Source organism: Streptomyces sp. NPDC104309 (assembly GCF_055584025.1).
On sequence record NZ_JBVJMV010000004.1, the window covers coordinates 396255 to 453925 of the forward strand.

Sequence of the window (57671 nt, forward strand, 5' to 3'; positions counted from 1 at the left end):
GAACCTGCCGGCCGAGGCGCTGGCGCAGATCGTGTGCACGTACGCGGAGAGCGAGACGCTCGCCCCGAAGGGCACGGTGGTGCTGGCCGGGCCCGGCACCTACGCGCCACGCGGATATCTGTGCACCGCGGAGACGAGGGCGAGGCCGAAGGCCGTGCCGACGCTGGGGGCGCGTCCGGAGGCCTGAGCGCGGGGATGCCGGGGGCGCGGGAGACGTCCGGCGGCCGGTCCTCCGTTCTCGCGCGCCGGGTGGGCGGGGTCAGCCCGCGCCGGTCGAGGCGCCAGGTGGGCCGGGAATCGGCCCACGCCTGTCCGGGCGACAAGTAGGCGGGCTCAGCCCGCGCCGGTCGAGGCGCCGGGTGGGCCGGGAATCGGCCCACGCCTGTCCGGGCGCCGGGTGGGCCGCTGCCCGGCCCGCCCACGCTCGTCGTTCGCCCCGGCCCGGACCCTGCCGGGCGCGGCGCCGGTCACGGACCGTCGGGGACCAGTGGGTGCCGTTTCGTCCTCGAACGCCGTAAGGCCGGGTTCGACGTCGTTCCTGCCGAAATCCGGGTTCGTCGGACCCGGCGGAACCGATCCTGCCGCCCGGCGCGTCTTGGGGGGCGTGCGTCTAGGTTCGGGCAGTCGAGCTGCCATCCGCTTCCGCGCGGCCGGGGTCTCTCTCCTCCTCGCGCATCTGCTGCTTGTCGGCTGGCTGACGCTGCGCCCCCTCGACGTGCCGTGGACGACCGCCTCGAACTTCCACCCGCTCGCCGGCATCAGAGCGGATCTGTCGCTCGGCCCGGTCGAGGCCACTCGCCAGATCGGCGCGGGGCTGCTGCTGCTGGCCCCGCTCGGCGTACTGCTGCCGATGGCCGGAGGGCGGCTGTTCGTCTCCCCGTGGGCTTCGATGGCCCGTACCGTCGCGGCCGGGGCACTGATCTCGCTCACCATCGAGCTGCTGCAGACCGGAGTGCCGGGACAGGTCGTCGACGTCGACTCGCTGCTGCTGAACACGATCGGCGTGGCGCTCGCCCACCTGCTGGTCGTACCCCTGGGCCGGGCGCGGCTGCGCCGCAGGAAGCAGCGGCGGATCAAGGTGATGCTTCGCCCCAGGGACGAGTCGGCTCAGGGGCCGACCCCGACGATTCCCAGGGTCGGTATCGCACCGTAGAGCGACGCTTTGCCCCTGTTGGTCGGGCGACCATGGATGGCATCGGGAGCACGACGGAGCTGCTCCCTCAGCAACGGTTCACGAAGGAGCCCACCATGGCCGCACTTGTCCGCCCCCGTGACGGACGCATGATCGGCGGGGTGTGCGCGGCGCTGGCACGGCGCTTCGGCACCTCCGCGGGAACCATGCGCGTCATCTTCCTGCTCTCCTGCCTGCTGCCGGGGCCGCAGTTCCTGCTCTACCTGGCGCTGTGGGTGCTCTTCCCGGCCGAGAAGACGTCGTCCACCGCCTGGTGACGCACGACATGCCTGTGGGGCGGACACCCGGACCGGGTGTCCGCCCCACAGGCGTGTGTACGGGGATCAGCCGCCGAGCGGGAGACCGTTGGCCGACAGGCCGCCGGTCTTCATGCCACCCGCGGGCAGACCGCCGAGCAGACCCTTGACCGGGGCGGTGGCGTCGCCGACGAGCTTCTGCTGGCCGGTGCCGAGGAGCTTGGTGGTCGTGTCCTGGACCGGCAGGGTCCGGGTGGCGGTCTCCAGCGCCGAGCCGGCGACCGGCACGGCGGTGGCCGCGGCGCCGGCCGGCAACACGGCGGCGGAGGCGGTGCCCGCGGCGGCAGCGGCGAAAGCGGCACCGAGCGCGGCGACGCCGAGAGTCCTGGCGGCAGACTGCTTCATGTGAAATTCATCCTTGGGGAGGGGGGATGTGAGCGGCTCTGAAACGTAGTCAGCCCACTACCCGTCCCGCAAACATGCCCCGCCCGGGGAACGGCCGGGAATTCGCCCTCCCGGCCGTTCTCCGCGCATGTGTGGATCAGTCCCCGGAAGTGGAAGAGACGCTGGTCGTGGCGGTCTGCTCGAAGAGCCACTCGGACTTCAGCTCGGCATATCCGGGCTTGATCACATCATTGATCATCGCGAGACGTTCATCGAAAGGGATGAACGCTGACTTCATCGCGTTGACGGTGAACCATTGGATGTCGTCGAGCGTGTATCCGAAAGTCTCGGTCAGTTTCTCGAATTCATGGCTCATGGTCGTACCGCTCATCAGCCGGTTGTCCGTGTTCACGGTGACCCGGAAATGCAGTTTCCGCAGCAGCCCGATGGGGTGCTCGGCGTACGAGACGGCGGCACCGGTCTGGAGGTTGGAGGTGGGGCACAGCTCCAGCGGGATGCGCTTGTCCCGTACGTAGGAGGCGAGACGGCCGAGCTTCACACCGCCGTCCTCGGCGACCTCGATGTCGTCGATGATGCGGACGCCGTGGCCCAGCCGGTCGGCGCCGCACCACTGGAGGGCCTGCCAGATCGACGGCAGACCGAAGGCCTCGCCCGCATGGATGGTGAAGTGGTTGTTCTCGCGCTTGAGGTACTCGAACGCGTCGAGGTGCCGGGTGGGCGGGAAGCCCGCCTCCGCGCCCGCGATGTCGAAGCCGACGACACCCTGGTCGCGGTAGCGGTTGGCGAGTTCGGCGATCTCCAGGGAGCGGGCGGCGTGCCGCATCGCAGTGAGGAGAGCCCCCATACGGATGCGGCGCCCGTCCCGGCGGGCCCGCCGCTCGCCCTCGCGGAAGCCCTCGTTGACCGCCTCGACAACCTCTTCGAGGGTCAGCCCGGCTTCCAGGTGCTGCTCGGGGGCGTACCGCACCTCGGCGTAGACGACACCGTCCGCGGCCAGGTCCTCGGCGCACTCGGCGGCCACCCGGAACAGCGCCTCACGGGTCTGCATGACGGCGCAGGTGTGGGCGAACGTCTCCAGATAGCGCTCCAGCGATCCGGAGTCGGCCGCCTCACGGAACCAGCTGCCGAGCTTGTCGGGCTCGGTCTCGGGAAGTCCGTCGTATCCGCTCGCGAGAGCGAGGTCGACGATCGTTCCCGGGCGCAGGCCGCCGTCGAGGTGGTCGTGGAGAAGGACCTTGGGGGCCCGTCGGATCTGATCCTGGCCGGGCACATGGAGGGTCGGGCTCATCATTTGGGCACTCTAGCGCCTACGCGCGTAGATTGTCGCTTGCCGATACGTAACAGTGACCGCGAATACGGGTGGAGTACACCCGCCCTTCTGACACTGTTCTGTCATGGCACAGCGCGCACTCCCCCTGCCTGCTGCGAGGCTGGGACGGGCCGTCAGGACGGCCGGAGCACCAACTGCGGTCAGCGGCGTGGTTCTGCTGCTCCCGGACGGCGAGGCCGACTCGCACCGCCGCCCTTCCCCTCTCTCGTACGCCCTCCAGCTGCCGCTGGCCCGGACCCTGGCCCGCGCGGGCCAGGAGGACGGGCTCGTCGCGCACGTCGTGCGCTACAGCTGCCGGGGCTGGAACGCGACCGACGCGCGGCTCGCGGCGGACGCCCGGTGGGCGGTGGACGAGGTCGTACGGCGCTACGGCGACGTCCCCGTCTGTCTCGCCGGCCACGGCATGGGCGGCCGGGCCGCGCTCCGGGCGGGCGGCCACGCGGCGGTCGGCTCCGTCCTGGCGATGGCTCCCTGGCTGCCCGAGAACGCGCGGGACGAGCCGGAGCCGGTGAAGCATCTGCTGGGCCGGCAGGTCCTGCTCGTCCACGGCACGAACGACGCCCGCACCGACCCCGAACTCTCCTTCCGGCTGGCCGAACGGGCCAAGAAGACCAACCGCGACACCTGCCGCTTCGAGGTCCACTCGGACGGCCACGGCCTGCGCCAGCACCGGGCCGAAGTGGTGGCCCTGGCAACGGACTTCGTCCGCGGCTCGCTCTTCGGCCGGGCATACGCGCGCCCGGTCGCCGACGCCCTGGCGGCACCGCCACCACTGGGGTTGCGGATGCCGCTGGCCGCGGGGTTCGGAAGGTCGCTGCGGGACTGAGAGGAACGGAGTGACCGGGGGCCGAGCGGCACGCGGTGCGGCCGCACCCGGTCGGCCGCGCAACCGGTGGCACCGCGAACGGAGTTGAGTACGGGCACTCATGCCGCTCACCACCACGACCCATATGTTGATCACACGATGAGCAGCCATGAACAGCGACGGCATGAGGGGGGCTCATGAGTGCCGGGGTCCACAGCGCGCGTACCGGCGCCTTTGGGAGGTGGCCGACGGTCCACCTGGTGACGCCGACGGTCCGCCTGGTGACGGGGGCCAGCCGACTCCTGCCCGCCGGGGACTCGGCGGGCGCGGCGTCACCGGGCGGGACGGGACCGGTGACGCGGTCGTGACCGCGGTGAGGGTACGCGTGCTGGAGGGGCCGCCGCTGGTGCGGTGGCTGTGCGCCGAAACGGCGCTCACCTGGATTTCCGTCACCGTCGTGGGTGTCCTCGGCCCGTGGGGGGACCATCCGACGAGGTGGTTCATTCCCACCTGCCTGCTGCTGCCGGTCGTGCTGCACTACGCGCTGCGGGGCCGGTTCGCCGTACGCCTGGACGACGCCGGGATCACGGTCGTGCGGCCCTGGAGCCGTCGGCACGTGCCCTGGGCGGAGGTGGGCGGGATCCGGTTCACTGCGCTCCCGGTCGAGGAGGACGACCTCGCCTGGTGGGCGGTGACGACGACCGTGGGGGCCGCACGCACGCTGCCCCTGGCCACCGTCCTCGACACCGACGACCCGGCGTTCGACACCCTGCGTCGGCACGGGCTGCTGTTCCGGCCGTTCGCCGACCGCGGTCTCGGTGTGCTCGGCACGCCGGAGGACTCGCGCGCACACGCGTACTTCGAGCGGGCCGTACGCGCGGCCGGGGGCGGGTCATCGGGCGGACGGTGACGCCGGGCCCGCCTCCCGCGCCGCCCCGCCCGCCTCAGTCCGGCAGCAGATGCCCCCGCCTCGACAGCAGGAAGCGTTTGAAGGCGGCCACCGGCGGCGTGTCCGGGTGGCCGTCCAGCCAGGCGACACCGATCTCGCGGGCCGCCCTCGGGGCCGTCACGGTGAGCTCGACGACGCCGGGGCGGGCCACCGCGGGCGGTGGCAGCAGGGCCACGCCGAGACCCGCCGCGACCAGACCGCGCAGGGTCTCCGCCTCCTCGCCCTCGAAGGCGACGCGTGGCGTGAACCCCGCCTCCGCGCACAGGTCGTCGGTGATCCGCCGCAGGCCGTAACCCGGTTCGAGGGTGACGAACTTCTCGTCGGCGGCCTCCGCCAGGCGGATGCGACGACGCGAGGCGAGCCGGTGGTCCTCGGGGACGACGAGACGCAGCCGCTGTTCGTCGAGGCGGCGGGCTACCAGATCCGGGGCGTCCGGGACGGGTGAGGTGAGGCAGAGGTCGAGCCCGCCGGACCGGAGGCGTTCGATCATCGCCTCGCCGTAGTTCTGCACCAGCTGGAAGCGGACCCGGGGGTGGTCGGCGCGGAAGGCGCGGAGCAGGGCGGGCACGGTCTCGGAGCCCATGGTGTGCAGAAAGCCGAAGGCGACCTTGCCGGTGGCCGGGTCCGCGTCGGCCCGCACCGATTCGGCGGCCTTCTCGACCTCGGCGAGGGCCCGCTCGGCGGAGCCCAGGAAGGTGCGGCCCGCGGGGGTCAGGGAGACGGTACGGCCCTTGCGGGCGAACAGGGCGACTCCCAGGTCCTGTTCGAGCCTGACCATCGACCGCGAGAGCGTCGACTGCGGGACGCCGAGCTCGTGCGCGGCGCGGGTGACGTGCTCGTGCCGGGCCACCGCCTCGAAGTGGGCCAGCCTCGGCGCGAGGACCGCGCGAATGTCTTCTTCGTAACTGCTCGGTGACAGCCGTGGCCGTGAGCTGCGTTCATGCACCATGGGATTGATTATCGCGAATTCGTGCATTGGACGCATGAAACCCGGGAGGCCTACTTTCGAACCATGCCTCCTGCCAGTACCGGGGCGTCCACCCTCACCGTGGCCGCCTCGCCCCAGCCGTCCCCCGTCGCCCCTGCCGCCACCGCCGGCCCCGCCGAACCGGACCGTCTCGAACCCGGCCGCCCCGGCTACCGCCGGATGAGCTTCGCGCTCTTCGCCGCCGGTGTCGCGACCTTCGCACTCCTCTACTCCACCCAGGCCCTGCTGCCCGCCGTCTCCGCCTCCCTCGGCGCCACGGCCGGACAGGCCAGCTGGACGGTCTCCGCCGCGACGGGCGCTCTGGCGCTGTGTGTGCTGCCGATGAGCGCACTCTCCGAGCGCTTCGGACGACGGCAGATGATGACCGCCTCGCTGACGGTCGCCGTGCTGGTCGGGCTGCTCGTACCCTTCGCGCCCTCGCTGGGCTGGCTGATCGCGCTGCGCGCCGTCCAGGGCGCGGCGCTGGCCGGACTGCCCGCCTCCGCGATGGCCTACCTGGCGGAGGAGGTACGGCCGAAGGCGCTGGTCGCGGCGATCGGGCTGTTCGTGGCGGGGAACAGCATCGGCGGGATGAGCGGCCGGATCCTGACCGGCTGGATCGCCCAGCTGTGGGGCTGGCGGGCGGCGCTCGGGGCGGTCGGGCTGCTGGCCGTGGTCTGCGCGGTGGTCTTCCACTTCATGATCCCCAGGGCCCGGCACTTCACCCCGGGCTCGCTGAACCCGAAGGCCCTGGCGAAGACGGTGGGCGGACACCTCGCCGATCCCCTGCTGCGCCGGCTGTACGCGATCGGCGCACTGTTCATGACGGTGTTCGGCGCGGTCTACACGGTGATCGGCTACCGCCTGGTGGAGGCGCCGTTCAACCTCCCGCAGGGGATCGTCGGCTCGATCTTCCTGGTCTATCTCGTCGGTACGGTCTCCTCCGCGGCGGCGGGCAAGCTGGTCGCCCGGCTCGGCCGCCGGGGCGCGCTGTACCTCGCCGTCTCCACCACGGCCGCCGGTCTGCTGCTCTCGCTCGCCGACCAGCTGGCCGCCGTGCTCCTCGGCCTGGTCCTGATCACGGCGGGTTTCTTCGCCGGACACGCGGTCGCCTCCTCGTCCGTGAGCCGTACGGCGACGAAGGGCCGGGCGCAGGCGTCCGCGCTCTACCAGTCCGCGTACTACCTGGGCTCCAGCGCGGGCGGCACGCTCGGCGCGGTCGCCTTCCACGCCGGGGGCTGGGCCGGGACCGTGTCGCTGGGACTGCTCGCCGTCCTCGGCGTCGTCTCGATCACGCTGTACGGCTCGCGGGCCGCGCGCGCCGAGCGCCGCCGGCTCCTGCCGGTGGCGTCCGTACAGAACTGAGACATACGACGCACAACCATCCACTCCCCGACGCGCGTCTAGCAGGCGGAAGCACCTTACGGCGCGCGAAGGGGAGTTGGCGTACATGCGAGTCGCAGGAATCATTCGGGGGGTCCGGATACGGCGCGCGGTCGCGCTGTCCGTCGCCGGTCTGACGGCGGCGCCCGCCCTCGTGCTGGGTGCCGGCGGATCCGCGCAGGCGGCGTCCTGCACGACGTCCACCGGGCCGTACCAGAAGCAGGTCGAGAAGTACCTGCACCGGCCGGTCGACGGCAAGCAGTCGGCGGCCGACTGCAAGGCGATCCAGTCGTTCCAACGCACTTACGGGGTCACCCCGGACATCGGTTACGCGGGGCCGGTCACCTGGCGCACGATGAAGACGCTCACGGCCCAGAAAGCGGCCGGCAAGACCCCGAACAAGGACAAGAAGTGCCCCACCAACAAGGGGCGGATCGCGTGTGTGGACCTGACCCGGCAGCTGAGCTGGATCCAGGACGGCAGCAAGCTGAAGTTCGGTCCCGTCCCGGTACGGACCGGGCGGAACGGGTACGAGACCCGCACCGGGTCGAAGAAGATATACCTGCGGCACATCAACCACGTCTCGTCGATCTACCACGTGTCGATGCCGTACTCCCAGTTCTTCGACGGCGGGCAGGCGTTCCACTCGGTGGGCGTCAGCATGTGGAACCCGCCGGGGTCGCACGGTTGCGTCAACATGCGGGACGCCGACGCGAAGTCCTACTGGAATCTGCTGAAGAACGGCGACGACGTGTACGTGTACGGACGCAAGCCCGGAACGTGACCTGTTGGTGGGCCGCTTCGGCACTTCCCGCCTCCGTTGTCAGTGGCCTGCGGTAGCTTCCACAGTGCTGAAGTGGGCGGCGTCACAGCACAACAGGGGTGGAGCGATGAGTGATCTGACAGCGGCGGCGGACATCGACAGCCGTCTGGAGGGACACCGGGTCGAGCTGACCGGCTACTGCTACCGGATGCTCGGCTCGGCCTTCGAGGCGGAGGACGCGGTACAGGACACGCTGGTGCGTGCCTGGCGCAACTTCGACAAGTTCGAGGGGCGTTCCTCGCTGCGGTCCTGGTTGTACCGCATCGCCACCAACGTCTGCCTGGACATGCTGAACGCGGGCAACAAGCGGGCCCGTCCGGTCGATCTGACGGGCCCGACGCCGCTCGCCCAGGCGGCGCTCAACCCGCGGCCGGAGAACACCTGGCTGGAGCCGATGCCGGACGGGCGGATCCTGCCCACGGTGGCCGACCCGGCGGAGGCCGCCGTGGCCCGGGAGTCGGTGCGGCTCGCGTTCGTGGCCGCGTTGCAGCATCTGCCCCCCAAGCAGCGGGTGGTCCTGATCCTGCGCGAGGTGCTGGCCTGGAAGGCGAGCGAGGTCGCCGAGCTGCTCGACACCTCGGTCGCCTCGGTCAACAGCGCCCTCCAGCGGGCGCGCGCGACCCTCTCGGAACGCGAGGGCCTGGTCCCCGACAGCGCGAATCCGCTCGACGAGGAGCAGCGCAAGCTCCTTGAGCGCTACGTCGCGGCCTTCGAGGGGTACGACATGGCGGCGCTGACCGCGCTGCTCCATGAGGACGCCGTGATGACCATGCCGCCGTTCGACCTCTGGCTCCAGGGGCACGACGACATCACCGGCTTCATGGTCTCCATGGGTGCCGGCTGCGCGGGCTCGCGGCTGGTGGCGACGCAGGCGAACGGCACTCCGGCGTTCGCGCACTACAAGCCGAATCCGGACGGACCGGGGTTCGTGCCGTGGGCGGTGCAGGTCATCGACATCTCCGAGGGCGCCATCACCGGGATGCACTGCTTCCTGGACACACCGCGCTGGTTCCCGTTGTTCGGTCTGCCCGATCACCTCGACGCCGACGCGACGTGAGGCGCGGCGTACGCAACGGACTGGTGGCGGGCTGGGTGGTACTGGCGGTCGGCGGGTGGGGGCTCACCCGGTGGATCGGTGAGCCCGCCGCCGCCACCGACGGACCTACGCCCGGGGCCGCCCGGACCCCGAATCCCACCTCCGGCGACGGACCGGGTCCGCAGCCGGAGCACGGGTACGACAGGGCCTGCGCGGACGGCACACCGGCGCCGCTCCCCACGGCGACGTCCCCGGACAGCACCGGGAACGGCCGCGTCGTGATGATGTTCTGCGCACGGGTCGAGGAGCGGGAATGAGGGGCGGACGGGGCGCGTCGGGCCGGTGAGGTGAGCGCCTGCCTGGCCCGACGAGCAGAAGGCCGGGGCCCGGTGAGCGGGGGCCGGCGAGCGCGGGCCGGTGGGCACGGGCCGGTGAGCGGGGGCCGGGCGGCCGTCGGCGCCGGGCCGCGCATCCCCTCAGGCTCCGCCGTCCCCGGCCGCGCACCGTACGTCCACCACGTCCGCCAGCCCCACCAGGTCGAGCAGGCTCCGCAGTTCGGGAGGTGCGTTGCGCAGCCGGAGCCGTCTGCCGCCCGCCCGGCGGGCGACGAGCCCCAGTCGCGCTATCGCCTCGACCAGGGTCAGATCCACCTGCACGACCCCGCCCACATCGCAGTCCACCGCGGCGTCCGGGTCGCGGACGGTGCCGTCGGGACCGTCGGGGCCGTCCAGCAGCGACTCCAGCTCGGCGCAGAGTCCCGGCACGGAGTCCCGTGTGACGCGGCCGGTGACGACAAGAACGATCGGGCTCATGGCTTCCACATCAGGGTGACCGGTCCGGCGGCCGAAACTCATCGCTGCCCCGCTCCGCACTTTCCCGCCGCCACGGACCGGCCCATACCGCCCGAATCCGCCCGTCACCTGCTCCCCCACGCCTCGCACACGCCCCTCGGCGCCCCCTCGCCCCCTCGGCCGGTTCGCCCGCGTACCGATGAACTTCCGTCAACTCCGGTGATGTGTGCGGTTTCTGTGAACCCTTTCGATCAATTCCCCCTCTAGGTAACTGAACCGGCCGACACCGGCTTCTCAGCGGTGCCGACTGACCAGTGGCCCCTCAGGGGGCTGCCTGATTCTCCAGGGGGAGAGTTGCGCAAACACGTGAGAAACGCGTGTGTTTCGACCATCGCCACGGCGGCCGCCGTGGCGCTCGCAGCCGGGATGACCACGCCGGCCGTGGCACAGCCCGATGCCGCCCGGTCCACGGGCACCAAGTCCGTGGCCCGGCACCAGCTGACGCTGATCACCGGTGACCGCGTCTCGGTGGACGCCAAGGGCCGGATCACGGGCTTCCGGCCCGCCAAGGGGCGTGAACACATACCCGTGCAGCGTCAGATACGTGACGGGCACACCCTGCTGGTCCCGGCCGACGCACACCGGCTGATCAGCTCCGGCAAGCTGGACCGCCGGCTGTTCGACGTCACCGAGCTGAACCGCGCGGAGAACCGCCGGGCGCAGAAGGCCGGCCTGAAGCTGATCGTCGCCTACCGGGGCGACCGGGCCGCGACGGCGAAGGCGGAGGTCCGTGACGCGGGCGCCACCCGGGTCGAGCGGACCCTGAAGACCCTGAACGCCGAGTCGGTGACCACCCCGACCCGCGACGCGAAGGACATCTGGCAGGCCCTCACCAGCAAGCCCTCGAACGGCGCCCAGCGCACCACGGCCGCCGGGGTCGACCGGGTCTGGCTGAACGGCGTGCGCAAGGCGAGTCTCGACAAGAGCGTGCCGCAGATCGGCGCGCCGACCGCCTGGAAGGCCGGTTACACCGGGAAGGGCGTCAAGATCGCCGTCCTGGACACCGGGGTGGACGCCACCCACCCGGACCTCAAGGGCCAGGTCCTGGCGACGAAGAACTTCACCTCCTCGCCCGACACCAAGGACCGGGTCGGGCACGGCACGCACGTGTCCTCGATCGCGGCCGGCACCGGCGCCAAGTCGGGCGGCAAGTTCAAGGGTGTGGCCCCGGACGCCAAGCTCATCGAGGGCAAGGTGCTCGACGACGACGGCTTCGGCGACGACGACGGCATCCTGGCCGGCATGGAGTGGGCGGTCGCGCAGGGCGCCGACATCATCAACCTGAGCCTCGGCGGCGGCGACACCCCCGAGATCGACCCGCTCGAAGCGGCGGTCAACAAGCTGTCGGCCGACAAGGGCGTCCTGTTCGCCATCGCGGCGGGCAATGAGGGCGACGGCGCCGGTACGGTCGGCTCCCCGGGCAGCGCGGACGCCGCCCTGACCGTCGGCGCGGTCGACGACAACGACAAGCTGGCCGAGTTCTCCAGCCGCGGCCCGCGCATCGGCGACGGCGCGATCAAGCCTGATGTCACCGCCCCCGGCGTCGACATCACGGCCGCGGCCGCACCCGGCTCCGCCATCGACCAGGAGGTCGGGCAGAACCCGCCGGGCTACCTGTCGATCTCCGGTACGTCGATGGCGACCCCGCATGTCGCGGGCGCCGCGGCGCTCCTCAAGCAGCAGCACCCCGAGTGGAAGTACGCCGAGCTCAAGGGCGCGCTCACGGCCTCGACGAAGCCGGGCGCGTACACCCCGTTCGAGCAGGGCTCGGGCCGGATCGCCGTCGACCGGGCCATCGCCCAGACCGTCGTTGCGGACCCGGTCTCGGTGAGCTTCGGCGTGCACCAGTGGCCGCACACCGATGACGCCCCGGTCACCAAGAACGTGACGTACCGCAACCTCGGTACGACGGACGTCACCCTCGACGTCGCGGTCACGGCCACCGGCCCGAAGGGCAAGCCCGCCCCGGCCGGCTTCTTCACCCTCGGCGCCGACAAGGTGACCGTCCCCGCGGGCGGCACCGCCGACGTACCGCTGACCGTGAACACCAAGCTCGGCGGCACGGCCGACGGCTCCTACTCCGCGTACGTCGTCGGGACCGGTGGCGGCCAGACCGTGCGGACCGCGGCCGCGGTCGAGCGCGAGAGCGAGTCCTACGACCTCACGGTCAAGTTCATCGGACGTGACGGCAAGCCCGCCAAGTACTACGAGTCCGACCTCTTCGGCTTGTCCGGCTCGGCACGCGATGCGTGGGTGTCCCCGACGGGCGAGGGCGGCACGGCGAAGGCCCGCGTTCCCAAGGGCGGTTACGCGATGAACTCGGCCGTCTACGTCGACCCGGAGAACAGCACCAAGGGCACCGACTGGTTCGCCCAGCCGAACCTGAACGTCACCAAGAACACCACCGTGACGCTCGACGCGCGCAAGACGAAGCCGGTGAACTTCACCCTGCCCGCCACGGGCACGAAGGCCCGGATGGCGGCGCCCGACCTCCAGTTCGCCACCAAGAACAGCAGCTACGGCTACGGCTGGATCCTCGACTCGTACCAGGGGTTCCGCACCGCGCACGTCGGCCCGAAGGTGACCGACGGCTCGCTCTCCCAGCACTGGCTCGGCAGCTGGACCAAGGGGGCCTCGACCCGGTACGACATCGCGGTCGGCGGCCCGGTGACCCAGGCGGCGACCGGATACAACCGGAAGTTCACCACCAGTCAGCTGGCCAAGGTCCAGACCTCTCTCGGCTCGTCCGTCAAGGGCAAGACCGGTGGGTTCGGGGCCTGGGGCGAGCTCCCCGGTTCGTTCTCCGGCTGGTCGGCCTGGTCCAGCCAGAAGCTGCCCGGTACCAACACCGCCTATGTCTCCACCGCCGACAAGGTGCGGTGGAGCTTCGACTTCAGCCAGGAAGGCGGAATCGACAAGGACGGCTACCCGGTGACCGAGGCGATGTACACCCTCGGTGACCCGCAGACCCTCAAGGCGGGGAAGACCTACACGAAGAAGGTCAACACCGCGGTGTTCGGCCCCGCGCTCGGCGCCGGTTACGGGATCATCCGCGACGGCAACGACATCGTCGGCTCGCTGGCTCTGGCTGCCGACGGTCGCGGCAACATCGGCTCCTCCATGTACAGTTCGGTCAAGACCGTCCTGTACCGCAATGGCACCAAGATCGCCCAGAACGCGGACCCGCTGGAGGGCTACACCCCCATCGCCGTGCCGTCGGCTGCCGCGGACTACCGGCTGACGACCTCGGTCCAGCGCAGCACCAAGGTCTCGGCCGTCTCCACCCGGATCGACGCGAGCTGGACCTTCCGGTCCAAGAAGAGCGCCTACCCGACCCTGCTGCCGGTCTCCACGGTCCGCTTCACGCCCAACGTGACGCTGGACGGCAAGGTGACGGCGGGCAGGACCGCTTCGGTACCGGTGACGGTGCAGGGCGCGGCCGCCGGCAAGAACCTGAAGTCGCTGACGGTGTACGTCAGTTACGACGCCGGCAAGACCTGGAAGAAGTCCACGGTCAAGTCGGGCAAGATCTCCGTGAAGAACCCGGCCAAGGGGAAGTCCATCTCCTACAAGGCCGATGTCACGGACAAGAAGGGCAACAAGTCCTCGGTGTCGATCTACAACGCGTACTTCGGCAAGTAGGCGAGCACCGGTGAGCCGCTGATCCAGCAGGTGCACCGGTCGCAAGAGAAGGGCCCGCCGGGACGGATTCCTCCGCCCCGGCGGGCCGTTCGCGTTCTGCGCGGCGCGCGGCTACGCCGTCACGCGATGCGCTCGCGCACGACCGGCGTCGGCGTGAACTCCGTGCCCTCCGGGGCGATCTCGTACGAGGAGGGCAGCGCCTTCAGCGCGTAGTCGAACTTCTCGGGGGTGTCGGTGTGCAGCGTCAGCAGCGGCTGTCCGGCCGTGACCGTGTCACCGGGCTTGGCGTGCAGTTCGATGCCCGCGCCCGCCTGCACCGGGTCCTCCTTGCGGGCCCGGCCCGCGCCGAGGCGCCAGGCGGCGACGCCGATGTCGTACGCGTCCAGGCGGGTCAGCACTCCGGTGGACGGGGCCGTCACGACGTGCTGCTCACGGGCGACCGGGAGCGCGGCGTCCGGGTCGCCGCCCTGGGCGGAGATCATCCGGCGCCAGACGTCCATCGCGGAGCCGTCGGCCAGGGCCTTCTCCGGGTCGGCGTCCTTGAGTCCGGCCGCGTCCAGCATCTCGCGGGCGAGGGCCAGGGTGAGGTCGACGACGTCCTTCGGACCGCCGCCGGCCAGCACCTCGACGGACTCGCGCACCTCCAGGGCGTTGCCCGCGGTCAGGCCGAGCGGGGTGGCCATGTCGGTGAGCAGGGCGACCGTCCGCACTCCGCTGTCGGTGCCCAGCGCGACCATGGTGGAGGCCAGTTCGCGGGCGTCGTCGATGGTCTTCATGAAGGCGCCCGAGCCGACCTTGACGTCCAGGACGAGCGCGCCGGTGCCCTCGGCGATCTTCTTGGACATGATCGAGCTGGCGATCAGCGGGATGGCCTCGACGGTGCCGGTGACATCGCGGAGCGCGTACAGCTTCTTGTCGGCGGGGGCGAGCCCGTCACCGGCGGCGCAGATCACGGCGCCGGTGGTGTCCAGGACGCTCAGCATCTCCTCGTTGGTGAGGTGGGCGCGCCAGCCGGGGATGGACTCCAGCTTGTCGAGCGTGCCGCCGGTGTGGCCCAGGCCCCGTCCGCTGAGCTGCGGCACGGCGGCGCCGCACGCGGCGACCAGCGGGGCGAGCGGCAGGGTGATCTTGTCGCCGACGCCGCCGGTGGAGTGCTTGTCGGTGGTGGGCCGGGAGAGGGACGCGAAGTCCATGCGCTCGCCGGAGGCGATCATCGCGGCGGTCCAGCGGGCGATCTCGGTGCGGTTCATGCCGTTCAGCAGGATCGCCATGGCCAGCGCGGACATCTGCTCATCGGCGACCTCACCGCGGGTGTACGCGTCGATGACCCAGTCGATCTGCTCGGGGGTCAGCTCGCCTCGGTCTCGCTTGGTGCGGATGACGGAGATGGCGTCCATGTCCTGGGAGTCCTTCCGGCCGGTACGTACGCAAGAGTCCTGGATGACTCTACGCGCATAGAGGGTGGAGAGAGGAGTGGCCCTCCCAACGGACGGGAGGGCCACGGTGGTTCGGCTGCGGCTGTCCGCCGGTTCGGCCGGCCCGGTCACTCCGGACGGGCCGGCCGGCCCGACTACTTCAGATGGCCCGGCCCGAACGCCTGCGGCAGCATCTCGTCGAGCGTGCGCAGTCCGTCCGGCGTCTCCAGGATCAGCTCCGGCCCGCCGAACTCGTACAGCAGCTGCCTGCACCTGCCGCACGGCACGAGGATCTCGCCCGCCCCGTCCACGCAGGTGAAGTGGGTCAGCCGCCCGCCGCCCGTGGCGTGCAGCTGGGAGACCAGACCGCACTCGGCGCACAGCCCGATGCCGTACGAGGCGTTCTCGACGTTGCAGCCGGACACCGTACGCCCGTCGTCGACGCGCGCCGCCGCACCGACCGGGTAGTGCGAGTACGGGACGTACGCACGCGTCATGACCGACCGCGCGGCGCTCCGCAGCGCCGCCCAGTCGACCTCCGCGCCGGCCGTCACTTGCCCTGGCCCTTGCGGTAGCGCATGCCGTCCGCCTTCGGCATCCGCAGCCGTTGCGCAGAGAGCGAGAGGACGAGCAGCGTGACGATGTACGGGGTCGCGCTCACGAACTCGGTGGGCACCGTGTCCGTACCGAGGTACCAGACCAGCACCGCGGCGGCGACGACCGCGCTGACCACGCCCTGGACGAAGCTCTTGCGGTAGAGCTTCCAGGCGGCGAGCACGGCCAGCATGACCACGAGCAGCAGGAGCAGCGCGTGGACGGACTGGCCGCCGTTGCGCAGCTGGAGCGCGTCGGCGAAGCCGAACAGGCCGGCGCCCATGGCGAGTCCGCCGGGCCGCCAGTTGCCGAAGATCATCGCGGCGAGACCGATGTACCCGCGTCCGCCGGTCTGGCCCTCGTTGTAGATGTGCGAGGTGACGAGCGAGAGGAAGGCACCGCCGAGGCCGGCCATGCCGCCGGAGACGATCACCGCGATGTACTTGTAGCGGTAGACGTTGACGCCGAGCGACTCGGCGGCGATCGGGTTCTCGCCGCAGGAGCGCAGCCGCAGCCCGAACGAGGTCTTCCACAGCACGAAGAACGTGAGGACGAAGAGGACGATGGCCAGGATCGTCAGCAGCGACACGTTGGTGACCAGGCCGCCGATGACGCCGGCGAGGTCGGAGACGAAGAACCAGTGGTGTTTCTCGATGGAGTGCAGCCAGTCGGAGAGGCCCGGGATCGTCACCGAGGTGATGTCGTCGGCCGGCGGGGACTGCTTCGGGCTGCCGCCCTTGGCCGCCGCCTCGCCCGAGTTGAACCAGAGCTTGGCGAAGTAGGTGGTGAAGCCGAGCGCCAGGATGTTGATGGCGATACCGGAGATGATGTGGTCGACGCCGAAGGTGACGGTCGCGACGGCGTGCAGCAGCCCGCCGAGCATGCCGCCGATGACGCCGGCCAGCACGCCGAGCCACGGGTTGGTCTGCCAGCCGGCCCAGGCGCCGAAGAACGTGCCCAGGATCATCATGCCTTCGAGCCCGATGTTGACCACACCGGCCCGCTCGGCCCAGAGGCCGCCGAGACCGGCGAGCCCGATCGGCACGGCCATCGCGAGCGCCGCGCTGATCTGTCCGGCCGAGGTGACGTCCGCGGCGCCGGTGATGGCGCGTACGGCGGACAGCGCGAGCAGCACGCCCGCGACGATCAGCAGGACGACGGGGAAGGAGAGGCGGGTACGGCCGCCCTTGCCGCCGGAGACCTTGGGGGCCGCGGCGGGCGGAGTGGAAGTCGCCGTGACGGTCACGCCGACACCTCCTGCTGGTCGGAGTTACGGGCGGCCTGCTGGTCGGAGCTTCGGGAGGCGGCCTGTGCGGCGAGTTCCGCGCCGACCTTGCTCTGCTGCCGCTTGAGACCGTAGCGGCGGACGACTTCGTAGGCGATGACGACGCACAGGACGATGACGCCCTGGATCACGCCGACGATCTCCTTGTCGTACCCCTCGAATTCGAGCTTGCCGGTGCCGCGCTCCAGGAAGCCCCAGAGCAGTGCGCCGAGCGCGATGCCGATGGGGTGGTTGCGGCCGAGGAGGGCGATGGCGATACCGGTGAAGCCGATGCCGACCGGGAAGTCGCCGCTGTACTCGAAGCTGTCGTTGAGGAGGGTCGGCATACCGATCAGACCGGCCACGGCACCGGAGATCAGCATCGAGGTGATGACCATCTTCTTGACATTGACACCGCTGGCCTCGGCCGCGGAGCCGGACTGGCCGACGGTGCGCAGGTCGAAGCCGAACCGGGTGCGCGAGAGCGCGAACCAGTAGGCGATGCCCGCGACGACCGCGACCACGATGAAGCCCCAGACGGGCGACGGGGTGGTCGGGAACTCGAAGAAGTGCGAGGACTCCGGGAGCGGCTTGGTGGAGATCTTCGTGCCGGCCTTGTCGAGGTGGCCGAGGCGGCCCTGCTGGAGCAGATAGCCGATGACCGCCGTCGCGATGGCGTTCAGCATGATCGTCGAGACGACCTCGCTGACGCCCCGGGTGACCTTGAGGACACCGGCGATGCCGGCCCACATCGCGCCGACGATCACCGCGGTGAGGATGATCAGCGGGATCTGCAGGGCGCCGGGCAGGGTCAGCGCGCCGCCCACCGCCGCGGCGAAGAAGGCCGCGAGGCGGTACTGGCCGTCCACGCCGATGTTGAAGAGGTTCATCCGGAAGCCGACGGCCACCGCGAGACCCGCGAGGTAGTAGGTCGTCGCCTTGTTCAGGATGTAGACCTGGCTGTCCGACTTCAGTCCATAGTCGAACATGATGCCGAAGGCGCTGAACGGCTCCTTGCCTGTGGCGGCCAGCACGAGTGCGGTCACCAGGAAGGCGACCACGATCGCGAGTACGGGGGCCGCGATCCCCAGGAGCAGCCGCTCCTTGTCGATCTTCTTCATCGGTCCTCTCCCCCGTCCCGGGGGTCGGTGTCGGTGCTTTCGGCAGCCGGGGCTTCCGCACCGCCCGGTGCGGGCGTCTCGTCCGGGGCTTCGAGGCGGCCGGTGGCCGCGCCCGTCATCGCCGAGCCGAGCTCCTCCGGGGTGATGGTCGCCGGGTCGGCGTCCGCGACCAGCCGGCCGCGGTACATGACGCGCAGGGTGTCGGAGAGCCCGATCAGCTCGTCCAGGTCGGCGGAGATCAGCAGCACCGCCAGCCCCTCGCGGCGCGCCTCGCGGATCTGGTCCCAGATCTGCGCCTGGGCGCCGACGTCCACGCCCCGGGTGGGGTGCGCGGCGATCAGGAGCTTCGGAGCGTGGCTCATCTCGCGGCCGACGATCAGCTTCTGCTGGTTGCCTCCGGAGAGGGAGGCCGCGGTGACCTCGATGCCGGGGGTGCGGACGTCGTACTCGCGCACGATCCGCTCGGTGTCGGCGCGGGCACTCTTGAGGTCGAGGAACACGCCCTTGCTGTTGGGGCGTTCGGTGACATGGCCGAGGATGCGGTTCTCCCAGAGCGGGGCCTCCAGCAGCAGCCCGTGCCGGTGGCGGTCCTCGGGGATGACGGCCATGCCGTCCTCGCGGCGCTTGCGGGTCGGCGTGCGGGAGATGTCGGCGCCGTCCAGGGTGAGCACACCGCCGTCGAGCTGCCGCATGCCCATGATGGCGTCGACCAGCTCGGACTGGCCGTTGCCCTCGACGCCCGCGATGCCCAGGACCTCGCCCTTGTGGATGGTGAAACCGATGCCGTCCAGCACCGAACGCACCACACCGTCCGGGTCCGTGGCGCTCAGCCGCAGTCCCTCGACGGTCAGCATCGGGGTGTCGGTGACGGTCGACTCGCGGGTCTCCGGCGACGGGAGTTCGCTGCCGACCATCAGCTCGGCGAGCTGCTTGGTCGTGGTGTGCTTCGGGTCGGCGGTGCCCACCGTCGTACCGCGCCGGATGACGGTGATCTCGTCGGCGACCGACAGCACCTCGCCCAGCTTGTGCGAGATGAAGATGACGGTCAGGCCCTCGGCCTTGAGCTCGCGCAGGTTGTCGAAGAGCGCGTCGACCTCCTGCGGTACGAGGACGGCGGTGGGCTCGTCGAGGATCAGGGTGCGGGCGCCGCGGTAGAGGACCTTGAGGATCTCCACGCGCTGCTGGTCGGCGACCCCGAGGTCCTCGACCATGGCGTCCGGGCGGACACCGAGACCGTAGGCGTCGGAGATCTCCTTGATCTTGGCGCGGGCCCGGTCACCGATCCCGTACAGCTTCTCGGAGCCGAGGACGACGTTCTCCAGGACGGTGAGGTAGTCGGCGAGCATGAAGTGCTGGTGCACCATGCCGATACCGCGGTCGATGGCGTCGCCGGGGTTGTGGAACGAGACCTGTTCGCCGTCCACCGCGATGGTGCCCTCGTCCGGCTTCTGCATGCCGTACAGGATCTTCATCAGAGTGGACTTGCCGGCGCCGTTCTCGCCGACGAGAGCGTGGACGGTGCCACGGCGCACGGTGATGTCGATGTCGTGGTTGGCCACGACTCCGGGGAACCGCTTGGTGATGCCGCGGAGTTCCACGGCATGGGGACTGCTGGACGCGTTGATGGCGCACTCTCCTTGGCAGGAGCGGAGGGCGGAGGCGATGGGACGGAGGCGGTGGAAGCGTGGTGAAAGGTACCGCGCCCGGCAGGCGCTACGCGCGTAGCGCCGCTGAATCGTTGGCCACCTGATGACAGGTGGCGGACCGTGTCCGTACGGCTACGGCGAATGAGGGGGAAGCCGTACGCGAATCGGGGCCCGCGCGAGGCCGAAGCGACCAGGGGGTGCCTTCAAAATCCCGCCTGACGGCGGGACTTCAAAGGCACCCCCTGCCCGGGACCCGATCGACGGGCCGGATCAGGTCGTGGTCTTGACCTCGATGGTGCCGTCGGCGATCTTCTTCTTCGCCTCGTCGAGCTTGGCCTGGATGTCCTTGAGGTGGTCACCCGTGGTGGTCAGGCTGACGCCGCCCTTGCCCAGGGTGTACGTCTGCGTGCCGACCACCGGCTTGCCGTCCTTGACGGACTTGATCAGGTCGTAGACACCGCCGTCGACGTTCTTGACGACGGACGTCATGATCGTGTCCTTGTACTTCGCCAGCGCCGGGTCGAGGGCCTGGTCGGAGTCGACGCCGATGGACCAGGCGCCCTTCTTGCCCGCGACGGCCTCGATCGAACCGGCACCCGAGCCGCCCGCGGCGGCGAAGATGACGTCGGCGCCCTTGTCGAGCATGCCCTTGGCGGCGTACGAGCCCTTGTCGGGGCTGCCGAAGCCGGACAGGTCCGAACCGGTGGACAGGTACTGGATCTGCACCTTGGCCTTCGGGTTGGTGTCCAGGACACCCTGCTGGAAGCCCGCGGCGAACTTCTTGATCAGCGGCAGGTCCACACCGCCGATGAAGCCGACCTGGCCGTCCTTCGACTTCAGCGCGGCGGCGACACCCGCGAGGTACGAGCCCTGCTCCTCGGTGAAGACGATGCTGTCGACGTTCTTCGCGTCGGAGACCGAGTCGACCAGACCGAAGTTGACCTTCGGGTACTTGGCGGCGATCTTGTCGACCGCGTCCTTGTACGCGAAGCCGATCGCGACGACCGGGTTGTAGCCGCCCTCGGCGAGCGATTCGAGGCGCTGCTCGCGGTCGGCCGGGGTCTCACCGGTCTTGGCGGTGAGCTCCTTCGTCGTGGCACCGAACTCGGACTTGGCCTTGTCCAGACCACGCGCGGCGGAGTCGTTGAACGAGTTGTCGCCACGGCCGCCCACGTCGTAGGCCATGCCGATCTTCATCTTGCCCTTGTCGGAGCCGGAGCTCTCGGTGGACGACTCGCCACACGCGGTGGCGGTGAGCGCGAGGGCCGCGGTGACAGCACACGCAGCGGTGATCTTGGATACCCGGCGCAAGGGAAGGCTCCTTCAAACCTGACCGAAGCGCCTCTTCCGGCGCTGGTTTCGCGGCGATCGTAACGCGCGTAGATGTCAGATAAAGCCCTGTACGGAAGCCGTTATCGGATCGTCGCGAACCAGAGGTGACGCGTCCGGTTACGGATGGTTGCCGTCGAGCAACGCGCAGGCAGTGAAGAGCTCCACCGCAACCGTGATCGCCTCCTCGTCCGCGTCGAAATCGCCACGATGCAGGTCAAGACGGGCGGTGTCGCCGGGCGTGCGGACCCCGAGCCGGGCCATGGCCCCCGGGACGTGTTCCAGGTACCAGGAGAAGTCCTCGCCGCCGAGACTCTGCTCGGTGTCCTCGATCGCAAACGATCCGCGCCGCGCGGTCATCGCCCCCGCGAGCAGATCGATCACGGCGGCGTCGTTCACGACGGGCGGGACGCCACGGACGTAGTCGATCACCGTCTTGGCCCCGTGCATCCCGGCCACCTCGTCGATCGCCGCGTGCACGAGGTCCGGCGCCTCGCGCCAGGCCGCCAGGTCCAGGCAGCGCACGGTGCCGGAGAGTTCGGCGTGCTGCGGGATCACATTGCAGGCGTGCCCGGCCTCCAGCCGCCCCCAGGTGACGGCGAGCCCGGCACGGGCGTCGACCCGGCGGGCCAGCAGTGCGGGCACCTCGGTGGCGACCTTGGCGGCGGCGGTGACCAGGTCGGTGGTCAGATGCGGCCGGGCGGTGTGCCCGCCGGGGCCGTCGAGGCTGACCTCCAGCCGGTCGCAGGCCGAGGTGATCGCCCCGACCCGCAGCCCGATCCGCCCCACGTCCACCTTCGGATCGCAGTGCACCCCGATGATCCGCCCGACGCCCTCCAGCGCCCCGGACTCGATCGTGTCGGGCGCACCGCCGGGCAGCACTTCCTCGGCCGGCTGGAAGATCAGCCGCACCGGGTTCGGCAGCAGCCCCTGCCGGTCGAGCCCGGCGAGCACGAGCCCGGCACCGAGGACCGCGGTGGTGTGGATGTCGTGCCCGCAGGCGTGCGCCCGGTCGGGGACGGTGGACCGGTACGGGACCCCCGCCTTGGTGTCCGGGATGGGCAGGGCGTCGATGTCCGCGCGCAGGGCGAGCATGGGCCGTGTGTCACCCTCCCGGCCGCCCACGTCGCACAGGAGCCCGGTCCCGGTGTCCAGTACCCGCGGTTCCAGTCCCGCCTTCTCCAGCCGGGCCTTGATGGCCGCGGTGGTACGGAATTCCTGGTTGCCCAGCTCGGGGTGCATGTGCAGGTCGCGCCGGAAGGCGATCAGTTCGGCACGCAAGGACTCGGGCAGGGCGCCGGGCAGCGCCTCGCCCCCGGGCAGCTGGGCATCGGAATCACGGGACATCAACTGGTTCACCTGGTGAAGGGTAAGCCCCTTCCCTCGTCAACTGACCATGAAACAAGAAAAGTTCAGCCACATAGACGAATAAATGACTGCGTCGTGACGTGTGGCGCGAGGTCCAGCTGGGTAAACTCACCCATTTTTGCCATCACCTCCTACTTCACGGCGGTGGTACGGACCCGCACCGGACCGCGCGCCACGCCTTCCGTCCCCCGCAGCCCACGCCGCACCGGAAGCATCGCCAGCCCGATGCACAGGGCTCCGGCCGTCAGCAGGTCCAGACTCAGGGCCATCAGCACGGTCCCCGCCAGCACCAGCACCGGCGCCCACGCCCGGACCAGGTCCCGGCGGAAGAACGCGAGCAGGGTGACGAAGCCCAGCAGCCCGAACCAGAACAGCATCGGCACCACCGTGTAGACCAACGGCATCATCCCGGGTACGTCCTGCACCCGCCCGAACAGGTCGCTCATGGCCTGCTCGTCCGCCGCGACGAACCCGACCACCAGGTCGATCACCGCCTGGACGGCCACCGCCGCCGTCCCGAGCAGCCCGGTCCAGGCGGCCGCCTCTACGGCGACCCGCTTGCCCCCGCGCTCCCCGGCGAGTCTCCGCAACCCCAGGAACACCGGCACGAACGCGAGCACCCCGGCCAGGAACAGCAGATGCGCCATCGTCCACCACACACCGGGCCCGTAGTCACTGACCGCCCGCCCGGTCAGCCGCACCACTCCGTACCCGGCCATCAACGCGGGCCCGGCAAGAAGCGCCGTCCTGAACCTCTTGACCTGTCGTTCCGTCAACTCGCTTGATTTCATGGGTAGATGCTCGCGTCGACGCGTCCCTACCCGCTATCGGGATCGTCCCCCAAGGAACCCTGAGAGCCGGAGGCTTCCCGCTCAGGGGTCGCGTTCCTCGACATGCGCTTCGCCCGGACCTGACGGCACGGCAACGGAGAGCGCCTGCCGACGAGTTCCACGCGGCTCACCGTCCCCCGCACCGCATCCCTCGACTCTTCGTGAGCCGCGCGGCAGGCGGCAGTTCGAGGTCACGGCCTAGGCTCGTCGAGTGAAGACGATCGTGTTCGACATCGGTGAGACGCTCGTGCGAGACGACCGGTACTGGGCGTCCTGGGCCGACTGGCTTTCGGTGCCCAGGCATACCCTCTCCGCGCTCGTGGGAGCCGTCACCGCACAGGGGCTGGACAATGCGGAAGCCCTCCGCCTCCTGAAGCCGGACATCGACGTCCCGGCCGAGTACGCCGCCCGTGAGGCCGCGGGCCGCGGCGAGTACCTCGACGAGACCGATGTGTACGAGGACGCGCGCCCCGCGCTCTCCGCGTTGCGGAAGCTCGGTATGCGAGTCGTCATCGCAGGGAACCAGACAACGCGCGCAGGAGAGCTGATCCGGGCACTGGCTCTGCCCGCCGACCTCATCGCCACCTCTGAGGAGTGGGGGTGCGCCAAGCCGTCCCCGGAATTCTTCGCACGGGTACTCGACGCATCCCGGGCCCGGGCATGGGAAACCGTCTACGTCGGCGACCACCCCAAGAACGATGTCTTCGCGGCGCATGCGGCCGGGCTACGCACGGTGCACCTTCGCCGCGGACCGTGGGGTCATCTGTGGGCGGGCGACCCGAAGGTGCGGAGAGTTGCGGACTGGTTGTTCGACTCCCTCATGGACCTGACCACGATCGTCAACGAGTAGCCGACGTTCCGTACCCTCGCCGTGATGGTGTGGGTACGGTCGGATCATGTCCGCCGAAGACTCGTGTGAGGTCGGCAGGCGTGTCGCCGCTCGCGCCGCCCGACCCAAGCCGGTCTTGCCACTGCTTCCCATGTCTCCTACGCCGTGATCCGCTCCGTGGGGCGTGGCGCGCGACGGCCGAGCGACGAAGTACTCGAAGCGATCGCCGCCGCCCTCGAAGTGGATGCCACACAGTTGCGCACGGGGTACGTAGGCACAGAGCGACGCGTCCACCGCGCTCTGCCCGCGTTGTCGGACGCTCTCTCCCACTCCGCCGGATGACGCGTCACCCGAATCGGTGCCGGCCCAAGCCGAACTGCCTCTGCTCACCGCCACACCCGGCTGCAGCCGGTGGACCCATGGCCACAGGCAGGAGATGAAGGACACGCCCTCTTTCTGTGAGGGAGGCATGCGGAGTCTTGTGTCCGCTTCATGACCGAGGCGTGCACTCGAAGGCCAGGGGCGTCGGCGACGGTCACCGGCAAGGCTGGGGATCACTCGGGCGCAGGCCGCTCAGTCCCCCTCAACCGTTCGCCACGGCTCACCGCCACCCGGACCGCGTCACGCAGGGCCTCGGTCAGACGCACGGCCACGTACCGAACCTGAGCCGCGTCGGTCCCGGGGTCCGCAATCAGATCCTCCGCATGCCCGATCAGCTCCACCCCCATGCCGAGTTGGACGGCTTCGACCTGGTCGGCGACGCGAGAGACGGGACCATGCCCACGCCCGTCGGTGATCAGCAGGCAGATCCGGTCGTCGGCGCCGGTCCAGGGGAGCAGGCGGGTTACGGGGGTCGGCATGGCAGGCCCTGCTCTCGTAGATACATCCTCGTTCAGCGGTGACGTCACGCTAGGGCGCCTTCCCGCGCTCCGACAGGGACGCTCCGTGCGAATCCGCCCCGGCGGTAGGACCGGGTGTCCTAGTCGTCCAGTCCCAGCCGCTCCGCGAGGGCTGCCACGGGAGAGGTGCGGCGCCGCTGCCTGCCGCGCAGGTCGGACACCAGGCGGCGGCTGGTCGAGTGGTAGCGCATCCACTCCGGCGCGATGCTCTCGGCCGTCAGCAGCGCCTGCGCAGCGCCGTCCTCCTTGTTCAACTCCGCGTAGGCGAGGGCGCGGTCGACATGAAAGCGGGCGAGCCATGTGGGCGGCAGCGACTGCAGGTCCGGGACTGCGCGGGCGGCGCGGAGGGCCCCCGCCCCGTCCTCCATCTCCACCAGGAAGTTGACCTCGGCCACACCCACGTTCGTAGGGCCGAAGGGCGTCGCGTAGTCCAGCCGGTCCGCGCCGATCCGGGCGGCGGCGGCACTCGTCAGTGTGAGCAGTTCGCGTACGGTGCCGTGCCGCCCGGCGCGCACGGCAGCCGTCGCCGCACGGAGCAGCAGGATTCCCCAGAGCGACAGCTGGACAGGGTGCGAGCGAAAGGTGGGCTCGATGCGTTCGGCAGTGGTGGTGGCGACCCGCTCCGCGTCGACCAGTCGCCCCTGCCTGGTGAAGACCCAGGCCAGACTGGCGACACCCATCGTCTCCAGATGCGGGTCGTCCCCTTTCCGGGCTGCCTCGGCCGCCCGTTCCAGGGCGGTGAACGCCGCGTCCTCCTTGCCTAAGGCGGTCAGCGTGGTCGCGGCGACCTGGTAGGACTCCGCCAGCACGGAATGGGCCGACGCGGCCTCGGCGCCGCTGAGAGCTCGTGCCGAGGCTCGTGCGTCGACGATCAACCGCGGTAGCAACAGGCCGATTTCGCCCATGCGGCCCTCGCGCCGGATGCGCTCGGTGGAGCGGAGCGCCGCCCGTAACTGGGCGAGTGTGGGCGGGTCCTCGGAATCAGGCTCCTCGCCCAGGACGCCCTCGACGGGCGAGACCGCCTGCCGGAGAGCCAGCACGGAAGGCTGTTCCTGCTCGGTCCGCACCTCGAACGTGGCCGGCTGCCCGACGAGCACGGACGTCTCCACGTCCAGCGCCCGGGCGAGGGAGTTGAGGGTGGTGAGCCGTGCGGTGCTTCGAACGCCCTGCTCCAACTTGCGCACGACATCGACCGAGACTCCCGCCCGCTCGGCCAGCCCCTCCTGTGTGAACTTCCGCCGCCGGCGCAGCCGGGCCATGCGGTCGCCGATGCCGGATTCCTCGTGGAACCGCATGGTCAGTCACCCCCAGATCAGGTCCGACTGACCACGCTACGCCCGCTTTTGGGGTGCGGCGCAACCCTCATTGTGCGCGCTGCTCGGCAACTTCAGGCGCCGGGCGGAACCTCGGTCGGGAGACCGAACAAGGCGCCGGCGATAGAAGCGACCTGACTACTGTTCAACGCTCCTTGAAAGACCCAGACATCGTCGATCGTTCCGACGAAGTATTCACCCGCGGTGTCCGACATCGCACGTCCCACCTGCAGGGGCCCGTCAGCCTTGAACATCTGAACGTCATCCGCCCAGGAAACCTCGTCCTGGCACGTGCTGTCGTCCGGCCGGCCGTCTCCGTCGTCGTCGGCACACCTGAATTCCTGGAGTATGCCGTTGACGTAGAGCCGGGCCTGCTTGGCGAGGCTGTCGTAAACCACCGCCAGGTGGTTCCAGTCACGGACATCGGAGAATTCCGTACTGGATACCTGCTTGGTCACAGCCCCTGGGCTGTCCGCGTCGGGCAGTGTCAACTCCCAGCGTCCAAACCCTTCGGAATCACCGGGCGCGGACTTGAAACGCAGCTCGAAGGCGCTGCGCGTGCTTCCCGCAGCATTGATCACGGTCATGGGATGGTCCGACAGCGCGGACGCCTGAGCCCATGCGGTCACCGTGAAACTCGAACTCGTGTCGACCGGCACGGCCGGGACCTCGGCATAGGAATCGACGCCGTTCAGCTGGAGACCGCTGTCATCGATCCACCCCGGCCCGAGCTGCGCTCTCCCGTACAGGTTCATCGGCGGGGACTGCTCCGCGGCGTCCGGAGTGCTCGCGGGTGTGCCGGAAGTCGTCTCCTCGAACTGCCAGCGCCCCTTGACCGCCTGGTCCTGCTGGGCCATCCGCAGCAGGTCGGCCGTGGGGCTCGAACCGGAGGGCTTCGACGGAGCCCGCGCCGGACTCCACGGAACAACGGCCCCTTTGGCGCCCCCGGTGTCACTGCCGACCGGTCCCGCCGCTGTCGCCTGCGGCGTCAGCACTCCCACCGCGATGAAGCCCAACGCGGCGGCGGCCACCGCCCCGGCCCTTCTTCGACCGCACGAACGTCTCCACACAATCCCCACCCCAGCCACGAGAAGATGAAGATTCCCCGAAGAAAGGAATCCCACAGGACTCTATGCAGAGGTCATGCGTCCAGCCAGTGGGATTTTCTTCACCTATTACGCCTCCGTCACCGCCGTCGCCCGCCAGGGCGCCAGCCGTTGTACGTCTCGGGCCGTCTCCGTCACGCCGGACAGGAAGCCCTGGGCGCGCGGCGACGCCGTGTCGCGGAGCCATTCCGGGGCGATGTCGCAGACCGCGACCTTGACGTCCGTGCCGGACAGGGCGAGGGGCAGGGTGTGGACGACCGTGGAGGGGAAGCTCAGGACCGTGCGGCCGATGGGGCCGCGGCGGGCGATGAGTTCCAGGGGGAGGTCGGGCCGGACGATCTCCAGGCCGGTGGCGGCCTCCAGGGCGTGGAGCTTGTCGGTGGACTCGCGGCGGTGGGCGAAGTAGCGGGTGGCCCCATGGGTGCGGGCCAGGGCCGCGACGGCCTCCAGGTACTGGGCCCGGTCGACCACGCCCGTCTCGACCAGCGAGGTGCCGACCAGGTCCGCGCCCTTGGTGAGCAGCGGCGGGCCGAAGCGGGCGCGGGTCCAGGCGAAGGTGTTGGGGGTGACGGTGACGCCGGGCGGAGCCTCGACCGGCATGGCCGTGAAGACCTCGACCGTACGGGTGGCGGACGGGGTGAAGCGGCTGCGGGCGCGGGCCGTGACCGGGGCCAGGACCAGCTCGCGCGGGCCCGAACTGCCCTTGCGGTGCCAGCGCACCAGCCTTTCACCGCGCGCCAGTTGGGCGACGAACTCCATGGTGGCCGTGCCGTCGTCGACCACGGTGAGGCGCCGGGCGCGCACCATGGTGAGCAGGAGCTGGACGTAGCGGGAGAACGGGTCGCCGATCACGATCCGCTCCGCCCCGCGCAGCAGTCCGGCCAGGGAGCGCAGGGTCTTCAGGGGCGCGCCGGCCCCGCCGCGCGCCTCCTGCCAGCGGACGTTGACGCCCTCGTCGCGGGCCAGCTCCGCCATCCGGCGCAGCTGACCGCGCGACATCGGGTCGACCGGGGGGAGGACGACGACCGTGATGTCCGCAAGGACGTGGTCATCGCCTCCCTCTGTGTAGGCCCACTCCAGGACGTTCAGGAGCTGGACCGGGCTCTCGACGAAGGCGAGGTTCACCGGTCGGCCCGTCAGACCGCGACCGGCTCGGCGGCCGGGGCCGCCTCGGCGCTCTCGGCGCTCTCGGCGACGACGCCCGCGACGCGGCGGAGCTTCTTCATCGGGCCGAGCTCGGACTCGTACACCTTCTTGACGCCGTCGCCGAGCGAGGCCTCGATGGTGCGGATGTCGCGGACGAGGCGGGTGAGGCCCTGCGGCTCGACGGAGGCGGCCTGGTCGGAGCCCCACATGGCGCGGTCCAGGGTGATGTGGCGCTCGACGAACGCGGCGCCGAGGGCGACGGCCGCGAGGGTCGTCTGGAGGCCGGTCTCGTGGCCGCTGTAGCCGATCGGGACGTTGGGGTACTCCTGCTGGAGGGTGTTGATGACCCGCAGGTTCAGCTCCTCGGCCTTGGCCGGGTACGTCGAAGTGGCGTGGCAGAGCAGGATGTTGTCGCTGCCGAGGACCTCGACCGCGTGGCGGATCTGACGCGGGGTCGACATGCCGGTGGAGAGGATGACGGTGCGGCCGGTCGCCCTCAGGGCGCGCAGGAGCTCGTCGTCGGTGAGGGAGGCCGAGGCCACCTTGTGCGCGGGGACGTCGAACTTCTCCAGGAAGGCGACGGCCTCGGTGTCCCACGGGGAGGCGAACCAGTCGATGCCGCGCTTGGCGCAGTGCTCGGAGATGGCCTGGTACTCGGCCTCGCCGAACTCGACGCGGTGACGGTAGTCGATGTACGTCATCCGGCCCCACGGGGTGTCGCGCTCGATGTCCCACTGGTCGCGCGGGGTGCAGATCTCCGGGGTGCGCTTCTGGAACTTGACGGCGTCGCAGCCGGCCTCGGCGGCCACGTCGATCAGCGCGAGGGCGTTGTCGAGGTCGCCGTTGTGGTTGATGCCGATCTCGCCGGTGACGTAGACGGGCCGACCCGGGCCCGCGGTACGGGTGCCGAGGGTGCGCAGACGGGAGGTGTTCATGAGGTGCGTTCCTTACTTGGGGGAAGTGCTCGGGGGGACTCGGGGGTTACTTGGGGGACTCGGGGGTTACTCGGGGGACTTCGTGAGGGTGGGGCCCAGCAGCCAGGCCGCGATCTCGCGGATGGCGCCGAAGCCGCCGGAGGTGGTCGTGACGGCGCGTGCCGCGGCCCGTACCGAGTCATGGGCGCTCGCGACCGCGACCGGCCAGCCGGCGAGTGCGAAGCACGGCAGGTCGTTGACGTCGTTGCCCACGTAGAGGACACGTTCCGGAGCGATGGACTGTTCGTCGCACCACTGCTTGAGTGCCAGGTCCTTGCGGTCGATGCCGTGCAGGACCGGGATGCGGAGCTTGTGGGCGCGGGCGGCGACGACCGGGTTCTGTTCCGTGGAGAGGATCAGCAGCGGCATTCCGGCCTTGCGCAGGGCCGCGATGCCCAGGCCGTCGCCGCGGTGGACGGCGACGATCTCGTGTCCGTCGGCGTCGATGAGGACCCGGTCGTCGGTCTGGGTGCCGTCGAAGTCGAGGACGACCGCGTCGACGTCGTCGAAGGTGGGCAGCGGTGAGGGGTCCAGGAGCGGGGCGAGGGCGCGGGCGCGGGCCAGGTCGTGCGGGTCGTCGATCTCCAGGACCCGCGCCGCGTCGGTGCGCACCAGGGCGGTGTGGCCGAAGAAGCGGTGGCGGTGGGTACGGAAGCCCGCGGCGTTCATGGCGTACGCGGTGCCGGTCTCCAGCAGGTCCTCCGGGCGGTCCTGGCGCATCTGCCGGACGGACTTGTCGTGGTTGACGCCGTGGTTGTCCTCTTCGAGCGCACTGCCGTCGCGCCAGAGGAAGCCGTGGAAGGGGGCGACCGTGACCGCCGTGTCGGCGCCGTCGTGGGCGACCGCCGCGGCGACGCCGTCGATGTCCTCCCGTACGACGAAGGGGCTGGTGCACTGGACCAGCAGCACCACGTCGGCCGTGCGCTCGCGCATCGCCTCGTACGCGTCCAGGGCGTGCAGCACCGCGTCCTCGCTGCTCGACCTGTCCCCGGCGATGGCCGCGGGACGCTGCACGATGTGCACCCGCTCCGGGGCGCCCAGCGTGTCGGCGGCGGCGCGGGCCGCGTCGGCGATGGCCGCGTCGTCGGTCGTCACGACGACGTCCGTGACCTCGCGGGAGGCCAGGCAGGCGCGGACGGCGCGGGCGACCAGCGGCACGCCGCCGACCTGGGCGAGGTTCTTGGCCGGTACGCCCTTGGATCCGCCGCGGGCGGGGATCACGGCGAGCACGGTCGGGGTCGGGGTCATCTCTGCTCCTGAAGTGGTGTTCACAGCTCGCCCATCCGTCGGATCACCGGGGCGACCCGCTGGACGCCCTGCCGGTACGCGCCGCGCGCCGCTTCCCGTACCGCGTCGCGGACCGCGCCGCGCATCCCGCCGGTCTCGCGCGGCCGGTCGGTGCCGGGCAGCGGGTGGCCGTCGGGCGCCAGGTGGTGGCGGGCGAGGATGCCGGGCAGGTAGCCGGGCGCGGTGGCGGGCGTGTAGTACGGGGCGAGATCGGGCAGCCGGCCGGCGGCGAGCAGGGCGTCGACGCGGGCGCGGGCGTGGTTGTAGGCCGTGGCGTACGAGCCGTCGGCGGCGACGCCCTGGCCGGCCAGCCACGCGGCGTCGGGCTCCGGGCCGTGGCCGCCGTCCAGGTGGTCCCAGGAGGTGAGCAGGCCGGAGCCGATGAAGTGGTGGTTGCCGAGGGTCTCGCGGACGCCGAGGTCGGTGAGGACCGCGGTCGGGATGCGCCGGTGCAGGGCCTCCAGCGCGGCGGTCGAGGAGACCGTGACCAGTAGATCGGTGCGGTCCAGGACCTCGCCCATGTGCCCGTACACCAGGCGGAGGTTGGGCGGCAGTCCGCCGGGCAGCTTCTCCGCGAGCCGCTGGTAGGGGAGTTCCTCGATGTGAGTGGTGTGCTCGCCGGGCTTGGAGCGCAGCTTCAGCAGCACCTCGCGGTCCGGGTGCAGCCTGGCGTGCTCGACGAGCCTGCGCAGCAGATACGTGCGGTCGGCGCGGGAGGCCGGTACGGACGGCTGGGCGGCGAAGACGACCGTGTCGCGGCCCTCGGTCGGGCGGTACGGCTCGCCGCCGAGGAACGGCAGTGCGGCCTCCGTGACGGCCGAGGCGTCGGCGCCCACTCCCTCGTACACCGCGCGGAAGCGCTCCGCGTCGTGGCGGGAGTTGGCGAGGACGACGTCCGCGCCGTGCCGCAGCAGCAGTCCGTCGGCGAGCTTCTCGTAGACGACGCCGACATAGCCGGTGACGACGACGGGCCTGGCGGGCAGCCGCAGCGCGGCGAGGCCGTGCAGCATCGCCTGGACGGCTCCGCCGACGAGGGCGAGGACGACGATGTCGTATCCCTCGTCGCGCACGGTGTGCAGGAACTCGACGGCCGTCACCTCACGCACCCGCTCGGCGCCGATTCCGACGTCGCCGACCTCGGCGAGCTGGCGCGGGGTCGGGGTGGCCCGGCCGCGCAGCAGGAGCCCGGTGATCTCGACGTGCTGCGCCGACCTCTCGGACCCACCGGTGGTGAGACGGCGCGCGGTGAGCGCGCCCCATTTCCACCGGGTGTCGGAGTCGGCGAGTACGGCTACCCGGAGGGCGGTCGTCTTATCGGTACGTGGGGGCACGTCCCAGAACTTAGGAAGCCATTTCGATTCGCGGCCCAACGTGACGGCAACAGCTGGTTAACAGCCCGCCGACGCTTGGCGAATCGCCTTCACAAAGGGGACGCAATCGCCCACGAATCAGTCAGGTTCATCATTCTGACATTCGCCGTTCACCCGGTGTCCCTCCTGGGGCCAGGGCAAATGACGGGCTCCCGCCTAGCGTGAGACGGGTGGTTAAGCTCTCGGTCATCGTGCCGTTCTACAACGTGCAGACATACGCCCCCGACACCTTGAGAAGCCTGCGGGCCAACGCCCGCGAGGACTTCGAATTCATCCTCGTCGACGACTGTTCGACCGACGGGACCGCGGACATACTGCGCCGCGCCGAGGACGAGATTCCGGGGGTGGTCGTACGCAGACATGAGCAGAACGGCGGACTGGCCACCGCCCGCAACACCGGTCTGGACGCGGCGCGCGGCGAGTACGTCACCTTCCTCGACGGCGACGACTGGCTGGCGCCCGGGTACTACGCCGACATCCTGACCCGGACGGAGGCGCTGGGCTGCGATTTCGTCCGTACCGACCATGTCCAGGTCGAGGGCCGCAACCGTACGGTGCACCGCGTCCCGCACGGCAGGCGCGGCGAGGTCCTGGACCCGCGGGACGCGATCCTGCCCGCCGAGCGGTCCACCTCGGTCGACTATCCGTACGCCTGGGCCGGGCTGTACCACCGGCGTCTCCTGGACCGCGGACTGCTGCATTTCACGGACGGTCTGCGCACCGCGGAGGACCGCCCGTGGATCTGGCGGCTGCACCGCGAGGCCGATTCTTTTGCGGTGCTCGGACTTCTCGGAATCTTTTACCGGCGCGGGGTCGCCTCTTCGCTCACCCAGATCGGTGACGTGCGCCAGCTCGATTTCATTCGCTCGTTCGACCAGGTCATTCGGGAAACGGCCGAGGACCGCGACGCACAGGCGCTGCTGCCGAAAGCGGTCCGTACCTATTGCGCGATCATTTCTCACCACATGAGCTCGATCGAAAGGTTCGAACCCGCGGTGGCCCGCACACTGAAGTCGATGAGTGGAGCCGCCCTGCGGCGCATGCCGCAGCGGGTGCTCGACGAGGCCCTCGACTCGATGGACGTGCAGCGCGCCTCGCTGCTGCGCCGGCTGCGGCGCCGTCCCGCCGCCACGGGTGCCAAGGAGGTGGCCGCCGCGTGAACGGCGCCCGGTCCCGCACCACGCAGATCTTCTTCGCGTCCACCCTCTACGGCACCGCCACGCTCGCAGCCGCCCTCGACGCCGGCTGCTTCCCGGAGGCGGACCGCCGCATCCTGCTCGTCTCGAACAACGCGGCCGTTCCGGAGACGACACCCGCCGTCGACGCGATGCCCGGGTTCGACGCGCTGCGCGGCCGTTTCGACGACGTGGTGTCGTGGAACGCGACGATCGCGCCCTTCCACCCCGGCGGCTGGGCGCCGCGCCCCGACGACGTACCCCTGTGGGAGCGGCACCTGCGCCTGGCCTGGGGGCTGGGCGACGATGACATCGAGCTGGCGGTCGAGTCGATCCAGGTCAACCCCGCGATGGCCGTGACCCAGATCTTCACCGGCGCACCGGTCGACGTCTACGCGGACGGGCTGATGAGCTACGGCCCCACCCGCAACAAGATCGACCCCCTGGTCGGTACGCGGGTGCGCCGGCTGCTCCATCTCGACCTGGTGCCCGGCCTGAAGCCGTTGCTGCTCACGGAGTTCGGGGTGCTGCCGCAGATCGTGCCGACCGAGGCGTTCCTCAAGGTGCTCGGTGAGCTCGCGGACGCGCCGGGGATCCAGGAGGCTGTGCCCTCCGTGGAGGCCCCCGCCCTGCTGCTCGGCCAGTACCTCTCCGCGCTCGGCCTGATCAGCGCGGCCGAGGAGGAGGACCTGCATCTGCGGATGATGCGCGGCGCGGTGGCCCTCGGCCACACCCGCGTCGTCTTCAAACCGCACCCCACGGCCCCGGCGCAGTGGTCGCGCGCGATGGGCGCGGAGGCCGAGAAGCTCGGCGCCGAGCTGACGGTGCTGGACGCGGGGGTGCTCACCGCCCCGGTCCTCGCCGAGGTGCTCTATCAGCGGATGCGGCCCGCGCTGGTCGTCGGCTGCTTCTCGACCGCGCTGCTCACCGCGTCGGCGTTCTACGGGCTGCCGGTGGCCCGGGTCGGCACCGGGATGCTGCTGGACCGGCTCGCCCCGTACGAGAACAGCAACCGCGTCCCGGTCACGCTCGTCGACGCGCTGGTGCCGGAGGTGACGGACCGGGCGGCCGTCGAGCGGGCGGGGGCCGCGGCCGACCCGGCCGACCTGGCGGATCTGACCGGGCTGGTCACCGCGGTCGGGTTCGCGATGCAGCCGAAGATCCACCCGGGGCTGCGGCCGGCCGCCGAACGGTATCTGTCCGCGCACCTGGACGCGACGACCTGGCGGTACTTCAAGCGCAAGCGGCTCACCTCGCTGGCGCTGCCGGGGGCGGTGCCGGCGCAGCTCGCGTTCCTGCCGCGCAACGCGGTGGTGCGCAGGGTGGCGCGGTCGGTGCGGCGGCGCGTGGTGCGGCAGTAGGCGCCGGACGCCCGGGGTCCTTCGTTCGGATCAGGCCGGATCGGGGAGCGGGGTCCGGTGCCGTGGATCGCAAGGCGGAGGAGGGACGCCGACGGGGTCTCCCCTGCTCGAACGGAGCCGAGAGCTCAGGGAAAGCGCCATGGCGACCAACGCCGACGCGCCGAGGCGCGACACCGGGGCACGCGAGCCCGGCGTGATCCGAACGGAGAGACCCCGACCCGGCGTGATCCGAACGGAGACCCCGACCCGGCGTGATCCGAACGGAGACCCCGGCCCGGCGTGATCCGAACGGAGAGACCCCGGCCGTCCCCGGCCGCCGGACGGGTTCGTGCCGATCCCGTCCGGCGCCCTCGGGCTTCCCGCGTCCGGACGTCAGTCGCGCACGCCGCCCCGGATCACCCGCAGATCGGCCGCGTTCGCCTCGGTGACCTTCCACAGCTCCCGCTGCCGGCCGTGCACATCGGCGACGGTCGCGGCGTGGTCGTCCAGCAGTCCGGCCGCACGCTCGGCGAGCCGGGCCCCGAGGTGCCGGTCGTGGACCGAGATCCCCCACTGCGGGCGCTCGATGTCGGCGAGGAAGTACGCCATCTTCGGGTGCGAGATCAGGCTGATGATCGGCGTACCGCAGCCGAACGGGATCATGCCCGCGTGTCCGCGCATCCCGATGACCAGCTTCGTACGGGCGTAGGTGTCCCGGATCGCGTCGTTGTCGAAGTCGTACATCGGGATCACCGGCAGCGCGATCCCGTGCTCGCGCCGCAGGTCGAAGGCGATCCGCTCGTCGTCCAGCGAGTGGGCGGCGCACTTCACCTCGGCCCGCTCGCCGAGCGCCCGCACCGCGGTGGCCATCTCGCCCAGGAAGTGCCCGTAGTCATGGCCGAAGCGGAGCCCGGACCGGTCGTACGCGGCATTGACCAGCACGGTGTCCTCGCGCCGCTCCGGGTCCGTCCAGCCGTCCACCAGTTGTCTGGTCACCGTCGTCGGGCAGGGCTGGAAGCGCACCTTGTCGTGGAGCGAGGCGGGCAGCAGCTGCCGGACCTTCTCGATGGAGCCGTGGTTGCGCAGCCCGAAGAACGAGGCGCGCTCCACCAGCTTGCGCAGCGAGGCGAGGAACCGGTCCCGGCCGTGGCCGTAGGCCTGGCCGTCGAAGGCGTTGAAGCCGACCGCGTACACCATGACGGGCACGTCGATCCGGTCGAGCAGCTCGTCCGGGACGTTCCACTGCCAGCCGCTGTTGCCGTTCGGCGCGGTGTCCGGGATGAAGAGGCCGCCGCCGCCGATGACCAGTCCGCGGCGCTCGTTGACCCGCTCCAGCGCGGCCTCGTCGAAGAGCCGGTGGGCGTGGATCGAGTGCCAGCGCCGCGGGCCGGTGTCCCGGCCGAAGGCCAGCCGTACGCTCTCGGGCAGCAGCTTGTCCCCGGCGTTGCCCTGCCGGTCCATGTAGAAGGCGACATGGGCGAGTTGGCCGGAGGCGGGGCCCTCCACGGGTGCGGGCGCGTCCGTGGCGCGCTGGTGCATCAGTCGGTTCGCGCGGTGCGTCGGGTCGACGCCGAGGCCCTTCAGGGCGTACTCGGCCGCCGCGTTGTCGTCACCGTGGATCCAGGCGATCTGGGCGAGGCGCCCGAAGGCGGTCGCGGCCCGGTTGGGCGCCGCGGTGGCGAGCAGGAGCCGGACCCGGGCCTCCTCGTAGCGGGAGACGCTCATCAGGGCGTGGCCGAGCACCTCGTGCGGCCAGGCCTCGTCGACGGGTATCCGGACCCCGCCCAGCAGCTCGGCCGCCTCCTGGTACTCGCCGGCCGCGATGTGGGCGGCGGCGACCTTGCGGGCGGCCTCCGGTGAGCCGGTGCGCCGCACGTGCGGGGTGCCGTAGTGGACCAGCAGGTCGTGGTGCTTGGCGCCGGGCAGCGCCAGGTACGCGGAGTGGAACTCGGCGTCGGAGAGCTCGAATTCGCGCCAGCGGTCCTCGGCCTCGCGATACCCGGACTCGCCGCCCTGCCAGGGCTTGTGCCGCCCGGTGAAGTGCAGGATCGCGGTCGATTCGGGGACCGGCAGGTCGCCGGAGAGCCGCCGCTTGACGAAGTTGTAGCAGGCGTCGAGCTGCACGAAGTCACCGTCGAGCACGGCGTTGAGGATGCCCTGGTCGTGCTTGTCGAGCTCGTACGTACCGGCCCGTCCGACCTCGTCGATCTTCGCGCAGAACGTGTCGCTCAGATACTCGCGCTGGATGACCAGCAGTCCGCTGTTGAGCTTGTGCTGCCCGTAGAAGAACTGCGGCACCGCGGCCAGTCCGTCGCGCAGCTTCAGCAGCTCACCGAGATCGCCGAGGACCACCATGTCGGTGTCCAGGGTGATGACGGTGTCGTAGTCGCGCACCCGGAAGATGTCGAGGATGAAGTAGGCCTTGCGCACCAGGTAGTTGTCCTGATCGCCCTTGGCGTACGAGTCGTAGTGCGTGGCGTCGACCCGGCGGAAGTCCACGCGCGGGTGCAGCGCCCGGATCTGCGCGACGGAGGCGGGGCGCAGTCCGTCGTGCAGGACGAGGAAGTCCTCGCAGACGTTCGGGTTGGAGAGTGCGAGGCTGCGCAGCAGGGCGAGGAACCCGGGCAGGTAGTTCTCGTCGACGAAGCTCGCGAAGGCGACCCGGCGCTTGCCGGTGAGCGCGTTCGCGGGGGCGGGCGACACGGGGAGTTCCGTGCCGGGAAGGGGCGTGGCGGGCGTCGTCATCGCAGTCGGATCCTCATGTCGGTGACGCTCTGGGCGCGTTCCATGACCCAGGCCTTCTCGCTGGTGTACTCGTGCACGGACGTGATGGGCATCCGCATCGCACCGGGCAGCCGGTAGGCGCCGCTCTCGTAGAAGTCGAAGCCGATCAGGTCGATCCGGCTGCTGACGTCGAGGTGGTCGAGGAGCCACAGCATGTTGAAACCGGTGGTGGGGATGGCGGGCCAGACGTCGGCGCCGACGCGCCCGATGTCCCGCAGCGGCCAGCGCAGCGACTCGTCGCCCAGGTACTGCTGGGCGCCCGGGACGAGGCGGTTGCGCAGGGAGTGCTTCCAGTCGCCGGAGACCCCGCCGAAGACCAGCCGGGTGTGCACCTTCTGGTCCCAGTTGAAGCCGTGCTTGTGGATGGTGGCGTGGATGTCGGTGCGCCGTCCGGTCGCCGCCGGGTCGATCCGGTACGAGTTGAAGCGGACGACCAGGTCGTAGCCGTCGATCTCGGCACCCATCGAACTGCCGCCGACGCGCTGGGAGTTGGCTATGAGACAGATCGACTTGCCGGCTATCCGGTTGCGGAACTCGCCGACCGTGGTCCATTCGACGCCGCCGAAGGTGGGGTCCTCGACCGGGCCCCGCATGCGGCTTCTGCGCTGCTCGGCGTAGAGCGCGACGAGTCCGGCGAGTTCGGCCACGGCGTCCGGGTCCGTCCCGGCCGCCTCCATGGCCAGGTCGAGGTACTGGGACGTGGCGTCCTGGAGCTCGGTCACCGGGGCGCCGCCCTGCTCCTGTGCGAGCAGGGCGCCGATCAGCCGGGGGCGCGCCCCGTCCCAGTCGCCGCTCGCCTGGAGCGCGAGACCCTCGGCCCAGGACTCGGTGACGGGCCGGACGGCGAACGCCGCGGCCTCGGGGCAGTCGCGCTCCAGCCCGCGCAGCAGCTCGTACCGGCGGTCCTCGCCCAGCCGCAGGCCGACGACCTTGGCCGCGACGCCGAAGCCGTCGTCGTCGGTGAATTCGAGGTAGCGCTCGTACGCCTCGATGGCGGCGGCCTCCGCGCCCATCGCCTCCAGCGTCCGGGCCCGCAGTCGCCAGCCGGCCCGCGAACGCCTGCGCTGGGTCAGCACGGTGTCCCCGATGAGGACGGCGAGCTTCAACTCGTCCTCGTAGCCGCAGTCCAGCGCCTTGTTGCCGACCGCGAGCAGCGGGTCGAGCAGCTCGTCCACGAGGGCCGCGGCGGTGCCCGTCCCGGTCTTCCCGGGGCGCCGGATCAGCGAGATCGGGGACGCGGCGGGCGCGGGCGGCGTGGGCTGTGCCGCGGCGTGCACGGCCAGCAGGTGCCGCAGTGCCTCCGCGAGCGCCGTGCGCCGCCGGTCGAGTCCCGCCACCAGCTTGGCGCTGTGCGCGGCGCAGGCACGCAGACACACGTCCAGGTCGGTCGGGGTGACGGCGGCGAACTGCGACGTGACGCCCTCGGGCGGGGCCGCGTCACGTTGCCGTGGCCAACGGGTGCGGGCTTCTCTCATGGCGCTCCAAGCGTCTGGTGCCCGTGGGGGGAGGGGGCGTATCCGGGTGTGCGGTCACCGGAGCGCGCCCGGGGTGTGCGCCGCCCCGTCGGAGCGGGGCGGATGCTCGGCGCGCGTGTTCGGTTCCACGACACGCTAGGAAAGCCGTACGGACACCGGATGAACTCGCCCTGTCGGAACGGGAAACTGCGCACCGACCCCGCTGGTACGAGCCCTTTCAGCGCACCCCGTACCGCGCCTCGATGCCCGCGACGATCAGCCACAGGCCGTCCTCGAAGCGTTCGTCGTAGCGGGTGAAGATCTCGGCACCGGCCGCGGCGGCGAGCGGGTACCGGGCCATCCGTTCCGCACGCCGGCCGACGTCGAAGCCCTCCCGCCGCTCGTCCGGCATCGGCTGGACGCCCTGCTCCTCGGTGACGAAGCCCATGGTGTACGCGTAGGCGGTGGTGGCCGCCCGGACGGCCTGCCAGAGCTCGAAACCCGCGTCGACCATGGTGCGCAGATGGTTTTCGAGGCTGTCGGCGTGATCGGTGCCGGTGAACTTCGCGCCGCTGTAGACCTTCGCCCCGTCGCGGTAGCGCAGCAGGGCGGCGCGCAGGGCGCCGTTGTACGCGACGAGCTGGTCCTGCCAGCGCTCCGGGGCCGGCTCCGGCAGGTCCTCGTCGAGCATCCGGCGGTACATCACCGTGGCCATCTCGTCGAGGAGTGCCTGCTTGTCCTTGAAGTGCCAGTAGAGCGCGGGCGCCTTGACGTCGAGCTCCCTGGCGATGGCACGCAGCGAGAGCCCGTCGAGGCCCACCTCGTTCAGCAGCCGCAGCCCGGTGTCGGCCACGCGCGCCCGGTCGATCTTCGTTGTTCCCACCTTGACAATTTAACAGCGTTAAGCACACACTCCGCGCCATGGAACTTAACGACGTTAAGGCAACGGATGTCGTGATCGTCGGCGCCGGCCCCTGCGGACTGGCCCTCGGCTGCGATCTGGCCCGCCGGGGCGTGCGCGCCCTGATCGTCGAGCGGGCGCCCGCTCTCTTTCCCGGCTCGCGCGGCAAGGGCATCCAGCCACGCACCAGGGAGGTGCTGGACGACCTCGGGGTCGGCGACGCGATCCGCCAGCACGGCGGCCCGGCCCCGGTCGGCCTGATCTGGCAGGACGGGCGGCGGCAGCAGGAGCACGACATGTTCCGCCGTGCGGACCCGACGGAGGCCGAGCCGTACGGTGCGCCATGGATCATGCCGCAGTGGCGCACCCAGGAGATCCTGCTCGCCCGGCTGCGCGAGCTGGGCGGGGACGTCGCCTTCGGCACCGCGCTGACCGGGCTCGACCAGGACGCGGACGGCGTCACGGCCCGCCTGACGACGGGGCCGGTCCGGGCCTCCTACCTGGTCGCGGCCGACGGCGGACGCAGCACGGTCCGGCGCGCGCTGGGGATCGCGATGACGGGTGAGTCCGTGGACCCGGCTCCGATGCTGGTCGCCGACGTGCGCGTGGCCGAGGGCGCGCTGGACCGGCTCAACTGGCATGTGATGAGCGGCGAGGAGGGCTTCCTCACCCTCTGCCCGCTGCCCGGCACGGCGGACTTCCAGCTGGTCGCCCAGTTCAAGGAGGGCGAGCCCGACACGTCCCCGGAGGGGGTGCGTGCGCTGGTCGCCGCCCGTACCCATCTGACGGCGCGGGACCTCACCGAGGTCCGCTGGTCCTCCGACTTCCGGCCGCGCGCCGCGCTGGCGGACCGCTTCCGCGACGGCCGGGTCTTCCTGGCGGGCGACGCCGCGCATGTGCACTCCCCCGCGGGCGGCCAGGGGTTGAACACCAGCGTCCAGGACGCGTACAACCTGGGCTGGAAGCTCGGCCAGGTGCTGCGGCACGGGGCGGCCCCCGCCCTCCTCGGCAGTTACGAGGAGGAGCGCCGCCCGATCGCCGCCGACATGCTCGGTCTGTCCACCCGCATCCACCGGGGCGAGCAGGAACGCGGCGCGGCGGTCCAGCAGTTGGGCCTCGGCTACCGCGGGGGCCCGCTGTCGGTGGGCCGGGCCGGCGCGCTGCACTCCGGCGACCGCGCCCCGGACGGGCCGACGGCAGGGGGGCGGCGCCTCTTCGACGTCTTCCGCGGTCCCCACTTCACGCTGCTGGCCGTCGGCACGGACACCGCACTGCCGGCGTTCGACGACGATCTGGTCCGCGTGCACCGGACCGATGCCTGCGAAACGTACGGAAAGGGTCTGTTCCTGGTCCGCCCCGACGGCTACATCGGCTGGGCGGGCGAGGACGCCTCGGGGATGGCGGAGTATCTGTCCCCGCTCGGCCTCGCCCCGGTCACACGCTGCTGAGCGACAGCTTCGCCGCGAACCCCAGGAACAGCAGGCCGGCCGCCGAAGTGGCCCCCGCCGACAGCCGCTTGCGGCGGCGGAACGCGGCGGACAGCCGGGTGCCGCCGAATATCAGCATCGACAGATAGAGGAAGCTGGCGATCTGCAGCAGCGTGCCCAGCACCAGAAAGGACAGCGCCGGGTAGGCGTAGCCGGGGTCGACGAACTGCACGAAGAACGAGATCAGGAACAGGATCGCCTTCGGGTTGAAGAGGCTGACCACCAGCGCCCGCCGGTAGGGCCGCTCCATCGCCTCGGCGGTCTCGGCCCCGGCGCTCTCCTCGGTCAGCTCGGCCATCCGCCGGTGCCGCTCGCGCCACATGGCCACCGCGGCCCGCAGCATGCCGATCGCCAGCCAGGTCAGATAGCCCGCACCCGCGAACTTGACGACGGCGAACAGCACCGGGGTGGTCCGCAACAGCGACGAGGCCCCCAGCGCGGACAAGGTCATCAGCACGGTGTCCCCGGTCCACACCCCGGCCGCGGCCACATAGCCGGTCCGCACTCCGCGCCGGGCGGCGACCGACAGCACGTACAGCGAATTGGGCCCCGGCAGAAGGACGATCAGCACCAGGCCGGCGAGATAGGTCGGAAGATCGGTCACACCCAGCATGAAACGGAGTGTCGCACGTGGGTACGACATTCCGTCCTTTCGGGGACCACTGTTCACGCGCTCATCCGTGGCCAGGGACATGCGGCGAGAGATCACCCCCACGGGTACACAGCACCTCAGAACACGTCCGACGGCTCATACGTCCCCCACACCCCCCGCAGCGCGTCGCAGACCTCGCCCACCGTCGCCCGTGCCTTGAGCGCGGCCTTCATCGGGTACAGGACGTTGTCCGCGCCCTCGGCCGCCTTCCGCAGCTCCGCCAGCGCCGTGTCCACCGCGCCCTGGTCGCGTTCGGCGCGGAGCCTTGCCAGTCGGGCCGCCTGCTGCGCCTCGATCGCCGGGTCGACGCGCAGGGGCTCGTACGGCTCCTCCTCGTCGAGCTGGAAGCGGTTGACACCGACCACCACGCGCTCCGCGCTGTCGGTCTCCAGGGCGATGCGGTACGCGCTGCGCTCGATCTCGTTCTTCTGGAAGCCGCGCTCGATCGCGTGGACCGCGCCGCCCAGGTCCTCGACCTTGAGCATCAGGGCCCTGGCCTCGGCCTCGACGGCGTCCGTCATCGACTCGACCACGTACGAACCCGCGAACGGGTCGACGGTCGCGGTGACGTCCGTCTCGTACGCCAGGACCTGCTGGGTGCGCAGGGCGAGCCGGGCGGACTTGTCGGTCGGGAGGGCGATCGCCTCGTCGAAGGAGTTGGTGTGCAGCGACTGCGTACCGCCGAGGACCGCGGCCAGTCCCTGGACGGCCACGCGCACCAGGTTGACCTCGGGCTGCTGGGCGGTGAGCTGGACGCCCGCGGTCTGGGTGTGGAAGCGCAGCATCAGGGACTTGGGGTTCTTCGCGCCGAACTCCTCCTTCATCACCCGCGCCCAGATCCGGCGTGCGGCACGGAACTTGGCGACCTCTTCGAGGATCGTCGTGCGGGCGACGAAGAAGAACGAGAGACGGGGAGCGAAGTCGTCGACGTCCATACCGGCGGCGACGGCGGTACGGACGTACTCGATGCCGTCGGCGAGAGTGAACGCGATCTCCTGCGCGGGCGAGGCACCGGCCTCCGCCATGTGGTAGCCGGAGATCGAGATGGTGTTCCACCTGGGGATCTCGGCCCGGCAGTACTTGAAGATGTCGGCGATCAGCCGGAGCGAGGGCCCCGGCGGAAAGATGTAGGTGCCGCGCGCGATGTACTCCTTGAGCACATCGTTCTGGATGGTGCCGGTGAGCTTCCCGGCCGGGACGCCCTGCTCCTCGCCGACCAGCTGGTAGAGCAGGAGGAGCAGCGCGGCCGGGGCGTTGATCGTCATGGACGTGGAGACCTTGTCCAGCGGAATGCCGCCGAACAGGACCCGCATGTCGTCGATCGAGTCGATCGCGACCCCGACCTTGCCGACCTCGCCGGACGCGATCGGCGCGTCGGAGTCGTAGCCCATCTGGGTGGGCAGGTCGAAGGCGACGGAGAGGCCCATCGTGCCGTTGGCGATCAGCTGCTTGTAGCGGGCGTTGGATTCCGTGGCCGTGCCGAACCCGGCGTACTGGCGCATCGTCCACGGCCGGCCGGTGTACATCGTCGGGTAGACGCCGCGCGTGAAGGGGTAGGCACCCGGCTCTCCCAGCTTGTCGTCGGGGTTCCACCCGTCGAGTGCGTCCGGCCCGTACACCGGCTCGATGGGCAGTCCCGACTCCGACTCGCGCGTCATCTGCTGTGCCTCCCGCTGAAGCTGCCCAATAAAGCTACTTGCCGGTAACCAAGGATTCCCGCGACGGACTGTAGCGGCGGGCGCTAGACCGGTGGAGGGTCATGGGCTGGGACCTTGCTCACAGCCCTGCCCCACGGTCCGCGCCGCCGCTCTCCCATCATGCGCGGGCTTTGGCAACCGGGCAGAGCGGGAATCCGTCCAAGGGGACACCGGAGAGACCCGGACGATCAGGGGGCCGAGATGATACGCAGCACCACCGCACGCACGTCACGGAACGGGACACCGGGCAGGACCCGGGCCAGGAACCGGACTCGGGCGGGGACCACGGCCATGGTGGGGCTCGCCGTTCTCGCCATGACCACCGCGACCGCCGCGACCGCCGGCTGCGAGGCGCGGCCCGCCGACGGCGCGTCGGCGGCCCCCTCGTCCCCGCCCCGGGCGACGGCGACCGACGACGCCAAGCCCGCCGCGCGGCAGTCGCCCTCGCCGGACGCGTCGTCACCGTCCCCGCGGGCGGCCGACACGACACCCACCCCCACGCCGGACCCACAGGGCACGACGCTGATGGCGAGCGGCTCCCAGGGCGAGCAGGTGCGAGAGCTCCAGGCCCGGCTGCGGCAGATCGGCCACTTCGACCGCTCCCCCACCGGCTACTACGGCACGCTCACGGCCGCCGCCGTCCGGTCCTTCCAGGGCAGGCGCGGCCTCTCCCGCACGGGCCGGACGGACACCCTCACCTGGCAGAAGCTGCTCGGCATGACGCACGAGCCGACGGCCGCCGAGCTGAATCCGCCGACCACCGTGCCCGTCGCCAAGCCGGACAAGCGGTGCATGACGGGCCGGGTGCTCTGCATCAGCAAGAACAGCCGGACGCTGTCGTGGATGATCGACGGACACGTCGTCTCGTCGATGGACGTCCGCTTCGGGTCCCAGTACACACCGACCCGCGAGGGCACTTTCTCCGTCTACTGGAAGTCACGGCACCACGTCTCGACGCTCTATCACACGGCCATGCCGTACGCGATGTTCTTCAGCGGCGGCCAGGCGGTCCACTACTCGGCGGACCTCGCGGCCCGCGGCTACAGCGGTGCCTCGCACGGCTGCGTCAACGTCCGGGACGAGGGAAAGATCGCCTCGCTCTTCGCCCAGGTGAAAACGGGCGACAAGGTCGTCGTCCACGGATAGCCCGACCGGAAGGAGTCCTCCCGCGGACCGCCGGACCGGTGTGAAGGAGGCGCGGACGGGACCGGGGGAACGTGTCCCGCCCGCGCCGATGCGCTGAGCCGTAGGTACGGGGGGAACCCCGGCTCTGTGCGCTGCCGATGACCAGTCGGCTCAATCTGTACTGCGTCATGGCCTCGAAAAACGTCACACCCGGTGGTGGGCGGCGTGACGAGGACCCGCGCGCGGGCTCTCAGCCGGGCGAACCGGTGCCGTCGTCGGCTGCCGGCGGGGCGACCGGGTCCGAAGGGGAGGGCGACGGCGACGGGGCGGTCGTGAACCGGATCACCGGGAGCCTGATGGAGTTCCATCCGCCCCCGTCCCCTTTCGCGTCACCGGCCTCGCCCTGCTCGTCGCTGTCGCCGTTGCCGTTTCCGTTGTTGCTGCCGTTGCCGTTGTTGCTGCCGTTGCCGTTTCCGTTTCCGGAGCTGTTCTGGCCCTTGGTGTCCCTGGCGATCACGCGGTCGCAGAACCGGTCCAGATTGCGGGCGCCCTTCGCCAGCGCTTCGAGATACCGCTTGCGGTCCTCGTCCAGGTTGCCGTTGCGGTAGTCGCGGCAGGCCTTGAGCGCCGTGGCGTACCAGGTGCCCGAGGAGCCGTTCCCCCACCCCTCGGACTGCTTGCCGTTCTCGGAGCTGTTCGAGGATCCGCCGCCGGTGCCGTCGGACTTCCCGCTGCCGTCGCCGCCCCTGCGGTCCTCACCCTTGCCGGCCCTGCCGTTGTCCCGGTCGCCGGTGGGGGCGGGGGGACGCCCCGGAGGCGCGGAGTGCTCCGCCTCCGGGGAGGCGGGCGGCCGTCCGGGCCGGCTCTCGTCGGTGGTGGGCCCCGAGCCGAGCTCCTTCGGCGTCGCCGCGGCCGAGACGGAGGTCGCCGGCAGGGGGGCGTGCCGGCCGAACGGTCCGGGGAGCATCCCGGTGCCCGCGGCCACGGCCACCCCGCCGAGAGCGCAGCCCGCGAAGGAGGCGACCAGACCGAAGCGGACGGGGCGGCTCCAGCGCAGGGAGCGGTTACGGACGGGGCGCGCGGCCGAGGAGGAGGTACCCGGTGCCGTGCCGCCGGAGGCGGGCCGGATGCGCACCGGTTCGAGTACGTCGGTCCGCCCCGGCTCGCCCGTCCGCTCGGCGTACCCCTTCACCCGTGGGTTCGCGGCTCCCGTCCGCGCGTGCGCGGAACGTGCCGCGGCGCGGAAGGCGGCCAGCGCCGAGGCCTCGCCCGGCAGTTCACCGGTGGCCGGGCGGGCGGCCCGTGCGGCGGCGCCCAGCGCTGCCGCGAGCCTCTCCGCCTCCGTACACGCGTTGCCGACGACGGGATCGACCGGTTCACCGCGGAGCAATTTCTCCGCCGCGCCCTTGTCAAGCCATTCGTACCTCTCGTCGGCCATCACATGTCCTTCTGCGTCCACGGACGCGAATGCGTCACACCGGCCGGCGCCGCCGGACCATTGGGTGCGGGGCGCGGGGCGGGCACGGCGCCAAGTTCCGCCGCCCTGGCCCCCGCGCTTGTGTCGGTGGCGGATCGATCCGCCGGATCGCCCGCGGGCGCACGGTCCCCGGCGACGCCCGCACCGTCGTCGGCACCTTCGCCGACCCCGCCGGGGCGGCCGTCGGCGTCGTCCGCCCCGTCCGTGCGCAGCAGCTCGGCCAGCCGCTTGAGGCCCCGGTGCGCCGCGGTGCGTACCGCCCCCGGCCGCTTGCCCAGGGTCCGGGCCGCGCTCTTCGCGTCCAGACCGACGACCACCCGCAGCACCACGGCCTCGGCCTGGTCCTGCGGCAACTGGGCTATGAGCGACATCGTGCGGCCGGTGGCCAGGGCCTCCATCGCCTCGTCGGCGGTGTCGGACTCGGCCGGCCTCTCGGCCAGTTCGGACTCGTCGCCGCCCGTCGCGGGACGCCTGCCGCGCATCCGCAGGTGGTCCAGGGCGCGGTTACGGGCTATCCGCGCCGCCCAGCCGCGGAAGCGGTCGGCGTCGCCGCTGAACCGGTCGAGGTCGCGCGCTATCTGCAGCCACGACTCGGACGCCACGTCCTCGGCGTCCGGATCCCCCACCAGTGTCCTTATGTAGCCCAGCAGCCGCGGCTGCACAGCGCGGTACACAGTACGGAAGGCGTCTTCGTCCCCGTCCTGTGCCGCGAGCACCGCGGCAGTGAGATCCGCGTCGTCCCCCAGCACTCCCTCAACCCGCCCTGCTGTCCCGAATCGCAGCTGGTCATCACTGCCGCGCCACCCTGCGCGACTCCGCACGCTACGTCCTTCGCGGGGGCCACGTCCACGACTTGTACAACCCGCAACGTCCTTCGGACGCGGTGCGGTGTGACAGAAAACGCAGCGACGGCGCTGAGAAGAGTACGGGGTCGTCCTACGGCCCCGCGGAAGACGACCGGGGCCTCTCCTGTGGGGGGTGGCGGCCCCGGTCGTCCTCATGCCTTTTATGCCTCTGACCAGGCATTACCCGAAGGCGCGGGAGCCTGTCATGACCAACCCGTGACCAACGCGCCCAAGCATTCATCCGGTCTTCCCCAGGCCGATGCACCGCGCCACCCCCTATCCGAGTCCCCGGCCCCTTGCAGCCCAGCACTTGCCGCACTGGATGCCCCGCCAGGCCCCCGGACACCAGCCGATTCACCGGCCGTGCCAATCCGGCGAGTCGCTCAGCACCACACTTCTCGAAGCAGCAGGCGGTGGTTGCCGCACCCGGACCGCGCCATACCGTGCGCGGTCGCGGAGAGCCGAGGCGCCGCATCGCGAGCAGTCGACACCGGCCCGCACCGCCTCGACCACCCTCGCCGAGCGGATCCCCCTTGACCGCCCGGCTCAGCCGAAACTCCTGCGCGGCAAAGCCCCACACCCGCAACGAGTGATGTGGGTCACTCTCCGGCTCCCCCTCTGCGGCGCCCACGCACACCGCGATCCAACTCCCGCTCTCTCAAGCAGCGGGTACTCTATCGAATTTCTGCGCAGTGGCGCTGCGCAGAGACGCCCGGGTGCCACAAGGCGGCACCGGCATCCCGCAACGGCATCACGCGCGCTGCTAGTTTGGTGACACTTCCCAGCCAAGCAGACACCGGAAACGCAGATTGCAATATGCGCAGTCATGCTGCGCATTAGTCCCAGCCGATCCGGCATGCCGCAAGCCGATCACAACCGCCCGAGCAAGGAGCCCTCAGTGGAGAACACGGATGCGAACGGCCCCGCCGCAGAGATCGTCGACCGGCTATGGCGCGCGTACGCACCCTTTCAGCGGGGCCGGAACACGGACCGCGACCTCACCGCGATGCTCGCGGTCCTGGTGCTCGCGCGCTTCGTCGACTCTGTGAACGACCCGGGCGAGGAACTTTCCAAACGGTGGTCAAGGGCGGTCTCGGAAGCCGGAACCGGGTATCCACCGCTGCGGGACCTGCAAGGCGCGTTCTTGCTCGCCTCAAGACACGAGCAGTTCCCCGCACTCAGTCCCTGGATCCCGGAGAACGCGTTCGGTGATACGGGCGAGGCCGACGATCTCCCCTGGACGGCGGCCTTCCTCACCGCGCTCCAGCAGCCCCCCGAGGCCGCCGAGGCCGGCCTCAAGGAGGTCGGCGATCTGCTTCTGGAGCGGTACGTCTCGGAAAGCGCCGCCCAGACGGGCGAGTTCTACACACCGCGTACGATCACGCGACTACTCACGGAAACCCTGTCCCCGCAGCCCGGCGATCGTGTGCTCGATCCAGCCTGCGGCAGCGGAGGGATGCTCGCCGCCGCCGCGCAGTACATCGCACAGCAAGGACACCTCGGCGGCGGCTCGCTCGAGGGCTATGCCATGGATCACCGAAATCCCGACTTGGCCATGCTGAACCTGGCCCTGCACGGGATCGAACGCCCTGTGGTGCGAGCCTCGGACCCCGGGACGCTCTTCCGGAGCCTGGGCGACGGCATGGCCGAATTCGTGCTGAGCAACCCGCCGTTCAACCAGCGCGTCCAGGGACTGAACCACCTCGACTGGCCCTTCGGGCCGCCTCCCGAGTCGAACGCGAACTTCGCCTGGCTCCAACTTGCGTGGACCCGACTCAGCGACAAGGGGATGGCCGCCATGGTCATGCCGTCGGGCGCTGCCTCCGCGCGCGGCAGCCAGGCGAAGATTCGCAAGAGGATGCTGGCAGCAGGCACGCTTCTCGCCGTCGTTGCACTGTCGGCCGATCTGTTCTCCCACACGACCGTTCCCGTGCACATCTGGCTGCTCGCCCGTGACGCGTCGCACCACCTCCCCGCCGGAGAAACCGGATCCATCCTCGTCATCGATGCGAGCCGACTCGGAACGCAGACTCCGCGCGGCACACGTGAACTCCTCCCCGCGGACACGGACCGCATCAGCAACCGGTTCCACACCTGGCTGAGGTCTCCCCGCGCCACCCCCGACGAACCCGGGTTCTCCTGCTCGGTCTCATACGACGAGATCCTGGAGGACGACAACTGCTCTCTTGATCCCCGGCTGCACGTAGCCCCCGTCCGGAAGCGACACACCGCAGCGCTGGACACCCGCGGCCTGCTCCACGAGCTGGCCGAGCGGGCCGAATCGACAGCCGGCGCGACAGCCCCCCTCTGCAGGAGCTTCGACCGGAGCGAGCGGGCAGCACGCGGCGAACCCGCAGCCACTCGGATACCGCTCCGGCACCTTGTGAAAGGTGCCGCAGCAGGGGCACCCACGGACCGGATCCTGCTGCTCGCAGGCCCTTCAGGCAGTCTGATCCGCGCCGACGACTACGTCGAATCCGGCGGCGTCCCCGTCGTGATGCCCAGGGACCTGACGGGAAGCGGCTTCAGCACGGCGACCATCCGGCGCATCAGCGCGCACCACGCGGAAAGGCTGGAGCGCTTCCGCTTTCGCGCCGGTGATGTCGTCCTGGCACGCCGCGGAGAGCTGGGACGAGCGGCTGTCGTCCGCGAAGAACAGCAGGGATGGGTGTGTGGCACAGGATGCTTCCTGCTGCGGCCCCCCGCTGAGCTCGACGCCGACTACTTCGCCGCCTACCTGCGTGGTGCAGAGGCACGCGCGTGGCTGGAAACCCACTCCACGGGAAGCATGAAGATGAGGACCATTTCCCTCGATGTGCTCGGTGAACTGCCCGTGCTGCTGCCCGACCTCGCGACCCAGCAAGCGATCGCCGAAACGATGAAGCGGCTCGACGCATACGAGCGCCTGTTGCAAGACCAGATCGCTCTGACGCGACGCATCCGTCACGACGCTCTGGACGGAGGTCTCATCCCCGTGCCGTAGCGATCGCCGGCGGCCATGCCGATGCCTTGATCCGAGGCGCCGGGAAGCTCCCGGCGCGCTGCAACCGCAGCCGTTACCGTAAGGGCATGACCGCACTGCCCGACTGGATGCGCCCGCCCCGCGCGGAAGGCTGGTTCGCGGAGGACCTGGATCACCTCCCCGAGGCACCGCGCCACACCGAGCTGATTGACGGAGCCCTCGTATTCATGATGTCGCCCCAGCGGTCCTGGCACGGCCGTCTGATTACCGCTCTGACCACCACGCTGATGGCGCAGGCGCCGGCCGGCGTGGAGGTCGAGCGTGAAATGACGATCCGCCTCGACGCCCGAAACCGACCCGAGCCGGACCTCCTGCTGACGACCCTCCCCTACGACCCCGACCGCACCTGGTACGCCCCTGGCGACGTGAAGCTCGTCGTAGAGGTTGTCTCACCCGAGTCCGCCCACCGCGACCGCACGGTCAAGCTCCGCAAATACGCAGAGGCGGGCATTGCGCACTACTGGTGCATCGAGGACGAGGACGGTACACCCGCCGTCCACGTGTACGAGCTCGACGAACCAACGGGTGCATACGCGCCCGCCGGTATCTTCCGGGGTTCCCTTCACCGCCTGGTGCCCTTCGAGATCAGCCTCGATCTCGACAAGCTCACGCCTCCCCAGAGCGGCTGAAGGGCCATGACCAGGTCAGCGCTTGGAGAGAGAAGAGGACTGGATTCAGTGGAGTCCGGTCCTCTTCCGGCGCTGCATGTCCGGCCACCCCACAGGACGTAACGCCCAGCACCGTTCCTCCGTCGGCCAGTTCGACCGGGTCGGGGTCGGCCCCGGCTCCTGCGCGGCGCACGGCCGCCGGACGGCCCCGCCGCCTACCCCCGCCCGCGTGCCCGGCGCGAGACCGCCGCCCGCAGCACCCGCTGCCCCTCCGTCGATGTGTCGAGCGCCTGGCGCAGTCCGGCGCCTGCCCCCGCCGTGCCGGCGGTCTCCGTCAGCAGTTCCAGGATCCGGGTCTGCCGCCACACCTCCCCGGCCAGCAACGGACCGGCCGCCTGCGCATCGCCCTCGCGGCAGTCCCGCACCGTCCGCGCCCCGGCGGACGGCGTCGCGTCGTGTCCGAGGTGGACCTCCAGGGCCAGCAGCGAACAGGCGTCCGCCCACTCCCGCAGCCCCGGCGCAGCCCGGTCCACGGGCGCGTCACCCAACAGCTTGCGGATCTGCGGTGCCGCCCCTTCCGCATCGGCCGCGGCGTCCAGCGCCGCGCGGGCCTCCGCCAGGCGTTCCGGCCACACCGAGCCGTCCGCGCAGCCCGCCCAGAGCGGACGCAGCGGATCCGGATCGGCCCCGTCGGCGGGCTGCGGCAGACAGCGGTCGAGGCAGGCGACCGCGCTCGTGGCGAGCCCCCGCTCATCGGCGGAGGCGATCAGTTCCAGCAGGCTCATCGGCGTCTCCCGTCGGCACTCCCCGTGCGTGCACGCACGGGGACGCGGCGCTTCCTGTTACCGCGTTCAGCGCCAACTGGCTCAAAATCGTCACTACGAAAGGCCGAATAGCGTCACTCGACGGGCACGCCCCCCGGCTGACGTCAGTGGACGGGACCCGGCGCGGGCCGCACGGTGAGCGGATACACGCCGAGGGCCGCCCGCTCCCCCTGCATCCGGGTCAGCTTGCGCACGAAGAGAACGGCGAACACCGCGGCCACGAGGTCGAGGGCGTCGGTCGCCATCAGCAGACCCGCCGCGTCCATGATCTCCTGCGGCTCCTCGGCCTTCCAGTACTGCTGGGACGTGTACCGGGAGGCGACCAGCGAGCAGACCCACGCACCCCACCACAGGTTCATCACGGTGGCCGGGACCGTGCGCCAACTGCCGTCGGGGTTGGTCTGCGCACTCGCGGTCCAGATGCCGCCCGCGATCCGGCGCGGGAGCACCAGGTTGCCGAACGGGACGAACCAGGCGCCGACGGCCCAGCCGGCCCCCATCGGCTGCGCGCTCGGGTCGAACACCTCGGCGTTGAGCCGCACCCGGCGGAACCAGATGATGAAGACGACCGCGGTGGCCACGGTCGTGAGGACCTGCAGCAGGCCCGCGGCCGCGTACAGGTTGTCCGCGAGGTCCGCCTCCGCGTCGTCGTACGCGGCGAAGCCGTTGTCCAGCCCTTCCCCGAGCACCCGGCGGACATTCAGCCCCGCCGCCACGGCGAACAGATCCGCCGCGGCGACGGCGGCCAGCAGAATGACGACGGCCTTCGCGAGCCCCTCCGGCGAGCGCAGGTACTGCTGCGGGGCGACGAAGGCCGGGATCGGCGGCATCGGGGCCGACGACACCGGGGGCGGCCCGGCACAGAGCAGACAGTGCCCGTCCTCGGTGACCGGCGGTCTGAGACGGCAGGTGGAACACAGCATGACGGTGGAACCCCCCAGGACTCTTGGTTCGGGCGCAGGAAACGCGCGCCCCTCCCCCAGGGCGCGCGGCATGCGAACGTATCCCCGGCCCATCACGCTGTCCACAGGTAATGCGGCCTACCCGGCTCGGCCTGCCCCGCTCAGCCCGTCCCGTCGATCCGCGCGGCCAGCGCCCGGAACTGATCCCAGCTCAGCGCCGGCTTGCCCGGGTCCCACAGCTTCTGGGCCGTCGCCCGCAGCGGCAGCCGGATGCCCTGCGCCACCTGCGCCGCGGTCTGCGCCTGCGGGAGGTCCCCCCAGACCGCGAACCGGCCGCCGAGGATCTGACCGGAGTAACGCGCCGGGACCGGCTGGGTGCCGCGCAGGACGAGCGGGGTCCACTGCTCGTAGATCCGCTTGCCCGTGGGATAGACGAAGTTGTTGGGCTGGCCGAGTACGTAATAGAGGAACTCGTCGTTGAGGTTGACCACCCGTCGTCCCTCGCTCAGATACTCCTCCGGCGGCCGGGCTCCGTACTCCTTGCCCGTCCAGTACTCGACCTCGATGTCCTTGTCGGCGTGGACGACGCCGTCGCGGAAGAAGCCGTCGTTCCACGCCTTGGGCTGCTTGCCGCGCGGGCGCACCACCGCCGCGCGGTCGTTGAGCCAGCCGGTGGCGAGGTCCTTGATGCCGGCCTGCGGTCCGTACTTCTGCTGGGCGGCGCGTTGCAGCTGCGGGTACGAGGCGGCCGGGTCCCGTGCCATGAGAGCGAGGTACTCGTCGGCGCCGAGGTGCCAGTACCGGCCGCCGAACAGCTCGGTGAACTCGCCGAGGAGCTCGTCGACGAGCTTCGCCGCCCCCGGGTTCGAGATGTCGAGCGATCCGGGCGAGCGCACGCCCGAGACATTGCGCAGCTGGAGGTCGGGGTGGGCCCGCAGCACCGCGCCCAGATGGCCCGGGGAGTCGATCTCGGGGACGACCTGGATGTGCAGCCGGTCCGCGAGCGCCAGGATCTGCCGCACCTCCGCCTTGGTCAGATGCTCCGGCGACACCACTTCGGGGTGGGTGTCGGACTGGATGCGGAACGCCTGGTCGTCGGAGAAGTGCAGGCCGAACTGGTTGAGCTTGAGGTCGGCCATCTCGCGGAGCCGGTCCTCGATCCAGGCGACGCTGTAGTACTTGCGCGCGATGTCGAGGTTGAGGCCGCGCTGCGGCCGGTCGGGGCGGTCGCGCACCTCGCCCTCGGGCATGGCGCCGTCGGCGCGCACCGACTGTTTCAGGGTGCGCGTCCCGTAGAAGACACCGGCCTGGTCGGGTCCGCTGATCGTGACCCGTCCGTCATGGGTCCTCAGGGTGTACGACTCGGGGGTGCCCCGGCCCGGGGTGAGGGCCAGCTCCACGTCGCCGGCGCGGGCGGCGACGCGGCCCCGGTAGTGGATCTTCAGCTCCTGGGCGAGCAGCTGCCCCTCGTCCGCGAGCGTTCCGCTGCCATCGGCGATGACGACCCCGGCGGCCGGGCCGGGCCGCCAGCCGGGGCCGCGGGCGGCGATGTGCTCGCGCACGGCGGGGATGGTGCGGGGCGGTGTCGAGAGCGGGTAGCTCCGGGTCGGCGAGGGGGCGGCCGGGGAGCCGGAGGGGGTACGGGCCCCCGACTGCCCCGCGAGGCCGTCGCCGGAACCTTCCGGCCAGACGACGACGGCGATCGTCGCGGCGGCCGCCGCGGTGAGGGCCACGCCGGCCACGAGAGTGCCGCGTGAGGGCGACATCGGTAAGAAACCTCCGGTATTGGTGGGAAACAGGGCAGAAGCAGCGAGACAGCCGGGCGTCCTCCTCGGGAGACCGTCCCTCAAGCGTTCCGGAATTCTCTCGTCCGGGTGAAGTTCGCGCATCCGTCGGACGACCGTTGCCCGGCCTCGCTAGTTTTGAGGCACATCCATCTCTCCCTTCACCCTGTATCCGCCTGGTCTCACCCGTCCCGCCCCACCCAGGTTCACAAATGTCGTTGATTCGAGGAGCCCACGCTGTCCAGGTCCAGCGAGTCCCACGCCGGCCTCCCGAAGCGACTGCGCCGACCGGCCACCCGGACGGCCGTACCCGTCCAGGAACCGGCGCCGCGCGACTCCGGACCGGCCCGGACCGGGGCCCGCGACCCCGGCCTCGACCACTTCAACACCGCGCCGCCCGCCGCGGCCGAGGCCGCGCTGCTGGAGTGCTGCGGAAGCCGCCGCTGGGCGCAGCGGCTGGCCGCCCACCGCCCGTACCCCGACATCGACGCGTTGCTCGCCGCCGCCGACGAGGCGGGCTACGACCTGTCCCCCGAGGATCTCGCCGAGGCGCTCGCCACCGAGGTCTCCCCCGGACTGCACGACACCGCGCCGCACTCCGCCCATCTCGCGCTGCGGGCCGCGCACGCCGCGTACGAGTGCCGCTTCGGCCATGTCTTCGTGATCTGCCTGGACACGTTCGAGCCCGCCGAACAGCCGGACCAGGTCCTCGCCGGAATCCGGGCCAGACTGGGTCACGACCCCGACCAGGAGCGCGTGGTGACCGCCGAGGAGATGCGGCGACTCGCCCGGGGCCGCATCATCGGGCTGATATCGGATTCATAACGGAATGGGCCGTTCGGCGGTGCCGAGCAGCCCGTCCCAGGGTCTTTCGCCCGGCCCGGACGAGCCGCCCTAGCCCGTCCGTGCCTGTTTGATTGCCACTTTGATCACACCAGAGGCCCCCGCGCAAACGAACCGACAAAGCGTCGCTACGATGGCCGGGGCCGGTGGACCGTACCCGGCCGGGTCAGACCGACAGTCAAGCCGGCCGGCCCCAATCCCCGCTCCCGGAGGGTTCTTCCGTGCCGGCTGGAACGCTGTACCGCGGCCGGGAAGGCATGTGGTCCTGGGTGGCTCATCGAGTCACCGGTGTCCTCATTTTCTTCTTCCTGTTCGTACACGTCCTGGACACCGCTCTCGTCCGCGTCTCCCCCGAGGCCTATGACGATGTCGTGGCCACGTACAAGACGCCGATCGTCGCGCTCCTCGAATACGGCCTGGTGGCCGCCATCCTCTTCCACGCGCTGAACGGTCTCCGCATCGTCGCCGTGGACTTCTGGGCCAAGGGCCCGCGCTACCAGAAGCAGATGCTCTGGTCCGTCGTGGGGATCTGGGTCGTGCTGATGGTCGGGGCCCTGTACCCCGTCCTCGGCCACGCCGTACGCGAAGTCTTCGGGAGCTGAGGCCAATGTCCACCGAGTCCTCCGCCGCGATCGGTTCCGTCGAGGGTGTCAGCCTCTACGACGTCGACCACCCGGCCCCGGTCATCGAGCCGCCGCGCAAGCGGACCGGCAAGACCCCCAAGGCTTCGCGCACCAACTTCGAGATGTACGCCTGGCTCTTCATGCGCCTGTCGGGCATCGTCCTGGTCGTCCTGGTCATCGGCCACCTGCTGATCCAGCTGGTGCTGGACGGCGGCGTCTCCAAGATCGGCTTCGCCTTCGTGGCGGGCCGGTGGGCCTCGCCGTTCTGGCAGCTCTGGGACCTGGCGATGCTGTGGCTGGCCATGCTGCACGGCGCCAACGGCCTCCGTACGGTCATCAACGACTACGCCGAACGGGACAACACCCGCTTCTGGCTGAAGATGCTGCTGTACACCGCCACGGTGTTCACCGTCCTGCTGGGCACGCTGGTGATCTTCACCTTCGACCCGAACATCCGCTAGGCGCCGGGCCAGAGGGACCAGAGGAAATCATGCAGATCCACAAGTACGACACCGTCATCGTCGGCGCCGGCGGCGCCGGTATGCGCGCGGCGATCGAGTCCACCAAGCGCAGCCGTACCGCCGTGCTCACGAAGCTGTACCCGACCCGCTCCCACACGGGCGCCGCGCAGGGCGGCATGGCCGCCGCGCTCGCCAACGTGGAGGAGGACAACTGGGAGTGGCACACCTTCGACACGATCAAGGGCGGCGACTACCTGGTCGACCAGGACGCCGCCGAGATCCTGGCGAAGGAGGCCATCGACTCCGTTCTCGACCTGGAGAAGATGGGCCTGCCGTTCAACCGCACGCCCGAGGGCCGTATCGACCAGCGTCGCTTCGGCGGCCACAGCCGTAACCACGGCGAGGCCCCGGTCCGCCGGTCCTGCTACGCCTCGGACCGCACCGGTCACATGATCCTCCAGACGCTGTACCAGAACTGCGTCAAGGAGGGTGTGGAGTTCTTCAACGAGTTCTACGTCCTGGACCTGCTGCTCCAGGACGTAGACGGAGTCAAGAAGTCCGCGGGCGTCGTCGCGTACGAGCTGGCGACCGGCGAGATCCACGTCTTCCAGGCGAAGTCGATCATCTTCGCCTCCGGCGGCACCGGCAAGTTCTTCAAGGTGACGTCGAACGCCCACACCCTGACCGGTGACGGGCAGGCCGCCGCCTGGCGCCGCGGCCTGCCGCTGGAGGACATGGAGTTCTTCCAGTTCCACCCGACGGGCATCTGGCGCATGGGCATCCTGCTGACGGAGGGCGCCCGCGGTGAGGGCGGCATCCTCCGCAACAAGGACGGCGAGCGCTTCATGGAGAAGTACGCGCCGGTCATGAAGGACCTCGCGTCCCGTGACGTCGTGTCCCGCTCCATCTACACGGAGATCCGTGAGGGCCGCGGCTGCGGTCCCGAGGGCGACCACGTCTACCTCGACCTCACGCACCTGCCGCCGGAGCAGCTGGACGCCAAGCTCCCGGACATCACCGAGTTCGCGCGCACGTACCTCGGCATCGAGCCGTACACGGACCCGATCCCGATCCAGCCGACCGCGCACTACGCCATGGGCGGCATCCCGACCAACGTCGAGGGCGAGGTGCTCGCCGACAACACCACCGTCGTCCCGGGCCTGTACGCCGCCGGCGAGGTCGCGTGCGTCTCCGTGCACGGCGCCAACCGTCTGGGCACCAACTCGCTGCTCGACATCAACGTCTTCGGACGCCGCTCGGGCATCGCCGCCGCCGAGTACTCCGCGAAGAACGACTTCGTCGAGCTTCCCGAGAACCCGGCGCAGATGGTCGTCGACCAGGTCGAGCGGCTGCGCAACTCGACGGGCACCGAGCGGGTCGCGACGATCCGTCTGGAGCTGCAGGAGTGCATGGACGCCAACGTGATGGTGTTCCGCACCGAGCAGACCATCAAGACGGCCGTCGACAAGATCGCCGAGCTGCGCAAGCGCTACCTCGACGTGTCCATCCAGGACAAGGGCAAGCGGTTCAACACGGACCTTCTGGAGGCCATCGAGC

At 70.7% G+C, this 57671-nt stretch carries 50 protein-coding genes and 1 pseudogene (2 of these 51 cut by a window edge); 22 read left to right on the forward strand and 29 right to left on the reverse strand.

Features of this window, described 5'->3' with window-relative positions; genetic code table 11:
- The 3 genes from ACZ68L_RS08135 to ACZ68L_RS08145 all read left to right on the forward strand — a co-directional run.
- Positions 1-187 carry the 3' end of a GerMN domain-containing protein gene (locus ACZ68L_RS08135; RefSeq protein ID WP_469575121.1) on the forward strand. Its footprint begins 431 nt before the window's first position, so the window shows 187 of its 618 coding nt (coding positions 432-618); its start codon lies off the left edge, out of view; it ends in the stop codon at positions 185-187.
- A gap of 417 nt (positions 188-604) precedes the next feature.
- Positions 605-1153, forward strand: a complete 549-nt coding sequence (locus ACZ68L_RS08140) for a VanZ family protein (protein WP_469575123.1) — start codon at positions 605-607, stop codon at positions 1151-1153.
- A 95-nt stretch (positions 1154-1248) separates the two neighbouring features.
- Entirely contained in the window at positions 1249-1449 is a 201-nt protein-coding gene (locus ACZ68L_RS08145; protein WP_361443031.1) for a PspC domain-containing protein, read from the forward strand.
- A 66-nt stretch (positions 1450-1515) separates the two neighbouring features.
- On the opposite strand, the gene ACZ68L_RS08150 is transcribed toward ACZ68L_RS08145, so the two are convergent.
- Positions 1516-1833, reverse strand: a complete 318-nt coding sequence (locus ACZ68L_RS08150; RefSeq protein WP_469575126.1) for a hypothetical protein — start codon at positions 1831-1833, stop codon at positions 1516-1518.
- A gap of 136 nt (positions 1834-1969) precedes the next feature.
- Complete coding sequence (locus ACZ68L_RS08155) at positions 1970-3124, reverse strand: adenosine deaminase (protein ID WP_469575128.1); 1155 nt, start codon at positions 3122-3124, stop codon at positions 1970-1972.
- 103 nt (positions 3125-3227) lie between these two features.
- Here ACZ68L_RS08155 and ACZ68L_RS08160 point away from each other — a divergent pair, with 103 nt between their 5' ends.
- Together ACZ68L_RS08160 and ACZ68L_RS08165 are read left to right on the forward strand one after the other, a co-directional pair.
- A complete protein-coding gene (locus ACZ68L_RS08160) occupies positions 3228-3989 on the forward strand; it encodes an alpha/beta hydrolase family protein (RefSeq protein WP_469575130.1) in 762 nt (253 codons plus the stop codon).
- A 343-nt stretch (positions 3990-4332) separates the two neighbouring features.
- Positions 4333-4878 (forward strand): hypothetical protein, encoded by a 546-nt coding sequence (locus ACZ68L_RS08165; RefSeq protein WP_469575133.1) that lies wholly within the window; start codon positions 4333-4335, stop codon positions 4876-4878.
- Positions 4879-4912: 34 nt separating this feature from the next.
- Here the strand turns inward: ACZ68L_RS08165 and ACZ68L_RS08170 are convergent, their stop codons facing one another.
- On the reverse strand, positions 4913-5866 hold the full coding sequence (locus ACZ68L_RS08170; protein WP_469575135.1) for a LysR family transcriptional regulator: 954 nt from the start codon (positions 5864-5866) through the stop codon (positions 4913-4915).
- Positions 5867-5929: 63 nt separating this feature from the next.
- On the opposite strand from ACZ68L_RS08170, the gene ACZ68L_RS08175 reads away from it, so the two are divergent.
- The 4 genes from ACZ68L_RS08175 (at position 5930) to ACZ68L_RS08190 (ending at position 9443) form a co-directional block, all read left to right on the forward strand.
- The gene (locus ACZ68L_RS08175; protein ID WP_469575137.1) at positions 5930-7249 is read left to right on the forward strand and encodes an MFS transporter; all 1320 of its coding nucleotides are present in this window, start codon (positions 5930-5932) and stop codon (positions 7247-7249) included.
- Between the two features lie 85 nt (positions 7250-7334).
- On the forward strand, positions 7335-8051 hold the full coding sequence (locus tag ACZ68L_RS08180) for a L,D-transpeptidase family protein (RefSeq protein ID WP_469575139.1): 717 nt from the start codon (positions 7335-7337) through the stop codon (positions 8049-8051).
- 106 nt (positions 8052-8157) lie between these two features.
- Complete coding sequence (locus ACZ68L_RS08185; RefSeq protein ID WP_469575141.1) at positions 8158-9147, forward strand: sigma-70 family RNA polymerase sigma factor; 990 nt, start codon at positions 8158-8160, stop codon at positions 9145-9147.
- The gene (locus tag ACZ68L_RS08190) at positions 9144-9443 is read left to right on the forward strand and encodes a hypothetical protein (RefSeq protein ID WP_469575143.1); all 300 of its coding nucleotides are present in this window, start codon (positions 9144-9146) and stop codon (positions 9441-9443) included. Before ACZ68L_RS08185 ends, ACZ68L_RS08190 begins: the two co-directional genes overlap by 4 nt.
- A 159-nt stretch (positions 9444-9602) precedes the next feature.
- Here ACZ68L_RS08190 and ACZ68L_RS08195 read toward each other — a convergent pair whose 3' ends face one another.
- On the reverse strand, positions 9603-9980 hold the full coding sequence (locus ACZ68L_RS08195; protein WP_469575146.1) for an STAS domain-containing protein: 378 nt from the start codon (positions 9978-9980) through the stop codon (positions 9603-9605).
- A gap of 291 nt (positions 9981-10271) precedes the next feature.
- Between ACZ68L_RS08195 and ACZ68L_RS08200 the strand changes: the two genes are divergently transcribed.
- A complete protein-coding gene (locus ACZ68L_RS08200) occupies positions 10272-13619 on the forward strand; it encodes a S8 family serine peptidase (RefSeq protein ID WP_469575148.1) in 3348 nt (1115 codons plus the stop codon).
- A gap of 119 nt (positions 13620-13738) precedes the next feature.
- Here the strand turns inward: ACZ68L_RS08200 and ACZ68L_RS08205 are convergent, their stop codons facing one another.
- From ACZ68L_RS08205 to ACZ68L_RS08240, 8 genes are all read right to left on the reverse strand, one after another.
- Complete coding sequence (locus tag ACZ68L_RS08205; RefSeq protein ID WP_469575150.1) at positions 13739-15016, reverse strand: thymidine phosphorylase; 1278 nt, start codon at positions 15014-15016, stop codon at positions 13739-13741.
- Between the two features lie 173 nt (positions 15017-15189).
- Complete coding sequence (locus ACZ68L_RS08210; RefSeq protein ID WP_351074352.1) at positions 15190-15588, reverse strand: cytidine deaminase; 399 nt, start codon at positions 15586-15588, stop codon at positions 15190-15192.
- The gene (locus ACZ68L_RS08215; RefSeq protein WP_469575154.1) at positions 15585-16874 is read right to left on the reverse strand and encodes an ABC transporter permease; all 1290 of its coding nucleotides are present in this window, start codon (positions 16872-16874) and stop codon (positions 15585-15587) included. The genes ACZ68L_RS08210 and ACZ68L_RS08215 overlap by 4 nt, the downstream gene beginning before the upstream one ends.
- Entirely contained in the window at positions 16871-18013 is a 1143-nt protein-coding gene (locus ACZ68L_RS08220; RefSeq protein ID WP_469575157.1) for an ABC transporter permease, read from the reverse strand. The genes ACZ68L_RS08215 and ACZ68L_RS08220 overlap by 4 nt, the downstream gene beginning before the upstream one ends.
- Positions 18010-19611: an ABC transporter ATP-binding protein gene (locus ACZ68L_RS08225; RefSeq protein ID WP_469575159.1), complete on the reverse strand. Its 1602-nt coding sequence runs from the start codon at positions 19609-19611 to the stop codon at positions 18010-18012. The genes ACZ68L_RS08220 and ACZ68L_RS08225 overlap by 4 nt, the downstream gene beginning before the upstream one ends.
- Positions 19612-19929: 318 nt before the next feature.
- Positions 19930-20970: a BMP family lipoprotein gene (locus ACZ68L_RS08230; RefSeq protein ID WP_469575160.1), complete on the reverse strand. Its 1041-nt coding sequence runs from the start codon at positions 20968-20970 to the stop codon at positions 19930-19932.
- 138 nt (positions 20971-21108) lie between these two features.
- On the reverse strand, positions 21109-22335 hold the full coding sequence (locus ACZ68L_RS08235; protein WP_469575303.1) for an amidohydrolase: 1227 nt from the start codon (positions 22333-22335) through the stop codon (positions 21109-21111).
- Positions 22336-22487: 152 nt separating this feature from the next.
- Entirely contained in the window at positions 22488-23147 is a 660-nt protein-coding gene (locus ACZ68L_RS08240; protein ID WP_469575163.1) for a hypothetical protein, read from the reverse strand.
- 250 nt (positions 23148-23397) lie between these two features.
- Between ACZ68L_RS08240 and ACZ68L_RS08245 the strand changes: the two genes are divergently transcribed.
- Positions 23398-24036 (forward strand): HAD family hydrolase, encoded by a 639-nt coding sequence (locus ACZ68L_RS08245; protein WP_469575165.1) that lies wholly within the window; start codon positions 23398-23400, stop codon positions 24034-24036.
- Between the two features lie 114 nt (positions 24037-24150).
- Positions 24151-24357: pseudogene (locus ACZ68L_RS08250) on the forward strand (transcriptional regulator); the annotation flags it as partial.
- Between the two features lie 212 nt (positions 24358-24569).
- Here ACZ68L_RS08250 and ACZ68L_RS08255 read toward each other — a convergent pair.
- The 7 genes from ACZ68L_RS08255 to ACZ68L_RS08285 all read right to left on the reverse strand — a co-directional run bounded on the left by ACZ68L_RS08255 (position 24570) and on the right by ACZ68L_RS08285 (position 32071).
- Positions 24570-24875: a hypothetical protein gene (locus ACZ68L_RS08255; protein ID WP_469575167.1), complete on the reverse strand. Its 306-nt coding sequence runs from the start codon at positions 24873-24875 to the stop codon at positions 24570-24572.
- A gap of 119 nt (positions 24876-24994) precedes the next feature.
- Positions 24995-26209, reverse strand: coding sequence for a helix-turn-helix domain-containing protein (locus ACZ68L_RS08260; RefSeq protein ID WP_469575169.1), 1215 nt, complete (start codon positions 26207-26209; stop codon positions 24995-24997).
- Positions 26210-26301: 92 nt separating this feature from the next.
- On the reverse strand, positions 26302-27258 hold the full coding sequence (locus ACZ68L_RS08265; RefSeq protein ID WP_469575170.1) for a LamG domain-containing protein: 957 nt from the start codon (positions 27256-27258) through the stop codon (positions 26302-26304).
- Between the two features lie 144 nt (positions 27259-27402).
- A complete protein-coding gene (locus ACZ68L_RS08270) occupies positions 27403-28458 on the reverse strand; it encodes a hypothetical protein (protein ID WP_469575171.1) in 1056 nt (351 codons plus the stop codon).
- Positions 28459-28469: 11 nt separating this feature from the next.
- Entirely contained in the window at positions 28470-29414 is a 945-nt protein-coding gene (locus ACZ68L_RS08275) for an N-acetylneuraminate synthase family protein (RefSeq protein WP_469575173.1), read from the reverse strand.
- Positions 29415-29480: 66 nt separating this feature from the next.
- Positions 29481-30701, reverse strand: coding sequence for a cytidylyltransferase domain-containing protein (locus ACZ68L_RS08280; RefSeq protein ID WP_469575176.1), 1221 nt, complete (start codon positions 30699-30701; stop codon positions 29481-29483).
- A gap of 20 nt (positions 30702-30721) precedes the next feature.
- Positions 30722-32071, reverse strand: coding sequence for a DUF6716 putative glycosyltransferase (locus ACZ68L_RS08285; protein WP_469575180.1), 1350 nt, complete (start codon positions 32069-32071; stop codon positions 30722-30724).
- 209 nt (positions 32072-32280) lie between these two features.
- On the opposite strand from ACZ68L_RS08285, the gene ACZ68L_RS08290 reads away from it, so the two are divergent.
- Positions 32281-33270 carry a glycosyltransferase family 2 protein gene (locus ACZ68L_RS08290; RefSeq protein WP_469575183.1) on the forward strand — a complete coding sequence of 330 codons (990 nt, stop codon included), beginning with the start codon at positions 32281-32283 and terminating at the stop codon, positions 33268-33270.
- Positions 33267-34646, forward strand: coding sequence for a polysialyltransferase family glycosyltransferase (locus ACZ68L_RS08295; protein ID WP_469575186.1), 1380 nt, complete (start codon positions 33267-33269; stop codon positions 34644-34646). Before ACZ68L_RS08290 ends, ACZ68L_RS08295 begins: the two co-directional genes overlap by 4 nt.
- Before the next feature lie 372 nt (positions 34647-35018).
- On the opposite strand, the gene ACZ68L_RS08300 is transcribed toward ACZ68L_RS08295, so the two are convergent.
- The 3 genes from ACZ68L_RS08300 to ACZ68L_RS08310 form a co-directional block, all read right to left on the reverse strand.
- Positions 35019-37370: a glycosyltransferase gene (locus ACZ68L_RS08300; protein ID WP_469575188.1), complete on the reverse strand. Its 2352-nt coding sequence runs from the start codon at positions 37368-37370 to the stop codon at positions 35019-35021.
- A complete protein-coding gene (locus ACZ68L_RS08305) occupies positions 37367-38884 on the reverse strand; it encodes a glycosyltransferase family 29 protein (protein ID WP_469575191.1) in 1518 nt (505 codons plus the stop codon). The genes ACZ68L_RS08300 and ACZ68L_RS08305 overlap by 4 nt, the downstream gene beginning before the upstream one ends.
- A gap of 217 nt (positions 38885-39101) precedes the next feature.
- Positions 39102-39746, reverse strand: coding sequence for a TetR/AcrR family transcriptional regulator C-terminal domain-containing protein (locus ACZ68L_RS08310; protein WP_469575193.1), 645 nt, complete (start codon positions 39744-39746; stop codon positions 39102-39104).
- A 38-nt stretch (positions 39747-39784) separates the two neighbouring features.
- Between ACZ68L_RS08310 and ACZ68L_RS08315 the strand changes: the two genes are divergently transcribed.
- Positions 39785-41212, forward strand: a complete 1428-nt coding sequence (locus ACZ68L_RS08315) for an FAD-dependent monooxygenase (protein ID WP_469575195.1) — start codon at positions 39785-39787, stop codon at positions 41210-41212.
- Here the strand turns inward: ACZ68L_RS08315 and leuE are convergent.
- Both leuE and ACZ68L_RS08325 read right to left on the reverse strand, forming a co-directional pair.
- Entirely contained in the window at positions 41199-41864 is a 666-nt protein-coding gene (leuE, locus tag ACZ68L_RS08320; RefSeq protein WP_469575197.1) for a leucine efflux protein LeuE, read from the reverse strand. The two genes, ACZ68L_RS08315 and leuE, sit on opposite strands and share 14 nt — an antisense overlap.
- 116 nt (positions 41865-41980) lie before the next feature.
- Positions 41981-43561, reverse strand: coding sequence for an acyl-CoA mutase large subunit family protein (locus ACZ68L_RS08325; protein WP_469575200.1), 1581 nt, complete (start codon positions 43559-43561; stop codon positions 41981-41983).
- Positions 43562-43891: 330 nt separating this feature from the next.
- Here ACZ68L_RS08325 and ACZ68L_RS08330 point away from each other — a divergent pair, with 330 nt between their 5' ends.
- Positions 43892-44746 carry a L,D-transpeptidase family protein gene (locus ACZ68L_RS08330; RefSeq protein ID WP_469575203.1) on the forward strand — a complete coding sequence of 285 codons (855 nt, stop codon included), beginning with the start codon at positions 43892-43894 and terminating at the stop codon, positions 44744-44746.
- Positions 44747-44975: 229 nt separating this feature from the next.
- Here the strand turns inward: ACZ68L_RS08330 and ACZ68L_RS08335 are convergent, their stop codons facing one another.
- Both ACZ68L_RS08335 and ACZ68L_RS08340 read right to left on the reverse strand, forming a co-directional pair.
- On the reverse strand, positions 44976-46163 hold the full coding sequence (locus tag ACZ68L_RS08335) for a hypothetical protein (protein ID WP_469575206.1): 1188 nt from the start codon (positions 46161-46163) through the stop codon (positions 44976-44978).
- The gene (locus ACZ68L_RS08340; protein WP_469575304.1) at positions 46163-46951 is read right to left on the reverse strand and encodes an RNA polymerase sigma factor; all 789 of its coding nucleotides are present in this window, start codon (positions 46949-46951) and stop codon (positions 46163-46165) included. The genes ACZ68L_RS08335 and ACZ68L_RS08340 overlap by 1 nt, the downstream gene beginning before the upstream one ends.
- A 994-nt stretch (positions 46952-47945) precedes the next feature.
- Here ACZ68L_RS08340 and ACZ68L_RS08345 point away from each other — a divergent pair.
- Both ACZ68L_RS08345 and ACZ68L_RS08350 read left to right on the forward strand, forming a co-directional pair.
- Positions 47946-50030, forward strand: a complete 2085-nt coding sequence (locus tag ACZ68L_RS08345; RefSeq protein WP_469575208.1) for a type I restriction-modification system subunit M/S — start codon at positions 47946-47948, stop codon at positions 50028-50030.
- Between the two features lie 86 nt (positions 50031-50116).
- Complete coding sequence (locus tag ACZ68L_RS08350; protein ID WP_469575210.1) at positions 50117-50698, forward strand: Uma2 family endonuclease; 582 nt, start codon at positions 50117-50119, stop codon at positions 50696-50698.
- Between the two features lie 194 nt (positions 50699-50892).
- On the opposite strand, the gene ACZ68L_RS08355 is transcribed toward ACZ68L_RS08350, so the two are convergent.
- From ACZ68L_RS08355 to ACZ68L_RS08365, 3 genes are all read right to left on the reverse strand, one after another.
- Positions 50893-51462: a hypothetical protein gene (locus tag ACZ68L_RS08355; protein ID WP_469575212.1), complete on the reverse strand. Its 570-nt coding sequence runs from the start codon at positions 51460-51462 to the stop codon at positions 50893-50895.
- Positions 51463-51605: 143 nt separating this feature from the next.
- Positions 51606-52331, reverse strand: coding sequence for a DUF4328 domain-containing protein (locus tag ACZ68L_RS08360; RefSeq protein ID WP_469575214.1), 726 nt, complete (start codon positions 52329-52331; stop codon positions 51606-51608).
- A 233-nt stretch (positions 52332-52564) separates the two neighbouring features.
- Complete coding sequence (locus ACZ68L_RS08365) at positions 52565-54169, reverse strand: beta-N-acetylhexosaminidase (RefSeq protein WP_469575216.1); 1605 nt, start codon at positions 54167-54169, stop codon at positions 52565-52567.
- 297 nt (positions 54170-54466) lie between these two features.
- Between ACZ68L_RS08365 and ACZ68L_RS08370 the strand changes: the two genes are divergently transcribed.
- The 4 genes from ACZ68L_RS08370 to sdhA form a co-directional block, all read left to right on the forward strand.
- Positions 54467-55012 carry a 2-oxo-4-hydroxy-4-carboxy-5-ureidoimidazoline decarboxylase gene (locus ACZ68L_RS08370; RefSeq protein WP_469575306.1) on the forward strand — a complete coding sequence of 182 codons (546 nt, stop codon included), beginning with the start codon at positions 54467-54469 and terminating at the stop codon, positions 55010-55012.
- A gap of 239 nt (positions 55013-55251) precedes the next feature.
- Positions 55252-55632 (forward strand): succinate dehydrogenase, cytochrome b556 subunit, encoded by a 381-nt coding sequence (gene sdhC, locus ACZ68L_RS08375; RefSeq protein WP_072486591.1) that lies wholly within the window; start codon positions 55252-55254, stop codon positions 55630-55632.
- Positions 55633-55637: 5 nt separating this feature from the next.
- A complete protein-coding gene (locus ACZ68L_RS08380; protein ID WP_361441768.1) occupies positions 55638-56114 on the forward strand; it encodes a succinate dehydrogenase hydrophobic membrane anchor subunit in 477 nt (158 codons plus the stop codon).
- A gap of 29 nt (positions 56115-56143) precedes the next feature.
- Positions 56144-57671: the 5' portion of a succinate dehydrogenase flavoprotein subunit gene (sdhA, locus tag ACZ68L_RS08385; protein WP_469575219.1), read on the forward strand. It continues 227 nt past the right edge of the window; 1528 of the gene's 1755 nt are visible here — the first part of the coding sequence; it begins with the start codon at positions 56144-56146; the stop codon falls past the right edge of the window.

What these genes read in the sequence shown, in the direction of transcription:
- ACZ68L_RS08185 (WP_469575141.1), top strand. Translation starts at nt 8,158, where the DNA reads ATGAGTGATCTGACAGCGGCGGCGGACATCGACAGCCGTCTGGAGGGA.
- ACZ68L_RS08235 (WP_469575303.1), bottom strand. Translation starts at nt 22,335, where the DNA reads ATGTCCCGTGATTCCGATGCCCAGCTGCCCGGGGGCGAGGCGCTGCCC.
- ACZ68L_RS08300 (WP_469575188.1), bottom strand. Translation starts at nt 37,370, where the DNA reads ATGACGACGCCCGCCACGCCCCTTCCCGGCACGGAACTCCCCGTGTCG.
- ACZ68L_RS08325 (WP_469575200.1), bottom strand. Translation starts at nt 43,561, where the DNA reads ATGACGCGCGAGTCGGAGTCGGGACTGCCCATCGAGCCGGTGTACGGG.
- ACZ68L_RS08220 (WP_469575157.1), bottom strand. Translation starts at nt 18,013, where the DNA reads ATGAAGAAGATCGACAAGGAGCGGCTGCTCCTGGGGATCGCGGCCCCC.
- ACZ68L_RS08260 (WP_469575169.1), bottom strand. Translation starts at nt 26,209, where the DNA reads ATGCGGTTCCACGAGGAATCCGGCATCGGCGACCGCATGGCCCGGCTG.
- ACZ68L_RS08315 (WP_469575195.1), top strand. Translation starts at nt 39,785, where the DNA reads ATGGAACTTAACGACGTTAAGGCAACGGATGTCGTGATCGTCGGCGCC.
- ACZ68L_RS08240 (WP_469575163.1), bottom strand. Translation starts at nt 23,147, where the DNA reads ATGAAATCAAGCGAGTTGACGGAACGACAGGTCAAGAGGTTCAGGACG.
- ACZ68L_RS08380 (WP_361441768.1), top strand. Translation starts at nt 55,638, where the DNA reads ATGTCCACCGAGTCCTCCGCCGCGATCGGTTCCGTCGAGGGTGTCAGC.
- ACZ68L_RS08145 (WP_361443031.1), top strand. Translation starts at nt 1,249, where the DNA reads ATGGCCGCACTTGTCCGCCCCCGTGACGGACGCATGATCGGCGGGGTG.
- ACZ68L_RS08155 (WP_469575128.1), bottom strand. Translation starts at nt 3,124, where the DNA reads ATGATGAGCCCGACCCTCCATGTGCCCGGCCAGGATCAGATCCGACGG.
- ACZ68L_RS08175 (WP_469575137.1), top strand. Translation starts at nt 5,930, where the DNA reads ATGCCTCCTGCCAGTACCGGGGCGTCCACCCTCACCGTGGCCGCCTCG.
- ACZ68L_RS08255 (WP_469575167.1), bottom strand. Translation starts at nt 24,875, where the DNA reads ATGCCGACCCCCGTAACCCGCCTGCTCCCCTGGACCGGCGCCGACGAC.
- ACZ68L_RS08280 (WP_469575176.1), bottom strand. Translation starts at nt 30,701, where the DNA reads ATGACCCCGACCCCGACCGTGCTCGCCGTGATCCCCGCCCGCGGCGGA.
- ACZ68L_RS08305 (WP_469575191.1), bottom strand. Translation starts at nt 38,884, where the DNA reads ATGAGAGAAGCCCGCACCCGTTGGCCACGGCAACGTGACGCGGCCCCG.
- ACZ68L_RS08350 (WP_469575210.1), top strand. Translation starts at nt 50,117, where the DNA reads ATGACCGCACTGCCCGACTGGATGCGCCCGCCCCGCGCGGAAGGCTGG.
- ACZ68L_RS08180 (WP_469575139.1), top strand. Translation starts at nt 7,335, where the DNA reads ATGCGAGTCGCAGGAATCATTCGGGGGGTCCGGATACGGCGCGCGGTC.
- ACZ68L_RS08330 (WP_469575203.1), top strand. Translation starts at nt 43,892, where the DNA reads ATGGTGGGGCTCGCCGTTCTCGCCATGACCACCGCGACCGCCGCGACC.
- ACZ68L_RS08360 (WP_469575214.1), bottom strand. Translation starts at nt 52,331, where the DNA reads ATGCCGCCGATCCCGGCCTTCGTCGCCCCGCAGCAGTACCTGCGCTCG.
- ACZ68L_RS08150 (WP_469575126.1), bottom strand. Translation starts at nt 1,833, where the DNA reads ATGAAGCAGTCTGCCGCCAGGACTCTCGGCGTCGCCGCGCTCGGTGCC.
- ACZ68L_RS08160 (WP_469575130.1), top strand. Translation starts at nt 3,228, where the DNA reads ATGGCACAGCGCGCACTCCCCCTGCCTGCTGCGAGGCTGGGACGGGCC.
- leuE (WP_469575197.1), bottom strand. Translation starts at nt 41,864, where the DNA reads ATGCTGGGTGTGACCGATCTTCCGACCTATCTCGCCGGCCTGGTGCTG.
- ACZ68L_RS08335 (WP_469575206.1), bottom strand. Translation starts at nt 46,163, where the DNA reads ATGGCCGACGAGAGGTACGAATGGCTTGACAAGGGCGCGGCGGAGAAA.
- ACZ68L_RS08355 (WP_469575212.1), bottom strand. Translation starts at nt 51,462, where the DNA reads ATGAGCCTGCTGGAACTGATCGCCTCCGCCGATGAGCGGGGGCTCGCC.
- ACZ68L_RS08205 (WP_469575150.1), bottom strand. Translation starts at nt 15,016, where the DNA reads ATGGACGCCATCTCCGTCATCCGCACCAAGCGAGACCGAGGCGAGCTG.
- ACZ68L_RS08275 (WP_469575173.1), bottom strand. Translation starts at nt 29,414, where the DNA reads ATGAACACCTCCCGTCTGCGCACCCTCGGCACCCGTACCGCGGGCCCG.
- ACZ68L_RS08195 (WP_469575146.1), bottom strand. Translation starts at nt 9,980, where the DNA reads ATGAGTTTCGGCCGCCGGACCGGTCACCCTGATGTGGAAGCCATGAGC.
- ACZ68L_RS08170 (WP_469575135.1), bottom strand. Translation starts at nt 5,866, where the DNA reads ATGGTGCATGAACGCAGCTCACGGCCACGGCTGTCACCGAGCAGTTAC.
- ACZ68L_RS08365 (WP_469575216.1), bottom strand. Translation starts at nt 54,169, where the DNA reads ATGTCGCCCTCACGCGGCACTCTCGTGGCCGGCGTGGCCCTCACCGCG.